At 62.0% G+C, this 57,671-nt stretch carries 46 protein-coding genes and 1 pseudogene (1 of these 47 running past the window's edge); 15 read left to right on the forward strand and 32 right to left on the reverse strand.

The window, feature by feature from the left end; all coding sequences use genetic code 11:
• Positions 1–6,282, reverse strand: a 6,282-nt coding sequence (locus N3J91_15540) for a lamin tail domain-containing protein (GenBank protein MCX8157827.1), incomplete at its 3' end; no start/stop codon positions are given.
• 229 nt (positions 6,283–6,511) lie between these two features.
• On the opposite strand from N3J91_15540, the gene N3J91_15545 reads away from it, so the two are divergent.
• The 4 genes from N3J91_15545 (at position 6,512) to N3J91_15560 (ending at position 12,792) form a co-directional block, all read left to right on the forward strand.
• Positions 6,512–9,181: a carbohydrate binding domain-containing protein gene (locus N3J91_15545; protein MCX8157828.1), complete on the forward strand. Its 2,670-nt coding sequence runs from the start codon at positions 6,512–6,514 to the stop codon at positions 9,179–9,181.
• A gap of 6 nt (positions 9,182–9,187) precedes the next feature.
• A complete protein-coding gene (locus N3J91_15550; protein MCX8157829.1) occupies positions 9,188–9,727 on the forward strand; it encodes an NUDIX domain-containing protein in 540 nt (179 codons plus the stop codon).
• A gap of 47 nt (positions 9,728–9,774) precedes the next feature.
• On the forward strand, positions 9,775–11,817 hold the full coding sequence (locus tag N3J91_15555; protein ID MCX8157830.1) for an acetylxylan esterase: 2,043 nt from the start codon (positions 9,775–9,777) through the stop codon (positions 11,815–11,817).
• Between the two features lie 75 nt (positions 11,818–11,892).
• A complete protein-coding gene (locus tag N3J91_15560) occupies positions 11,893–12,792 on the forward strand; it encodes a hypothetical protein (protein ID MCX8157831.1) in 900 nt (299 codons plus the stop codon).
• A gap of 2 nt (positions 12,793–12,794) precedes the next feature.
• Here N3J91_15560 and N3J91_15565 read toward each other — a convergent pair whose 3' ends face one another.
• The 4 genes and pseudogenes from N3J91_15565 to N3J91_15580 form a co-directional block, all read right to left on the reverse strand.
• Positions 12,795–15,701, reverse strand: coding sequence for a phosphodiester glycosidase family protein (locus N3J91_15565; GenBank protein MCX8157832.1), 2,907 nt, complete (start codon positions 15,699–15,701; stop codon positions 12,795–12,797).
• Positions 15,676–16,377, reverse strand: coding sequence for a DUF1559 domain-containing protein (locus N3J91_15570; protein ID MCX8157833.1), 702 nt, complete (start codon positions 16,375–16,377; stop codon positions 15,676–15,678). Before N3J91_15570 ends, N3J91_15565 begins: the two co-directional genes overlap by 26 nt.
• On the reverse strand, positions 16,374–17,024 hold the full coding sequence (locus N3J91_15575; GenBank protein ID MCX8157834.1) for a hypothetical protein: 651 nt from the start codon (positions 17,022–17,024) through the stop codon (positions 16,374–16,376). The genes N3J91_15570 and N3J91_15575 overlap by 4 nt, the downstream gene beginning before the upstream one ends.
• Before the next feature lie 491 nt (positions 17,025–17,515).
• A pseudogene (locus N3J91_15580) lies at positions 17,516–17,734 on the reverse strand (prepilin-type N-terminal cleavage/methylation domain-containing protein).
• A 93-nt stretch (positions 17,735–17,827) separates the two neighbouring features.
• Here N3J91_15580 and N3J91_15585 point away from each other — a divergent pair.
• Positions 17,828–18,859: a galactitol-1-phosphate 5-dehydrogenase gene (locus tag N3J91_15585; protein ID MCX8157835.1), complete on the forward strand. Its 1,032-nt coding sequence runs from the start codon at positions 17,828–17,830 to the stop codon at positions 18,857–18,859.
• Here N3J91_15585 and N3J91_15590 read toward each other — a convergent pair.
• The 9 genes from N3J91_15590 to N3J91_15630 form a co-directional block, all read right to left on the reverse strand.
• Positions 18,843–20,120 carry a hypothetical protein gene (locus N3J91_15590; protein MCX8157836.1) on the reverse strand — a complete coding sequence of 426 codons (1,278 nt, stop codon included), beginning with the start codon at positions 20,118–20,120 and terminating at the stop codon, positions 18,843–18,845. The genes N3J91_15585 and N3J91_15590 overlap by 17 nt on opposite strands.
• An 82-nt stretch (positions 20,121–20,202) precedes the next feature.
• Complete coding sequence (locus tag N3J91_15595; protein MCX8157837.1) at positions 20,203–20,610, reverse strand: cupin domain-containing protein; 408 nt, start codon at positions 20,608–20,610, stop codon at positions 20,203–20,205.
• A gap of 36 nt (positions 20,611–20,646) precedes the next feature.
• Positions 20,647–22,254, reverse strand: a complete 1,608-nt coding sequence (locus tag N3J91_15600; protein ID MCX8157838.1) for a hypothetical protein — start codon at positions 22,252–22,254, stop codon at positions 20,647–20,649.
• 11 nt (positions 22,255–22,265) lie between these two features.
• A complete protein-coding gene (locus N3J91_15605) occupies positions 22,266–23,291 on the reverse strand; it encodes a VWA domain-containing protein (GenBank protein MCX8157839.1) in 1,026 nt (341 codons plus the stop codon).
• Positions 23,273–24,244 (reverse strand): VWA domain-containing protein, encoded by a 972-nt coding sequence (locus tag N3J91_15610; GenBank protein MCX8157840.1) that lies wholly within the window; start codon positions 24,242–24,244, stop codon positions 23,273–23,275. Before N3J91_15610 ends, N3J91_15605 begins: the two co-directional genes overlap by 19 nt.
• Positions 24,241–24,834 (reverse strand): hypothetical protein, encoded by a 594-nt coding sequence (locus N3J91_15615; GenBank protein ID MCX8157841.1) that lies wholly within the window; start codon positions 24,832–24,834, stop codon positions 24,241–24,243. The genes N3J91_15610 and N3J91_15615 overlap by 4 nt, the downstream gene beginning before the upstream one ends.
• 76 nt (positions 24,835–24,910) lie before the next feature.
• The gene (locus N3J91_15620; protein MCX8157842.1) at positions 24,911–25,792 is read right to left on the reverse strand and encodes a DUF58 domain-containing protein; all 882 of its coding nucleotides are present in this window, start codon (positions 25,790–25,792) and stop codon (positions 24,911–24,913) included.
• Complete coding sequence (locus N3J91_15625) at positions 25,789–26,778, reverse strand: MoxR family ATPase (protein ID MCX8157843.1); 990 nt, start codon at positions 26,776–26,778, stop codon at positions 25,789–25,791. Before N3J91_15625 ends, N3J91_15620 begins: the two co-directional genes overlap by 4 nt.
• Positions 26,779–27,040: 262 nt before the next feature.
• The gene (locus N3J91_15630) at positions 27,041–27,739 is read right to left on the reverse strand and encodes a hypothetical protein (GenBank protein ID MCX8157844.1); all 699 of its coding nucleotides are present in this window, start codon (positions 27,737–27,739) and stop codon (positions 27,041–27,043) included.
• Positions 27,740–28,098: 359 nt separating this feature from the next.
• Here N3J91_15630 and N3J91_15635 point away from each other — a divergent pair, with 359 nt between their 5' ends.
• Positions 28,099–29,745, forward strand: a complete 1,647-nt coding sequence (locus tag N3J91_15635; protein ID MCX8157845.1) for a sigma 54-interacting transcriptional regulator — start codon at positions 28,099–28,101, stop codon at positions 29,743–29,745.
• A 56-nt stretch (positions 29,746–29,801) separates the two neighbouring features.
• On the opposite strand, the gene N3J91_15640 is transcribed toward N3J91_15635, so the two are convergent.
• The 4 genes from N3J91_15640 to murB form a co-directional block, all read right to left on the reverse strand.
• Complete coding sequence (locus tag N3J91_15640) at positions 29,802–30,419, reverse strand: YceI family protein (protein MCX8157846.1); 618 nt, start codon at positions 30,417–30,419, stop codon at positions 29,802–29,804.
• A gap of 54 nt (positions 30,420–30,473) precedes the next feature.
• Positions 30,474–31,871, reverse strand: a complete 1,398-nt coding sequence (locus tag N3J91_15645; protein MCX8157847.1) for a Gfo/Idh/MocA family oxidoreductase — start codon at positions 31,869–31,871, stop codon at positions 30,474–30,476.
• 132 nt (positions 31,872–32,003) lie between these two features.
• A complete protein-coding gene (locus tag N3J91_15650; GenBank protein MCX8157848.1) occupies positions 32,004–34,526 on the reverse strand; it encodes an ATP-dependent Clp protease ATP-binding subunit in 2,523 nt (840 codons plus the stop codon).
• A 227-nt stretch (positions 34,527–34,753) separates the two neighbouring features.
• Positions 34,754–35,782, reverse strand: a complete 1,029-nt coding sequence (gene murB, locus N3J91_15655) for a UDP-N-acetylmuramate dehydrogenase (GenBank protein ID MCX8157849.1) — start codon at positions 35,780–35,782, stop codon at positions 34,754–34,756.
• Positions 35,783–35,874: 92 nt separating this feature from the next.
• On the opposite strand from murB, the gene N3J91_15660 reads away from it, so the two are divergent.
• From N3J91_15660 to N3J91_15675, 4 genes are all read left to right on the forward strand, one after another.
• Complete coding sequence (locus tag N3J91_15660) at positions 35,875–36,654, forward strand: 2-phosphosulfolactate phosphatase (protein MCX8157850.1); 780 nt, start codon at positions 35,875–35,877, stop codon at positions 36,652–36,654.
• A 52-nt stretch (positions 36,655–36,706) separates the two neighbouring features.
• Entirely contained in the window at positions 36,707–38,008 is a 1,302-nt protein-coding gene (locus tag N3J91_15665) for a Gfo/Idh/MocA family oxidoreductase (GenBank protein ID MCX8157851.1), read from the forward strand.
• A gap of 151 nt (positions 38,009–38,159) precedes the next feature.
• Positions 38,160–38,420: a hypothetical protein gene (locus tag N3J91_15670; protein MCX8157852.1), complete on the forward strand. Its 261-nt coding sequence runs from the start codon at positions 38,160–38,162 to the stop codon at positions 38,418–38,420.
• A gap of 3 nt (positions 38,421–38,423) precedes the next feature.
• Positions 38,424–38,813, forward strand: coding sequence for a response regulator transcription factor (locus N3J91_15675; protein MCX8157853.1), 390 nt, complete (start codon positions 38,424–38,426; stop codon positions 38,811–38,813).
• A 20-nt stretch (positions 38,814–38,833) separates the two neighbouring features.
• Here N3J91_15675 and N3J91_15680 read toward each other — a convergent pair whose 3' ends face one another.
• From N3J91_15680 to N3J91_15700, 5 genes are all read right to left on the reverse strand, one after another.
• Entirely contained in the window at positions 38,834–39,118 is a 285-nt protein-coding gene (locus N3J91_15680) for a hypothetical protein (protein ID MCX8157854.1), read from the reverse strand.
• Complete coding sequence (locus N3J91_15685) at positions 39,115–39,564, reverse strand: tetratricopeptide repeat protein (protein MCX8157855.1); 450 nt, start codon at positions 39,562–39,564, stop codon at positions 39,115–39,117. The genes N3J91_15680 and N3J91_15685 overlap by 4 nt, the downstream gene beginning before the upstream one ends.
• Positions 39,565–39,576: 12 nt before the next feature.
• Entirely contained in the window at positions 39,577–40,461 is an 885-nt protein-coding gene (locus N3J91_15690; GenBank protein MCX8157856.1) for a rhomboid family intramembrane serine protease, read from the reverse strand.
• A 56-nt stretch (positions 40,462–40,517) separates the two neighbouring features.
• The gene (locus N3J91_15695; GenBank protein ID MCX8157857.1) at positions 40,518–41,384 is read right to left on the reverse strand and encodes a DUF481 domain-containing protein; all 867 of its coding nucleotides are present in this window, start codon (positions 41,382–41,384) and stop codon (positions 40,518–40,520) included.
• An 85-nt stretch (positions 41,385–41,469) separates the two neighbouring features.
• On the reverse strand, positions 41,470–42,357 hold the full coding sequence (locus N3J91_15700; GenBank protein ID MCX8157858.1) for a hypothetical protein: 888 nt from the start codon (positions 42,355–42,357) through the stop codon (positions 41,470–41,472).
• Positions 42,358–42,450: 93 nt separating this feature from the next.
• On the opposite strand from N3J91_15700, the gene N3J91_15705 reads away from it, so the two are divergent.
• Positions 42,451–43,497 carry a DUF4388 domain-containing protein gene (locus tag N3J91_15705; protein MCX8157859.1) on the forward strand — a complete coding sequence of 349 codons (1,047 nt, stop codon included), beginning with the start codon at positions 42,451–42,453 and terminating at the stop codon, positions 43,495–43,497.
• A gap of 390 nt (positions 43,498–43,887) precedes the next feature.
• Here the strand turns inward: N3J91_15705 and N3J91_15710 are convergent, their stop codons facing one another.
• The 8 genes from N3J91_15710 to N3J91_15745 form a co-directional block, all read right to left on the reverse strand.
• On the reverse strand, positions 43,888–44,283 hold the full coding sequence (locus tag N3J91_15710; GenBank protein MCX8157860.1) for a RidA family protein: 396 nt from the start codon (positions 44,281–44,283) through the stop codon (positions 43,888–43,890).
• Between the two features lie 6 nt (positions 44,284–44,289).
• Complete coding sequence (gene iscX / locus N3J91_15715) at positions 44,290–44,490, reverse strand: Fe-S cluster assembly protein IscX (GenBank protein ID MCX8157861.1); 201 nt, start codon at positions 44,488–44,490, stop codon at positions 44,290–44,292.
• 47 nt (positions 44,491–44,537) lie between these two features.
• The gene (locus N3J91_15720; protein MCX8157862.1) at positions 44,538–45,941 is read right to left on the reverse strand and encodes a hypothetical protein; all 1,404 of its coding nucleotides are present in this window, start codon (positions 45,939–45,941) and stop codon (positions 44,538–44,540) included.
• Between the two features lie 50 nt (positions 45,942–45,991).
• Positions 45,992–46,438 (reverse strand): ACT domain-containing protein, encoded by a 447-nt coding sequence (locus N3J91_15725; protein MCX8157863.1) that lies wholly within the window; start codon positions 46,436–46,438, stop codon positions 45,992–45,994.
• Positions 46,439–46,455: 17 nt separating this feature from the next.
• On the reverse strand, positions 46,456–47,781 hold the full coding sequence (locus N3J91_15730; GenBank protein ID MCX8157864.1) for a phenylacetate--CoA ligase: 1,326 nt from the start codon (positions 47,779–47,781) through the stop codon (positions 46,456–46,458).
• Between the two features lie 251 nt (positions 47,782–48,032).
• A complete protein-coding gene (locus N3J91_15735; protein MCX8157865.1) occupies positions 48,033–49,541 on the reverse strand; it encodes a hypothetical protein in 1,509 nt (502 codons plus the stop codon).
• Positions 49,542–49,582: 41 nt separating this feature from the next.
• Positions 49,583–49,996: a hypothetical protein gene (locus N3J91_15740; protein ID MCX8157866.1), complete on the reverse strand. Its 414-nt coding sequence runs from the start codon at positions 49,994–49,996 to the stop codon at positions 49,583–49,585.
• A 12-nt stretch (positions 49,997–50,008) separates the two neighbouring features.
• The gene (locus N3J91_15745; GenBank protein ID MCX8157867.1) at positions 50,009–50,524 is read right to left on the reverse strand and encodes a sigma-70 family RNA polymerase sigma factor; all 516 of its coding nucleotides are present in this window, start codon (positions 50,522–50,524) and stop codon (positions 50,009–50,011) included.
• A 162-nt stretch (positions 50,525–50,686) separates the two neighbouring features.
• Here N3J91_15745 and pncA point away from each other — a divergent pair, with 162 nt between their 5' ends.
• Positions 50,687–51,295, forward strand: coding sequence for a bifunctional nicotinamidase/pyrazinamidase (gene pncA, locus N3J91_15750; GenBank protein ID MCX8157868.1), 609 nt, complete (start codon positions 50,687–50,689; stop codon positions 51,293–51,295).
• 14 nt (positions 51,296–51,309) lie between these two features.
• On the opposite strand, the gene N3J91_15755 is transcribed toward pncA, so the two are convergent.
• Positions 51,310–51,681 (reverse strand): rhodanese-like domain-containing protein, encoded by a 372-nt coding sequence (locus tag N3J91_15755; protein ID MCX8157869.1) that lies wholly within the window; start codon positions 51,679–51,681, stop codon positions 51,310–51,312.
• 91 nt (positions 51,682–51,772) lie between these two features.
• On the opposite strand from N3J91_15755, the gene N3J91_15760 reads away from it, so the two are divergent.
• The 3 genes from N3J91_15760 to N3J91_15770 all read left to right on the forward strand — a co-directional run.
• Positions 51,773–54,937, forward strand: a complete 3,165-nt coding sequence (locus tag N3J91_15760) for a S41 family peptidase (GenBank protein ID MCX8157870.1) — start codon at positions 51,773–51,775, stop codon at positions 54,935–54,937.
• A 72-nt stretch (positions 54,938–55,009) separates the two neighbouring features.
• Positions 55,010–56,191 carry a class I SAM-dependent RNA methyltransferase gene (locus tag N3J91_15765; protein ID MCX8157871.1) on the forward strand — a complete coding sequence of 394 codons (1,182 nt, stop codon included), beginning with the start codon at positions 55,010–55,012 and terminating at the stop codon, positions 56,189–56,191.
• Positions 56,192–56,242: 51 nt separating this feature from the next.
• Positions 56,243–57,671: the 5' portion of a tetratricopeptide repeat protein gene (locus tag N3J91_15770; GenBank protein ID MCX8157872.1), read on the forward strand. 1,418 nt of this gene lie beyond the right edge of the window; the window shows 1,429 of its 2,847 coding nt (coding positions 1–1,429); its start codon is at positions 56,243–56,245; the stop codon falls past the right edge of the window.

Genomic DNA, 57,671 nt, shown 5'->3' on the forward strand with positions numbered 1-57,671 from the left:
CCCCTCCAGCGGCGCCTCAAAATCCCCGTTCACCACATAGTTGCTGCCCCCTCCCACCACCGTCCCCTCCTCAACCCGCACATCGTCCAGCCACACCTCCCCCGCATTGCTGAACCGAAAATATAAATTGGTCTGATTCAAGGTCAGCACGTTGCTCAACGTGAACGACTTGAACTGCCAGGTGGCATGGTTGGCCCAGTTGATGACGCGGCGGATGTCCCGGCGGGGATCTTTCAACTGCAGCGCGCCATTGGCGGTGTCCGGAGGCCAGGGGGGATTCGGCTCGTAGCGGACCTGGGCAACAACCTGTTCACTCCCACCGGGGCGGGGTTGGAGGAGCGTAAGCGTCTCCCCGTCAGCCTGCAAGTTGCCGGGATATTCATCAAAGGCCCAAAAATTGGCGCCGTAGTTCCGGGCAAAAGCGTCGCGTTTTTTGGTGAGGACGAGGTATTGACCGGGAAGTATGGCGCTACCGGCAGGGAAGGTGTAGCCCACGCCATTAATGCGCCAGCCGGAGAGGTCAAAAGTGTGATTGGCGGTGTTGTTGTGCAGCTCCAGGTATTGCGCGTCAGGCTCGCTGGGATGGTACATGATTTCAGAGAAAACCAGGCTGCCCTGGGCGGCCGGGAGAGGGTTGGTGGAGATGGCGATGACCTGCTGCGGGGCGCCCACGGCGTTGCCGGCCTCGTCCAGGGCGGTGATGATCCAGAGGTTGGTGGGTTGGGTGCCGGGCACCCGCAAGGTCCAGTTGGTGACCGAGGTCCAAACGGGTTTCCAGGGGACGTTGTTGACGAGCAGGGTGGTCACTTCAATGGGGGCGGTGCCGGTGAGCGTGAAGAGGTTGGTGGCGCGCACCCAGGTGTTGGTGGCAACTTGAAAATCGGCGGCGACAGCCGCCAGTTGATTCTGCAGGAAACCGCGCCGTTGGGTGTACCAGAGTTTCAGCTCGCGGGGGTCGGTGAGGGCCTGGCCATCACAGAGGGTGATGCCGTTGGCCACGAGGGCGCGATATTTGGCGTCCATGAGCGGCTCGGCGATTTCCGGGCGCAGGGGACCGTCCACGGCGCGTTTGACGGCGCGGAAGTAGGCGCGGCGGAAGGGGGGGTGATTGTACATGCGGCTGACGGTGGGGTCCTCGGAGTCAAAAAGGGGCCCGGTCAGGGCGGTGAAGCCGCCGGGACCCCGCGGGGAGACCAACATGAGCCAGTCGAGGTCGAAGGGGTAGAGCACCCATTTGCCGCCGTTGCGGGGACGGAACATGTACATGTTTTTGCCAATGTTGTGGCCCCAACTGTCAAAGTTGTTGATGATGTGCTCGAAGGCAAAAACGCCCATCCATTGCTCGACATCGGCCAGGTGCTCGGTGAGCGTGGTGTAGGGTTCGGGGGAGGTGGCATTCAAAGCGTCCACCAAAGTCATCAGTTGGGAATAATCCAGCGCGGAATCATAGCTGCGCTTGAGCCACGTCCAGCGGTAGCGTTCAATTTTTTTCTGGCCGCCGGATTGATAGACTTCGAGGCGGGGCATGGGATCGGCCACGCGGGAGCCGCTGTCATTAAACTCAAAGGCGCGGTCAATTTTATAAAAATCCCCCTCGGGTTGTTGGGGGGACCATTGTTCGAGATATTCCCCTGCGGGTTGCAGCACCGCTTCGAAAATGCCTCCCCGCTGCATGTCAGAGACCCCGTGGACAAACAGGCGGATGAAGTGGCGGTGGCTGAAGGGCAACCCCATGCCCTCGGCCAGGGCGTAGGCCATTTGCTCCTGAATGGCGGTGGTCTCACCGCCATGGCCGCCGGGCCAGTCCAACACCATATCCGTCGAGCCAAACAACCGGTCATCGGAGGGGAAGCTGAGGCTGTAACCACAGCGGTTGCCCGCCGGGGTGTTGAAGCCGGGGGCAATGTAGGGGCTGCCAGCGAAGAGGGCCTCGGCCTCGTAGATGACCCGTTCCTGGTTGAGCACGAAGGTGATGGGATGGGGCGTGTTGTCGAGTTTGTGCCGGCCGCTCCAGTTGGTGAAAGTGGCCTGGGTCATCCAGAGCCGGTAAATGGGGAAGGTGCCCGGCGGGGTAGGCTCACCAAACCGCACCAAACACTCGCGCGCCGGAGCGGCGGCGGGGTAGCGGCTGGTGGCGGGGGCGGGGTGCGCATCGGTGGCGCTCAGGTAAAAGGCCACCACGGCGCCGTTGGTTTGCCCGGGAATCAAGGCGGAAAACACCCCGTCACCCGCCTGCGCGTCCCCGGCCTGGCCGTCATCGCGAAGGGGCAGAGTGAGGTAATTGGTGGCGGGGTCCAGGCGATAGTGCAGTTGGAATGCAGCCAGGCCATCGGGGTCGTGGACACGGGCGGTGACGCGGACGCTTTGTTGCGCTGCCGGCACCAGCGGGAAATGACTCACGGAATGGATGGCTGGCGGAGCGTTGGGCACCAGGCGGCTGTTGGGCAGGCCGGGTGTGCCCAGGTTGGACGGCAGTTCGAGCCGGGCGGCGACTTCCAGCCAGTTGCCGCGCAGGCGAAGGAGCATTTCGGGATGTCCGCGCAGCCATCGGACTTTTGCCTGCAGCGTGGCTTGCGCGCCGGTGGTCAGGGCGGAGGAAAGGCTGGCCCGCACGCGATTAATCTGGTTGTCGCCGCGGTCCAGGGCGCGGAGCCACAAGGCCCCGCCATTGTTGAGGCCGCCAGTGGCGCTCCAGGTGGTGAGGGACAACGCCCCCTCTGCCGCCCAGCCTGCCATGCCGGTGGCGAACTGGCCGTTGGGCAGGACATTCTGGCCGGAGGCATTAAGCACTGCCACGTCGTCAACCAGGTACTCGCCCGCGCCGAGAGGCAGGATTTGTAGTGAGTCTGGGCTGACGTTGCCAAGGTCAAGCAAGCCCGTGCGGGAGAGGGTGGTCCACGGGGCTTTGTTGGATTCATCGCTATCGGCCCAGTTGGCGGCCAGGCGGTTGTCGCTGCGCGGGTCTATCAGCTCAAGGCTGCTGCCGCCCTTGAAACTCCAGCGTCCCCAACGTCCGCCGTTGTGGTAGGTCACTTCATCCACCACCACATAAGCCTGAGGAGTGGAACTGGGATCGGTGATGATTTGCGCGGAGGTTGGGGGGGCGGCCAGGGAAGCGGCGATATGGTTGGTGACCAGGCTGGCTTCAAACATGGCCAGGGCCAGGCGTTCACCGCGGGCTGAGAGGGAGCCGCGGAAATTGCCGAAGGTGTTGGAGGGATTAAGCTGGGGGTATTTGGCCAGCAAATTGGTCACGTTTTTGGCCACCACCAGATAGCCGTTGGGCGGCAGAACGGCTTGCGGCGGAAACTGGAACTCGATGCCGTCCACGAAGGCCCAGCCACCGAGATTCAGCGTGTTGGTGCCGCGGTTGTAAAGCTCGACATATTCGTCGTCCTCCAGGCCGCTGATGGGGGCGTACATGATTTCGTTGATGACCACATCCCGGATGAGGATGGGGGCATTGGCCGAGCCGGGGGTTTGGGCGATCAACTCCTGCCACTCCGGCGCGCCGTCGGGGTACCGGCCATAAGCCACTTCGGTGGCTTGGGGCGGATAACGCACGGCGTCCAACACGCGGCCATCGGGGTGCCGGAAGAAAAGGGTGCCGCCGCCCCCCTTGAGGGCGAAGCCGAGTTCAAACTGGGAAAATGAGCGCCATCCGCGGGCGGGGATGATGGTGCCCTGGGGAAGGGTGAAGCGGTTGGTGCCGGTGGCATCGCTGATGGTGCACCCGGAGAGGTCCAGGGGGGTGTTGCCGCGGTTGAACAGCTCCAGATAATCACGGCCAATGATGCCCGCCGAGTGGGCCATGAATTCATTGATGACCACGGCCCGCAAGGGCTCGGGAGTCACCGGGTCCCAGCGTCCGGGAGAACCGCCGAGCTGGTCGCTGGCGGCCCAGGCCAGAGGCGAATTTTCGCCATACGACGGTCGGGCAAGGACGAGCGAATGCCCGGTGCCATCCGCTGCCACCGGCCAGGGGGGCTGGTCACGGTAAGTGACCTCCAACATGACCGCGCCGGTGCGATGCCGGAGGCGCAGCGTGCCTTTGTCGTTGGGCAGGTTATTGGTAAAAGGTCCCAGCACCGCAGGCAGGTTATAAAGGGCTTGCAGGTCCTGGGGCGAGCGGGCCACGACGAGAAAGCCGCCGCCGGGAATGACGGTGCCGGGCGGGAAGGTAAAGTCAATGTCTCCGCTCAGGCGCCAGCCGCTCAGGTCTTCCGGCTCGCCGCGGGTGTTGGCAATTTCCACAAACTCCAGGGAATTGGTGAAGGTGGGATGCGGTGCCGGCCGGTACATGATTTCCGAGATCACCAGGCCGGTGCGACGGCTGGAAGGCCCCATGCTTTCGCGCTCGCCGGAATACGGCACGGCGGCGGGGGAGGAGACTTCAGAAAAGCCCAAAAAATCCGCCGAGGCAGTTTGCCCCGGGGTGTGGCTGGCCACGGCAAGACCCACCCATAGGGTGGCGGGCAACTCGAGGGCGGCACTGCCCAAGAGGACCCACTTTTCTCCGTCGGCGCTGGCGTAGCCGGACAGGATATCGTTTTCGCGCTGCAGGCGCAGCCAGGTGGCAGGGTAATTGACTGGATAACGCCCTTGAATCTGGGCGACACCATCAAGCTGGCTGATGAAGTAACAACCCGCGAGCGATGGGGTGGCAAACACGGCGCCGTAGTTTTGAGATGTTTCCTCGGAGAGACGCGCCATCAAGCCGGCTCTGGCCCACAGGTCGCCAGCCTCCAACTTGCTGAGGCGGACGCGGACATCAAAATCGCCTGTGCGAGGGGTGCCGGCAAACAAACCGCCTTCCTGGGTGATTGAACTGCCGGCGCTGCCGCCGGTCAGGCGGTAGCCGCCTGGCAGCCATTCCACAGAACCGGAGGGCTGGCTGCCTTCCAAATCCATGGGGGCGAGGGCCACGGCCAGGAAATTGGTCTGGAAAGGATGGGGCATGGCATTGCCGGCGGCCGCCCGGTCCCGCAGGTTGTTAATGGTGAGAATGTAGCGCATGCCCTCGGTCATGGGGGCGGTGTGCAGCAGCACGGTGGCGCCATCTTCCGAAGGCTCCGCCTGATAGATGGTCAGCGATTCGGCCTGGGTGCTGATGAGGAAATAATTGAGCAGGTAAGTGGCGCTGGTTTCGGCAAGCGGTTCAGAAAAAACCAGCCGCACCGCGTTCAGACCTTGAGGCCGCACCCGCAGGAGGGTGGGGGGATTGTAATCCGGGATGACCTGGACTGTGGCCACGCGGCTGGTGACGGTATAGGTGACGTTGCTCGCCACATTGGCAATGACAGCATAGAATTGAGCGCCGTTGTCAGAAAGTGGTACGCTGGAAAGAGTAAGGGTGGGTTGAGTGGCGCCGGAGAGGAGCTGACCGTTTTTATACCAGCGGTAGGTCAGGGGGGGATACCCCTCCGCCTGTACTTGCAAAGTGGCCGATTGCAGCTCGTTGACGACAATATCTTGGGGTTGGTTGGTGATGGTCACAGGCAACTGCACGGCGGGGAAGGCATCCGGATTGGCCAGGATGACGGGCAGCCCGGCGGATTTAACCAGAATATAGTCCACCTCGAACTCTGCCAGGCCCCCAGAACTGCTGGCCGAGATACCGGGATAGCCGTTGCGCGCGGCGCGGGCGGGGATGTAATCCCAGGTCATCTGCCAGTTGGCCGGTTCCGGTTCTGAACCATCGGCACGCCAGAACTTGGCGAAGACATCGGCCGAGCCCCCCTGAGCGTTGGGTTCCTGACGCAGCCGCATCCAGTACCAGGTATTGAGTTGAAAAGAGCCCGTGTAGCCGGGGCCCCAGGCACGCAAATCGTCCAAGAGCGAGACGTGGCGGCCCGTCTGGCCCTCGCCGGTGTGATCGCGAAACAGGAAGTTGATGCCGCCGGGCTGGCTGGGGGCGGTGGGTTCAATGCAGACGGCCACACCGCAGCGGACCGGATCGCCTGTGCCCAGGTTCAGGATGCGGATGCGGGCCAGGACTTCTTGAGTGGTCCCGCTGGCGCCGGCCGCGGCGTAATAAAGATGGTTGGGGTCTCCGGAAGCGGAGAAGACGCGCAGGACGCCGTTGCTCACAAAATAAACCGAGGCGCCCTGGACCTGCCAGGCCGGGTTGAGGGTGGGGCCGCGAAAGTCATCCTGATAGCCGTTGAGCTGGGTGCCAATATCCAGGGGACGGTGGTTTTGAGCCCAAAGCGGCCCGGCCAAAGTGCAGAGCAGCCCCGTCAGGACGAGGCTAACTCGCCATGGATGCTGTGGACGCAACATCTTCCTCCCCTCACTCTGCCATAAAACCTGCTTAAAATCCACCACTTTGCGGACCCGTACCCTATTTAATTACCCCGAGGCAAGATGCGTGGAATGGAAGGTGGCAAAATGGCGAGAGGCGGGACAACTGCCCCGCCTTTAAATAAAACCACAGGCAGAGGCGCCATCCGGAGGGTGTTTCTATTGATTTTGCAGTTTTCATTTTATGGGGGGGCGTCAAAATGGCGGCATGAAAACCATGACAGCGTTGCGGCGGGGCTTTTGGCTTGCAGCCTTATTGGCGGGGCTGGGAATTGCGGGGCATGGGGCGGAGGCGGAGGCCTCGTTGTTTCCCTTTGTTTTGCCGTGGGACGATGCCACCCCGGGCATTACCGATTTGAGCGGTTCGCTGGTTAAACCCGCGGGGAGAAACGGCCACGTGACGGTCAGCCGGGACGGACATTTTCAGGTGGGCGGACAGCGTATTCGGTTTCTGGGGGTGAACATGTGTTTTGCGGCGACGGTGCCGCAGAAGCCGCATGCCGAAGTGGTGGCGCGGCGCCTGGCCAAGTTTGGCATCAATGTGGTGCGATTCCACCACATGGATACTGCGGATTATCCCCGGGGCATCATCAATGCCAAAGGGGGGGGATCCGGGGATATTCATCCGGAAGCGCTGGATCGCCTGCAATACTTTGTTGCCCAGCTCAAGACCAACGGCATTTATGCCAACCTCAATCTGTTGGTGGGCCGGCGTTTTCGCGCGGCGGACGGCCTGCCGGCAGAGATTGAAAAATTGGATTGGAAGGATCGGCATCTGATTGGCTTTTGGGATGAGAAGCATTTGCAGCTTCAAAAGGATTACGCGCGGGCCTTGCTGACGGCCGTCAATCCCTACACCCGGCTGAGCTTTGCCGAGGATCCGGCGGTGGCCTTTGTTGAAATTAACAATGAGCAGGGGCTGATTCATGGCTGGTTGGGGGGCGAGATAGACCGGATGCCGGCCGTATTTCAGGAATCCCTGCGCCGCCAATGGAACGTCTGGCTCAAGGAAAAATATGTGACCACGCCGCGCCTGCGGCTGGCGTGGGGCTCGGGGGAGGCGCCCCTGGGAGCGGAGATGCTGGCCAACGGCGGTTTTACCGAGGGCTTGCAACGCTGGAATCGCGAGCAGCACGCCCCGGCGCGCATGTCGGGGACGCTGCTGCGCGAAGTACCGCCCGGTCTGGCTGCCGGGGCGCAGGCCGTGCGCTTGACGGTGGAGCAGGTGGGGAAGGAGAGCTGGCATTTGCAGTTCAATCAAAGCGGTCTGCGGTTTGAGAAAGATCAACCTTACACCCTGGTTTTCTGGGCGCGGACGGATGCGCCGCGCGTGCTCTCGGTCAGCGCCGGGCAGGCGCACGAACCGTGGGGAAATCTGGGGTTGAGCGCGTCGGCCAGCGCCAGTGCCAACTGGACGCGATTTGAATTTGTGTTTCGCGCCTCGCAAAGTGACACCAATGGCAGGATTTCATTGAGCGGCTTTGGCGGGGCTGGCGCAGTGACCGATCTGGCGGGGTTTTCGTTGAAGCCGGGCGGTGTGATTGGGTTGCGGGAGGGCGAGCAGATTGAGACACTTTCATTTGCTTATTTTGATCGCAAGTCTATTGGCCAACGCACCCCCGCCGCGTATCGGGACTGGATGCAATTTCTTTACGAGACGGAGGATCGTTACTGGCAGACGATGTATCGCTTTTTGAAGCATGATTTGAAAGTGCGGGGGTTGGTGACCGGCACCATCGTGGGCTGCAGCCCGGCCACGCTGCAGGCCAAGATGGACTGGGTGGACACTCATGCCTACTGGCAGCATCCCCAGTTTCCTGTGCGTCCCTGGGATGCGGAAGAGTGGATTGTACCCAACCGCACCATGGTGAACGAGCGCGGCGGCACGTTGCCGGGGCTGGCGCTCAAACGCGCGGTGGGCAAGCCCCATGCCTGCACGGAGTACAATCATCCGGCGCCCAACACCTTCAACAGCGAGGGCTTTTTATTGCTGGCGGCGTATGCGGCGTTGCAGGACTGGGACGCAATTTATCCCTTTGCCTGGTCGCACAGCGGCAGTGAGAGCTGGAACAGCCAGCGCATTGGGAGTTTTTTTGATATTGATCAGCATCCCACCAAGCTGGTCACGCTGGTGGCCGCTCATGCCTTTTTCAACCGCGGTGACATTGCCCCGGCCAGGACGTGGGTGGTGGCGGATTTGCCGCCGGCACGGGACGTGGAGTTGCTCATGAATGCGCGCTCCTGGAGTCTGGTGGACGCCGCCCAGGTGGGACTCCCGCGGGAGGCGAGCCTGGTGCATCGGGTGGCCTTTAATCCGGAGGGGCGGCGGATAGCGGGCGCCCTTGCTCCCAGCCAGGTGAAGTTGCTGGACAACCGCTACGCCTCTGATACCGGCGAGTTGCTGTGGGATGTGAGTGAGAAACAGCGCGGTGTGGTTACGGTGAACAGTCCGCGGAGCAAGGCGGTGATTGGGTATGGCGGGGGCAGGACATATGCGTTGCGCGGCGTGGTGATTGCGCCGGGTGAGACCCTGCAAAATGGGTGGTGCGCGATCACGGTCACCGCCGCCGAGAATGCCGCCACGCCGCGCCGCTGGCTCGTCACCGCCACCGGCCTGGCGCAAAACACTGGCATGGTGTGGAAGAATGCGGAGAAATCCAGCGTGGGGCGGCAGTGGGGCAGGGCGCCTTCGCTGGTGGAGGGCATTCCGGCGCGCCTCACCTTTGCGCAACCGGCCTCCCGTACGGCCGCCTGGGCGTTGGACGCCCGGGGCCAGCGGGCCAAGGAATTGCCCGTGCGCGCGGATGCCCAGGGGCAGGCCGTCATTGAAATCGGGCCGCAGTGGCAGACGTTGTGGTACGAAGTGGGTTCGCGTTAAAGAACCATGAGTGCCGCACGTTTGCCCCTGTTCACGCATTGTCCCCGTTGTGGGGCGGGGGGACTGACGCACCCGGAGCCTGATGCGTATGCCTGTGGCCAGTGTGGTTTTCATTATCACACCAATCCGGCGGTGGGTGTGGGCGGGCTGGTGTTGGATGGGCAGGGCCGCCTGTTGTTGTTGCGCCGCGCCCACGACCCCGGCAAAGGCAGGCTCGGACTGCCGGGGGGCTTCGTGAATCCCGGCGAGAGCGCCGAGGAGGCGCTGGTGCGGGAAACCAGGGAGGAAACCGGCCTGGCCATTGAGGCGCTGCGCTTTGTGTGCACGGCGCCCAACGTGTATCCCTACCGGGGCGTCACCTACCATGTGTTGGACATCTTTTTTGCGGCGCGAGCCGTGGCCGATTCAGTGGCCTCCGCGCAATCCGAGGTGGAGGGGGTGGTTTGGATGAATCCCCATGAAGTGAAGTTGGACGATATTGCCTTTGTCTCCGTGCGTCAGGCGGTGGCCAAGTTCAAGCAAGAGCTGAGCCTGGGAAAAATATGAAGTGCCTTCTTGCATGCTGGTGTTTATTGCTTTTGGGTTGGCCGGTGATGGCCGGGGCAGGAAGCCCAGCCGGTCAATCCCCGCTCACAGCCGCGGATTTGCGGCTGACGCAATACTTTGAAGCCGAAGTGGCCCACTTGGAAGCGGCCACGGCGCGGCTGCTGCAAAGCCTCGGCGACTGGAGGGAGTTGAAGCCCCGTCTGCGCCAGCAGGCTGCCGCCATGCTGGGGTTAAGCCCCATGCCTGCCCGCGGCGACTTGCAGCCCGTGATCACTGGCGTCCTGGAGCATGAGGATATCGTGGTGGAAAAGCTCCATTTCCAATCGCTGCCCCGGCTTTACGTGACGGCCAATTTATACCGTCCCAAGGACATCAGCGGCCGCCTGCCGGCGGTGTTGTACGTGTGCGGGCATGGGCCGGTGGTGACCAATGGGGTGAGTTATGGCAACAAGGTGAGCTACCAACACCATGGCGTGTGGTTTGCGCGACATGGTTATGTATGTCTGGTGATGGATACGGTCCAATGGGGGGAGATTTTGGGCGTGCACCATGGGACCTACCGGCAGGAGATGTGGTGGTGGAATGCCCGGGGGTACACGCCGGCAGGCGTGGAAACATGGAATGGCCTGCGGGCTTTGGATTATCTCTGCACCCGGCCGGAGGTGGACACCAACCGCGTGGGCGTCACCGGCCGTTCCGGCGGGGGTGCTTATAGTTGGTTCATTGCGGCGCTGGATGACCGGGTGAAGGTGGTTGCGCCGGTGGCGGGAATCACCGATTTGCGCAATCACGTGCTCACCGGCTGCGTGGAGGGGCATTGCGATTGCATGTATCTGGTCAATACGTACCGTTGGGATTATCCCCTGCTGGCCGTGCTGGCGGCGCCCCGGCCCCTGCTGCTGGTGAATACCGACAGCGACAATATCTTCCCCCTGGACGGCGTCATGCGGGTGGACACGTATTTACGGCGCTTTTACTCACAACTTCAGCGGCCTGGTGACTATGGCTTGGTCATCGGGCCGGGGCCGCACAAAGACACGCAAGACCTGCAGGTGCCGGTATTTCGATGGTTTAATCGCCACCTAAAAGGGGAAGATCCCATTATTCACGTGGGCGCGGTCAAGCCCTTTACCCCGCAGCAGCTCAAAGTTTTCAATGACCTGCCCGCCGACGCCATCAACACCAATATTCAAGAGGTCTTTGTGCCACCTGCGGCGTCGTCCCCGCCGCCGGCAAACGCCGCCGAATGGGCCACCTGCCGGCAACGATGGTTGAGTGAGCTGCAGGCGCAATGTTTCGCCGGCTGGCCTGCCGAGGACCAGGTCAGGATGGTCAAGGTGGCCTCGGCGAAACAGGACGGTTTGCAGTACGAGATTTACGAGATCACCACCCAACCACACGTGGTTTTGCGGCTTTATACCCTGCAGCGAAGCTCCACGCGCCGTCCGCAACAACTGCGGCTGTGGGTGCGTTCAGGTTCACTGCCTGCGCCGCGCGGGGGGGACACCGTGGCAGTGGCAGTGCGCGAGACCTTGGCTGCGTTTGCAGGCGGAGCGGAGGCCGTGACCCCGGCGCCGGGAGAAGTCTGGCTGTCGTTTTATCCGCGGGGCACGGGGGAGGACATCTGGAGCGGGGATGCCCGTAAACAGACGCATTTACGGCGGCGCTTCATGCTGTTGGGGCAGACCCTCGACGGCATGCGGGTGTGGGACATCCGGCAGATGATGAAGGCATTGAACTTGAACGCCTCCTGGCGGGGGACCCCGCTCAAGATGGAGTCTGAAGGGTCCATGGCGGCGAACACCCTTTACGCCGCAGCTTTGCTGCCCCGGGCCGCTGTGGGCCGGAGTGTGGTGCTGGTTTTGCATCAACTGCCCGCGTCTCATGCCCGGGGGCCGGATTATTTGAATGTCCTGAAAATCCTCGACCTCCCGCAGGCTCTGCTGCTGGCGGCCTCGGCCTGCGAGGCGGTGCACGTGCGCACGGCGCAACCCGCTGCCTTTGGCTGGACGCTCTCGGCGGCGCGTTCTTTGGGGTGGGATGAGCGTTTGCATATCCATGACACTGAATCTGGCGCGGCGGCCCGGTAAATTGCTGAAGAGAGGAAGTCTGGTATTTTTAGCACGATGCATTTGATTTTGCTGAGATGGCTGATGGCAGGATGCATGGCTGCCTGTCTGATGACCGGATGGGCCGCGCAAAACACCAACGCCATTCGACAACCTTACTGTCTGGCGACGAATCTGGCCTTTCCCACCTTATCACCAGATGGGCGCCAGATTGCCTGCTTTGTCCCCCGCCCAACGCCACGCATTGAGATTTGGGACCTGGAGGGCACAACCAACCGGGTGCTGGTCGAGGAGGCCCAGAGACCCGCCTGGTCACCCGATGGACGGTGGATAGCCTTTCAACAGACGCGCATGGTGCCAGGGCTGACATCGCAGTATGGCTTTACACGCATCAATGAAACCATGGTAATGGCCCCGCAGGGCGGCCGCCCACGGTTTGTTTATCCGGGCGCCTCCCCGCACTGGAGTGCGGATGGTCAACGCCTGTTTGTTCTGGATGAAGATAATGGCCAGATTGTCGCCTGTTTCGTGGACAAGCCGGAGGATGAGCCGCCGGTGTGGTGGAAATTGAACAAGACCCCGGTGGCCAGGATTGCGCCCGACGGCCGCAAAGTGGTGGTGTTGACCAATGACAGCCTGGCGGTTTTGAGCCGTGAAAAACAGGAGCTGGAGTTTTTGATCCCCATCGGCAACGTGCGGAGCCTGGATTTCACGTGGTCGCCTGACAGTCAGGCGCTCCTGGTGACCGTGGGGAATACTGGCAACCAGGAGGATACCGCGGCAGCGTGGTGGGTGGATTTGCAGGCACAGAAGCTTCACTGTTTAAGTAAAGGGGTCTGGCAATCGAGTGCGGTATCACCCAAAACAGGCACTGTGGTCTTAACCCGCGTCCGGTCGCCATCCACCTGGCTGTGGGTCTTTCCCCCGGAATGGGTGGAGGCCCGCAAGGCCGGGCGCGTCCCGCCCTTTGAGCCTCCGCCGCCGCCTGTGGATTAATTTCAGGGTGCGAGGGGCGGCCTAAGCTCCTGCAGGCGGAAAAACTGGAGTGTTTCGCGGGCGGGATTGGTATAGGGGCCCGAGGTCACCGGGCCAGGCACATTCGTCCAAACGATGGGAGGTTGCAGGTTGGTGGTGGTTTGCAATACGAATCCTGAGCCGGCCCAGTCCAGGATGAGCTGGCCGCCGCCATGCCAGACACCCAGCAGGGGTGGTGCAGGCGGGGGTTGATATACGGCAGTAACCGTGCGATTGGTTTCGAGGGTCAGGGCAAAAAGCAGTTGCGTCGAGGCCATGCTGCCGTCCAACACCCAGTGCTGGAAGCGGTGGTTGCCTGCCAGCGCTGGCGCGTTCAGCGTTACCTGCGTTTGGTGGGAATAATACCGGAGGAAGGGGGTGAGGGCGCCCGTCAACTGGTTGGTATCGGCGGGTTGAACCTCAATGGGCACGCCTTCGGCGGGGTTGAACGAGTGGACTTGCAGCGCCCAGACAGGCGGCGGTGGCGGGTCTTGATAAACGGCAGTGACCATGCGGTTGGTGGTCATCACCACGACAAAGGCGCGGTTGGTGGAGGCCGTTACGCCGTCCAGCCGCCATTCGGCAAATAATTTTCCATTGACCGTGGCTGGCGCAGTCAGCGTGACGGCGGTGCCGTTGGTGTAGATGCGGGTGAAGGGGGTGTCGGCGCTGGCCAGACCTTGCGTGTCGGCGGGCTGCACCACCACCCCGACATCGGCATTGGGGTTGGAGGAAAGGACGCCCAAGGTCCAATACACCATGGGGGCGGGTGCCACATAGACCACCTCGGCCACGTGGCTGGTGCTCATGCTGATGGTGATGGTCAGGTTGGTGCTGAACGTAGCGCCGTCCAACCGCCATTCCTTGAACACCAGGTTGCCCATGTTTTGGGTGGCGGTGAGGGTGGCGCTGGCATGGGGATAGTAAAAGCGTTCAAAAGGAGTGACGCCGCTGGCCATGCCGTAGTTGTCATTGGCGGCCAGGGTGACGGGGACGGACAGGGAGAGGTCTGAGGCCAGCACGATGAGCGAGTTGGTTTGCAGCGTGGTGCGAGTGTAATACAAGGCAGTGCCGAAGACGATGTCGGGGCTGCCGGCGGAGTAATTATGCACCTCCACCGCCAGCCAGTTGGTGCCGCGCACCAAATTAGTGGATACAAGGCTGCCGCTCAGCGTGAAGAGGGCCGGCGCCTCAGCGGCGGCATCACCGTATTGCGGATGCACACCTTGTTGATAGGTGGGCGGACCGGCGGGAAAGCCGTTGGCCAGAGGGGTGCTGGTGATGACCGCAGGGGCGGCCGGCATGCGGAGGCGGTACACCTCGGTGCCGTTAAGGTAAAATACCGCGCCGTCGTCAATCAGGTTGGAAAACACCAGCGAGACGCCGGAGGGTTCTGTTGGGAATACAAAGGTTGTCCTGAAATAATAGGTAATGGGTAATTGCGGACTGGCGGAAGGCACGCCGGGGCCGCGGGGACTGGGGAGAGGGGTGTTTTTGGGGTACACGTACTCGCTGTCCTCCACGTACAACAATCCCGGCCCGGGGCCGCCCCAGGCCGAATCATTGTAGGCGGGGGTTTTCCAGGCGGGGGTGTTATCCATGCTGTTGGTGTTGTATTTCCAGCTCTGGGTGACATCAAAGAGCAGTTCCATGGGGGCGGAGCCGCTTCCGACCGGAGGGGGATTGGTTTGAGTCAGGAAAAAGCAGACGGGGCTGGCAAACTCGACCTGATTGGAGCGCGAAAGGAGGCGGAAATAATTTGTCCGCCCGGGCGGCAGGCCGGTGAGCAGCACGGTGTGGTTGGTGGTGGGGGTGGCGATCAAAGGCGAGGCATTGCCCAAGGCCGGCGTCAAACCGTATTCCACCTGGGTGGTGCCGCGGAAAGGTGTGTCCCATTGCACGATTGCCATGCTGCGGCCGGCGGTAACGCGGGAGTTTTGCAGCGGATCGGTGGGGAGTGATTTGGCATAGAAACCGATGTTGTGTCCCACCGAGCGCATGGTGGTCTGGCCGCCGGTGGCGTAGTAAATGCTGGGATCATTGAGGATGACCGGGTCGCCGCATTCGTTGGCCATGACCATGCACGTGGAGCCGCCGCCGTCCAGATTCATGCCGTTGTACGCGCCAAAACGAATCAACCAGTCCGCCGTTTCATAATCTTTGGCCCCGTCACTGTCCGACTGGCGGCCGTCAATGACGAGCATGATGACGTAGCGGCGATCGGCGGAGATGCCGATGGCGGTGCGCGGCTGCACCCGGTGGGTGGTGTCATTGTTGTTGAGGTAGTCCCACCCCACATTAACGCCGTTGACCACCAGGGGGTACATGCCTGGAATGGCGGTGTAAATGCCGTTGGTATCACTGAAGCCTTGCCCGTTGTACGGAATGAATTCCGGCACCATGTTGGTGGTGAAGTAGAGCAGGGACAGGGCGTCCACGGAGGTGTCGGCGGGAGAGACTAAAACTCCTTGGGAGATGGCCGGGCCGTGAATCCACGTGGCTGAGCCATCCGGAGCGGAATAGGCAGTATTGCCACCAAAATGCGCGCCGTTGATGGCGACGCGCAACTGATTTTCCCGCAGGAAATTGCCGGTGCGATGACTGTAAGTTTCGCGCGAATTGGCCAGCCAGTTGTTGGTGTTGGGCGGGGTGGTAAAGATGCGCACGTCTGGATCCTGTAGGTCCACGCGCAGGGCGCGCACCACGTGTTGATTGCCTGACCAGCCGGCGGCATTGGTGCCGTAGGCCAGGTCAATGCCCTTGAAGATGGGTTTCCAGGGGGTGGAGGTGATCTGGCCGGCGGCCGGCAGCGTCAGGACCAGCGCCGCCAGCGCCAGCAGCGGCCAGAGACGGGGGCGCGCGCGCTTAATCGCCACTAAACTTGTATTCATAACCGGGGATCGGGTCGCGGGTGTAGGCGGGGTTCATGCCGTCGTAGTAAATCTTGATGCGTTTCACGTGGCCATCCACAAAGGCCACCACGCTTTCCGCGTTGTTGTAGAAGGGGGCGTTGCGGCTGCCGGTGCGGCTTTTATGCCACGAAAGCGGAGCGTGGGCCGTCCATTCCATGACCAACAACGTGCGCTCGGGGAAGCGGACGCTGCTTATTTTGCGGCCGGCAATGTTGGGGAGTCCGGGCAGATTGACGCCGTTGAACACATAACTGTTGTAGGCATGCTTGGCGCTCTGGCAGAAAGGGATGGCCTCATCGCTTAACCCCTCGTAGCCCCGGTCGGAGGGACAGGCAAAAGTTTTATCGCGTGAGGGCGGGCTGTTGGGGTTTCCTCCCGGCTTGATTTGTTCTTTGTACCACCACCAGCCCCCGGGGGGCTTGTTGTAGGTCATGGCGGGGAGGGAGTCCTGGTTGGCGGCGGCATAGAAGGCCAGCGCTGCCGCGATTTGTTTGAGGTTGGCATGGCACTGGATTTCGCGGGAGCGCTCGCGCAAGCGTGTCCCCAGCGGCAGCAGAATGGCCGCCAGCAGCATGAGGAGGGCGACCATGACCAGGGCGTCGGTCCGGGTCAGGCCCCGTTGGCTGTGGGCGGGCATGTGGAAGGGCCGCTTCATGGGGAGGAGGCTGCGGCAGCAATTTTTTCCTTCGACCACACCTCGTACCAGGCCTCAAACCATTGCCTGGCGGAGGCGGTGGCCTGGGGGGCGGGTTTCTGCCAGGTTTGATTTACAATGGCTTTGTGCAGGACGCCCTGGAGCAGCATTTCCCGGAGTGGGATTTGCTGCGGGGTGCTGCCGGTGCAAAGGGCCACCACCCGCCCGGCCTGGCGGGCGGCCAGTTGCATTTGCTCGGCGTTCAATTCCGGCGGGCGCAGAAAAAGCACCACCACGTCCCCTGTTTTGGCGCGGCGCACGGCATCGAGAAAGGCGTCTGCGGTCAATCCGGTGGAGCGCAGGGGGTCCAGTTTGATGAGGTTGGTCACGGCCACGGTCTTGCCGGCGGCGTGGAGGGCGGCGCAAAAGGACTCGGCTTGCGTTTGGGCGGCTGGGACTTCAAAGCTTTGATAATCCCGGACAAAGAGAAGAATGCGGCCCTTGGGGCCGAGGAGGGGCAGGGCTTCTTCGGCCATGACCTGGCCCAGAGCCTGATGAGGGCGCGGGTCGAAGTCGGGGTGCGGAGTGCGGAAGAACCACAGTAGCCAGGCCAGAGAGAGCGCCGTCAAGGTGAGCGCGGCGATGTTTATGCCCCGGGAATTGCCCATGACAAACTTCCTAGCCGGCAACGGGTTTAGAAAGGCGCGCGTGGGCGGGCAAACACGACGTTGGTCACGCCGCTGGCCAGGGCGTTGCTGATCTGCTCGCGCAGGCGATCGGTGCGCATCAGGTGCACGCTGCCGTCGCTGAGAAGGAGGTTGCCTTTCTCATTGTGGACACGCTTGTCCCACGCCGCATCAATGGAGGTGCCGTAGGCTTCGTTCCACATCAAATCGAGGTAACCGCCGCCGCCAGTGACGTTGTGGTCGCCGCTCAAGATGCTCTGGGGCTTGGTTTCTTCAGCCGTGGTGCCGACAAAGTAACTGACATCCTTGTCGCCCATGAGGTAGTCCCAGCGCATTTCCGGCACCTTGTCCACATCTTCCGGGCAGACGAGCAGACGGGTATTGGCCAGTTGGTTGGAAGCCACGCGGAAGTGGTCAACCCACATGTCGGAGTCCTGGCTGCCGCCGTCGGCGACTTTAAGGTGCCAGGGGAAGCGGCCGTTGTTATCGCCGGCCCAGATGCGCCAGCCAATGCCAATCTGGCGCAGGCGATTGCTGCAATCAATGCGCTTGGCCCGGTTTTTGGCCTGGGCCAGCGACGGCAGCAGGAGGGCGGCGAGGATGGCAATGATGGCGATGACAACCAGCAGTTCGATGAGCGTGAAAGCAGCGCTCCGCTGCACGCGATGGATCATAGATGCAAATCTCACCATCACATTAGCCCAATTTATCCACCTCGTCAATCCCGGCGGCACGCTTTGGCGCTCGACAAGGCCGCGGAAGCCGGGCTTATCATGCGCCTGCGCATGAAGGCATTATTACTGACGGAATACCGGCGGCTGGAGGTTACAGATTTCCCGGCCCCCGCGCCCGGCGCGGATGAACTTCTGGTGCGGGTGCGGGCGTGCGGCATCTGCGGGAGCGACGTGCACGGCTATGATGGCAGCAGTGGCCGGCGCATTCCGCCCCTGATCATGGGGCATGAGGCTGCGGGCGTGGTGGAGGCGGTGGGGACGGCGGTGACCCGCTTTCGGCCGGGTGACCGGGTGACGTTTGATTCCACGGTGTATTGCGGCGAATGCGCCTTCTGCCGGGCCGGCCAGGTGAATTTGTGTGACCGGCGGCAGGTGCTGGGGGTGTCCTGCGGCGAATACCGGCGGCACGGGGCGCTGGCGGAGTATGTGGTGGTGCCCGAGCGGACGGTGGTGGCGCTGCCGGAGGAATTATCCTTTGTGGAGGCGGCGATGGTGGAGCCGGTTTCGATCGCGGTGCACGCGGTCAATCGCCTGCCGGTGCGCCTGGGCGATGCGGCAGTGGTGGTGGGGACGGGCATGATCGGGTTGCTGGTGGTGCAGGCGCTGCGCCTGGCCGGTTGCGGACGCATCATGGCCGTGGATGTGGAGCCGCGCAAGCTGGCTTTGGCGCAGGAATTGGGGGCGGATGCCGGGCTGGATGCCCGCGATCCTGAGGCTGCGGCGAAAGTGGCGGCGATGACCGGCGGGCGTGGCGCGGATGTGGCCGTGGAGGCGGTGGGGGCGGCGGCTCCCGTGCAACTGGCCATTCGTTGTTTGCGCAAGGGGGGCGCGTTGGGATTGGTGGGCAACGTCACGCCCAACATTGAATTGCCCTTGCAGGCGGTGGTCACGCGGGAGCTGACGCTTTACGGCTCGTGCGCCTCGCAGGGGGAGTATCCGGCCTGCCTGGAGCTTTTGCGAAGGGGGGCTATCAAAGTGGCGCCGCTCATTTCAGCGCGCATCCCCCTGGAGGCTGCGCCGCAGTGGTTTGAGCGGCTGTATCAGCGGGAGCCGGGTTTGCTGAAGGTTATTGTGGAACCGTAGGCGGGGCGGGGGGATTTGAATTCACGGGCACGGCGCTGAGGCGCTCCACCCAGTAGCCGCCCCGGCGCAGGTATTCCTGATAGGCGGTCTCGCCCATGACTTCCCGCATGGTGCGCTCGACTTCCGCCCGCAGCGCCTGGGCGCCGGCGGCCATTTGCTCGGCGGTGAGGCCGGGATGGGTGACGAGCTGCCGGTACTGCTCCTCGGCAGCCTGCTTGAGGTCGTGCACGGTGGAGGCCGTCTGGGTGGGCAACTTGAGCTGCTGGAAGGCCTGGTAGATTTCGCGATAGGCGGGGTCGCGGGTGCGTTCATATTCTTGATAGCGCTCGCCCAGTGCGTTTTTCAGCTCAATCTCGCGCTGGCGCTCAAGATTCTGCCGGGCCTCGGGGGTCAAGGCGCCGGCGGCTTGAAGGGTTTTGAGCTGTTCCTGATAGCGTTGCTCGATGGCAAAGACCTGCCGGTAGTTTTCCTCGCTGGCGCCGCTGAAGGCCGTCATGCGGGTCTGGAGTTCGAGGCCCACGGGGGAGACGCGCAGGTCATACTCGCGTAGCTCGTCCGGGGTGAGCAGGGCCCGGATTTCCTGTTCCTGCTGGGTCTGCCAGGTTTCCAACTGGGTGCGCTGCTCCGCCGTCAACGGACCCTCGTGTTGCAGGGCGAAGTCCTCGCGCAGGTCATTGTATTTTTCCTGAATCTGGCGGATGCGCGCCCGCTTGGCCTCGGGGAGGAAGGCCAGTTGCCGGTCCTGCAGTTGGAGATAGGGATTTTGGCGGGCCATTTCGGATTGGTAATCCACGCCCAGAAGATTGCGGACCAGATCGCGTTTTTCCTTCTCCAACTGGCGCAACTGACGCTGGAATTCCCGGGCCTGGGCGGGAGTGACCGCCGTGGCTCCGGCCAGCCAGTATTGGTTGGATTTGAAGTAAGGGTTGATGGCCTGCTGCTTTTGGGCATAGAGCTTGTTGATGTCGGTGATGATGATGTCGCGGATGGTTTCCTCAGGGCAGCCGATGGCCCGCAGGTTGGCGATGTAGGTGCGGTAGTCGGCCGACTCCACCACGCGCCAGATGTTGGTGATGAGGCCGGAAAGGTTGGTGGTGGAAAGGCCAGGCCGCACGACGCCGCGCACCACCACATTGGTGACGGTTTCCTTGATGACTTGCGGCGGGGGAGCGGCGGCGGGGCGCTGCCAAAGGTACACCAAGGCTCCGGCCAGAAGCACGTTGAGGGCGGCGGAAACCAGCAAGATTTTGCGGCTGTCCATGGGGGCAGTTTAGCAAGTCTGCCGATTTTCACAAGAACCACGTCCGCCGGCCTGGCCTGACCGCCGGGCGGGATACCCTGAATCATTCAGGAACAGAGGGGGAAGGAGCTGCCGGAGGCTCAAAGTAGTCGTCGTCGGCAATGTCCGGGATGCCGATGACCAGCACCCGCATGCGCCCGCGCGCGCCGTGAACCACTCCCGGCGGGATGTGCAGCAGGGAGCCCTGGGCGACGGGATGTTCCACCCCGTCGAGAATCACCGCGCCGCTACCCTCCAGGACGTAATACAGCTCCGTTGAGCGCAAGTGATAGTGAAGTTTGGCGCCGTCAATGTCCACGGCATGGGCCCAGGCGGCTGGTGCGAGGGCGGCGTCCTCGCGGCTAATCAAACGGCAGCGCCAGCCGCAGGCGCTGCGCTCCCGGGGGGCCTGCGCTTCGTGGCGCACTAGAACTGGGCCGGCCGGAGTGGGGGTAGGGGCTGGCTTTTGCATATACAGAATGGGAGCCGCCAGCCGCTCCTGAACCCGTCACCAATTCTTGAAAATCCGGTTTTGGTCGGGCGTGTAGGCTTCGGTGGGAGCGCGGCGGGCTTGTTCGTATTCGCGCTGTTTGTCTTCGTCTTTGACCTGATGCAGCAGGGACCAGAAACTCTCCTGTTGTTCGCGCGCAGGTTGTTCACTTTTTTGCTGGGGATCGGGTTTATGCGGATTGCGGGCGGCCAGTTGCTGGCGCATGCGGGCCAGCTCCTGCCGGGCCTGTTCCTCGCCCATGCGGGCCTGTTCATTGTTCTCAGGCTGCACTTCCTGGGAGCGCTGAAAACTGGTGGCGGCTTTTTCCATGTGGGCGATGGCGCTTTCGAGGGATTTGGCCTCCTCCTGGGCGCCGCGCTGGCGCTCGCGCTCGCCCAGCTCGTTCAACAGGGCAGGCAATTTCTTCTGCAGGGCGGCGATCTTGGGAGGAGCGGCGGTATTTTCAGGGTTGATCTCCAGGGCTTCCTGATAATGCCGCAGGGCGCTGAGCATTTGCTGCGTGGCCTGGGCGAGATCGCGTTGTTGCTGGCGTTCACCCTCCTGGGCTTGTTGATCGCCGCGTTGCATGTGGAGGTTTTCCAGCGCCTCTTTGACCTCTTCGGCGCCCTGCTGCGCCATTTCGTTGTTGCGGTTCAATTCCAATGATTCCTCGTATTTCTCCAGGGCTTGTTCATACTTGTTAATGGCTTCATCGGGATTGTGGCGGGCGGTTTGCTGCGCCTCCTGTTGGAGCTGCCGGCCTTCCATGGCAAGCAGTTGAGCCAGCTTTTCCTGCACGCGCTGCTCGCCCTGGGCGGCCTGCTGGTTTTGCGGGTCCAGGGACTTGGCCTCCTGGAAATCGGACAGCGCCTTGCGCAATTCCTTCATGGCCTGCTGGCGCTCCCAGGAAGGGGGATTGCTTTTGGCCAGCGTGGCATCGGCTTTCTGTTCCTGGCGCTCGGCTTTTTGCGTGAACTTCTCCGCCAGTTGCTTTTCTGTTTCTGCGCGTTCCTGGCGGCGCTCCGGGTTTTCCGGGTCCAGATGCTCGGCGGTGCGCTGGTGGTCCAACGCGGCCTGCATGAGCTGAATCTGTTTCTCGATCGGGCTCTGTTTGCGGGCCTCCCGCAGCAGGTCCGCCGCCAGGCGCGCGTGCAACCGGGCCAGGCGCAGCTCCACCACCTTCAAGTTGTGCCGCACCACCTTGTCTTTCGGCTCATTGACCAGGTAAATGCGGTAGGATTCGCGGCTTTGCTCCCAGAGCTGCAGGGTGGTTTGGGGGTCGGTTTGTTCCAGCGGCTCGCCGCGCCGGAAGGAGACGTTGCCGATCTGCACCCAGACGCGGTCCCGCAGTTTGGGCGGCAGATCGCGCGTGGCCAGCTCCTGCCAGAGCTGATCGGCCCGCTCAAAATCCCGGGCTGCGTACGCGGCCACCCCCTCATTGTATTGCAGCCAGGGATCGCCGGGTTGCTGGGCGCGCAACTCACGCAGAACGGCGGCCGCCTGCTCCGGCTGGTTGGCCTTCAGCGCCCGGCGGGCCGCGCCGAGGTCGGGGGTTGCGGCCATGCCCGCCACGGCCAGCCAGCCGCTTAGACTTAGAACCGCCCCCGCTATGGTGTGCGCTTTCATGGGATATGGAATTAAGTTACCCGACGCCGTTCGTTTAGCAACCCCTCAATTAAGAGCAGCAGGAGGCCCAGGGCGAGCGGGATTTGATAGATGTCCTGCGGATCGGTGGATTTGCGGACGTGCGTACCCTTGGGCAGGCGCTTGAGATGTTGCTCGTAAAGCTCCAGCAAGGCTTTCCCCTGCTGATCTTCCAGGCGGGCATAGGCGCCCCGGCCCGCGGCGGCCACCTGTTGCAGCACGCGCTCGTTCATGCGCGAGACCACCTCCCGGCCAAACTCGGTTTTGGCGAATCGCAGCGGTTGGCCCCAGGTACGATCGGGAATGCGCGCGCCGGCGGCACTGCCCACGCCCAGGGTGAAAATGGCCACTTTCTGTTGCGCCGCCTGGCGGGCGGCAAGGATGGCATCGCCCTGCAATTCCTCCCCGTCGGAGACGATCAGGATGGCCTTGCCGGCTTCCTGTTTGGCCTCGAAGGATTTCAAAGCCAGCTCGATGGCGGCCGCAATGTCGGTGCCGGGCTTGGAAACGGAGGTGGTGGTGAGGGCCAGGAGAGATCGCTCGATGGCGCCGTGGTCCTGGGAAATGGGCGAAATGAGGAAGGCTTCCCCGGCAAACGCAATCAAACCCACCCGGTCACCGGAAGGCAGACGCAGCAACTGGGTCAGGGCGCGCTTGGCGGCGGTGAGGCGGTTGGTCCCGGCGGCGTCCTCGGCGAGCATGCTGCGGGAGATGTCCAGCGCGATGAAGTAGTCAATGCCGGGCAGCTCGACGCGGACTTCGCGGTTGCCGAGCATGGGGCGGGCCAGGGCAATAATGAGTAGGGTGAGGCCACCCAGCAGGAAGACGAGCTTTTGCCGGCGGCGGGTATAGTTGACGGCCTGCAGGAATTGTTGTTGCAGGCGGGGCGCCATGACGCGGCTTAACAAGGCGCGCCGCCGTGCCGCCGCCCACCGCCACAGCCAGACGGCGGCCGGTAGGACCACGGGCAACAATAGGAGCCAGTACGGCTCGGCGAATTTTAAGGTAGCCTCCGCCATAAGGTATGAGCCAGGACAAACTCCAGCAGCAGCAGCGCCGCGGCGGCGGCCATCAGCCACGGGGCGAGCTCACGATAGATCCGCTGCTGGCCTTCCTTGAAGCTGGCCTTTTCCAGCAGGTCAATCTGCTGATACACGCTGCGCAGGCCGGAGAAATCGGCCACCTGGAAGACCTGGCCGCCGGTGAGCCTGGCCATTTGGGCCATTTCATTTTGCGCGAGATTCACCGTGGCCATCTCCCTGAAATCAATGATTTGAATCACATGTACCCGGACGCCCAGCGGCGCGATGGCGCGGGCCACTTCCTTGGGCGGTGGACCCTGATTCACCTGCTCGGCGTCGCTGACCAGGATGATCACCTTGGTCTGGTTGGTGGCGGGCAGGAGGTGCTCGGTGGCAATGAGCACGCCGGAGCCGGGGGCGGTGCCGCGCCCGTTTTTCTCGGTGGCAATGCGTTGAATCAGGTAATCATGATCGAGCGTCAGGGGACTGACGAGGAAGGCCTCCGCATCGAAGCGCACCAGACCGAGCCGGTCTTTGGGGCGGGCGCGCATAAACTCGCTGATGACCTTGATCAGGGCCTGGGCGCGGGTCACCTTGCGGCCGTCCATGGTGAAGTCGCGCTTGTTCATGGTGCTGGAGAAATCCAGCACCAGCATGATATTGATGCCTTTGGCCTCGACATCTTTCATGCCTTTTTCGACCTGCGGGCGCGCCAGGGCGAGGATCAGCAGCGTCAGCGCCAGCAAACGAAACCACCAAAGCCACCGGCCATGGCGGAAACGGGTGCTTTGGGCGGCGGGTTTGAGCAGTTCACCGGTGGAGAAGGGCACCGCGGCAATGGGGGCCCAGCGGCCGCGGAGCCAGGCCCACAAGGGCACCAGCAACAACAGCGGCAGCAGCCACGCGGATTCAAAGCGGAAGGTCTCCAACCACGGCTGCAGCTCTTTCATGGGCGCACCTCCGGGTTGGGCGCTGGCGTGGCGGCGGGGGCGTTGGCGTCGGCGGCGCGGCGGGCCTGCTGCTCGGCCGGGGTCAAGGGCTTGAATTGGGTCTCGGTCACAAAAATCACCGCCGCCTGGTGGAGCAGCTCCAGTTCATCCACTTCCGCCGTGCCGCGGGCGAATTTAAGAAAATCACAGCATTTCAGGAATTGCCCCAATTTTTCCTGGTGCGCGGGCGCCAGTTCGGGGGCGTTGCGGGCCTCGGCGAGGAATTCCTCCGTCGAACGGCGCGGGGCGTGGATATTGAAGCGACGCTCGATGTAGCGGCGCACGATGCCTGAGACGCAGATGGCGTAGGGGCGGCAGTTTTCCCGGCTAAGCTGCCGATGCGCCTTTTCCAGCTCCTCCAGGGCATCTTCCAGGGCCTGCTGGGCCTCAACTTCGGGGGCGAGGGCGAGACGCTGCTGCCGGCGGCGTCGCCAGATCAGATAAACCAACAGTCCGGCGGCGACGGCGCCCATGAGGATTTGCAGCCACAAGGGGAGCGGGCCGGGCGGCTCCAGCAACTGCAAATCATCAATGATGTTGGTATGGGTCATGTGCGCCAATTAAAGGTGCAGCGGCCAGGTCTCTGGGGCCTGCAGGCGGAATCTGGATGGGGGACGGCGGGTGGCATCAGGGGTGCATCCGATGGTAGCGGGTGTGGAAAAAACGGGTTAAGGAGCGCAGGTAGGGCCGGTCGGTTTCCACCTCAATGGAGTCCAGACCGGCGCGCCGGAGGTGCTCACGGGTGCGCTCCCGCAGCTTGAGGGCATTTTGGGCAAACCAGGCGCGTGTTTCGGGTTCCGCGGTGTTCAGTTCCACCACCTCGCCGGTTTCGGCGTCTTCAAACGCCACCCAGCCGATGTCCGGCAGCTCGCGCTCCACCGGGTCCAGGATTGGCACGGCGATTAGATCATGTTTGCGTCCCACCACCTTGAGCGCCCGTTCATAATTTTGATCCATGAAATCCGAAATCAGGAAAATGACAGCTTTGCGGGAGTGGGCGTGAAAGACGCGGTTGAGCGCGGCGGCGATGTTTGTGCGCTGGCTTTTGGGGCGGTAGGTGAGGATAAGGTCAATCATGGCCAGGACGTGCTGGCGGCCTTTGCGCGGGCTGAGGTAACGTTCCGTGCGGTCAGAGAAGAGCAGCAGCCCCACTTTATCGTTGTTCAGCACGGCGCTGAAGGCGAGAACCGCGGCCAGCTCGGCGGCGGTTTCGCGTTTGCTCTGGTGGGTGGAGCCCAGATTGCCGCTGGCGCTGACGTCCACCACCAGCAACACCGTCAGCTCGCGCTCCTCAATGTATTTCTTGATGTGCACGATGCCGGTGCGGGCCGTGACGTTCCAGTCAATGCGCCGCACCTCGTCGCCCGCCTCGTAGGGGCGGACTTCGTCGAAGTCCATCCCGCGGCCCTTGAAGACCGAGCGATACTGTCCCGCCATGAGGTTTTCCACCAGGAGGGTGGTGCGCAATTCAATGCGGCGGATTTTGCGCAGCCATTCGCGGGGGATCATGGCACGGGGATGTGATCCAGGAGGTGTTGCACGATGTGCTCGCTGGTCACTTCATCGGCTTCCGCCTCAAAGGTGGTGATGACCCGGTGCCGCAGGACATCCATGGCGATGGTTTTTACATCCTGCGGGGTGACGTAACCGCGGCCGTTGAGAAACGCCACGGCGCGGGCGGCCAGGTTGAGGTAGATGGTGGCGCGCGGCGAGCCGCCAAAACGAATCTTCCCGGTCAGCGGGGGCGCATATTTGGCCGGCTGCCGGGTGGCAAACACCAGGCGGATGATGTACTCGGTGATCTGGTCGTCCACGTGGATTTGATCCACCAGCTTGCGCATCTCGAGGATTTTCTCCGGCTCAATGACCGGCGCCAGGGGGGGCAGGCGGTATGTTTTGGCCGCCAGGTGCATGATTTTCTTTTCCTCCTCCTCGTTCGGATAGGTCACCACCACCTTGAGCATGAAACGGTCCACCTGCGCTTCGGGCAGTGCGTAGGTGCCTTCCTGCTCGATGGGATTCTGCGTGGCCATGACGAGGAAGGGGGAGGGGAGGGGGTGGGAGGTTTCGCCGATGGTCACCTGCCGCTCCTGCATGGCTTCAAGCAGGGCGCTTTGCACCTTGGCCGGAGCGCGGTTGATTTCGTCGGCCAGCACGAAATTGGCGAAGATGGGACCTTTCTTGGTGATGTACGAGCCGTCCTTGGGCACGTAAATCAGGTTGCCGATCAAATCACTGGGCAGGAGGTCGGGCGTGAATTGAATGCGTTGAAACTGGCCGTGAATGCATTGAGCCAGGGCGGTGATGGCGGCGGTTTTGGCCAGCCCGGGCACGCCTTCCAGCAGGATGTGCCCGTTGGCCAGGAGCCCCACCAACATGCGGTCAATCATGTGTTGCTGGCCGATGATGACCTTGGCGATTTGCTGGCGGATGTTCTCGATCAGGGGATGCAGCCCCTGAATGGTGCGATTCAAATCTTCAATTTCAGACTTCATATTGATGTTCTCTGCCCTTGTTCCCCGCGCGCCTGACACAAGCGCTGTTGCTCCCAGCCGGGTTTCGACGGCATGGCTTTTCCACAGGGCGAACTGGCGGACAGTTCAACATCCCCCGCACCGGTTGTAAAGCAACGGTTCCGTGACAAGGCGTGTGCAGTTTGGACTTGTCCCGGCCCCGGCTTATTCAAAAAAACCGCGCTTCCTGTGCGGTAGAAGCGCGGTTTGTCGTAGCCTGATGACCGGCAAGCCGGGCACGGATTCAAGACACTCGCACGCGGGCATGATGATGCGCCAGGGCCCAGTTGGCGAAGTTGCGCAACTCGCCCAGGCACCGATGAATCATGCTTGCCACCACCGGACTGGCCATGCGGCGCACGCCGCGCGGGGCGTTGGGGTCGCGCAGCGGGCTGGAGGCGCATTGCAGAACTTTTTCCTCGGTCACCTCCTCCACGCGGCGCAACAGTTCCGCGGTATCCATCTCATAGACCCCCTGTTTTTTGGTGAAGCCCAACACATCCCGCAGCACCAGGTGGGCGGCGATGTCGGACATGACCACTTCCGGAGGGCCGCTGTTGGCATTGGGGTTGGTCAGGATGGGAATGCGCATGAGCTTCACAGTGCGGCCATCCGGGAAATACTCAGGCTCAAAGGGGCCGGCGATGATGCGGACCTCCTTGAGGGCGTCGCGGATGGCGTTTTCCAATTCGCCCAACTGCCCGGCAAACATGGCCGGGGGGAAGAAGTGAATGATGCCGGTTGGATCATACGGATTGCTGCCGGGGGCGGGGACAAAGAACTCGGCAAACTGCTCGTCCCAAGTGACCCCATGGCGGGCGAAGAACGGGTTGAGGGCACGCACCGTCAAAAAATCGCAAAGTGCAAAGAGCTGATGCACGTAGAGCTTTTCCGCGTCATCAGCGACGGTGACTTTCATTCTCATGGCAAAGGTGCAGTTCATAATGTCAAACAGATTTCGTATGTTCAATGCTGCGGTTTACGGACCAGTAACCAGCAACCGCAGTTGGGGGGATAGGCAGGAAGGATGCCAAAGGAGAAATTATTGTTAAATAACTTTCCTGCAATGATTTTCATAAAATAACAACAAAAATGAAAACAACGAAATATCGTAATATACGGCTTTTCGTAGTCATGTGCATTTTTATTTACGAAATATCGTTGAATCTGTTCAGAAGGGTGGTATCGTCCGTGGGGTTTGGATAGGTGCTTGCAAGCAAACACGGCGGGTTGCTGGGAGGGTGGTGGCTTGGGTGGGTATTACCCATGAAGGATGACGGGGATTAAAGGTTTTAACATTTCATGCATACCCTGAGACTTGGCGCGGACTATCAGCCAGAGTTTGACTCGCTGCGCGAGCGGCTGCTGGAGATGGCGCAGATTCGGTCGGTGGATCAGTTGATGCGGCGGGTGGTGACGTTGATGGCGGAGCGTCCGCATGTGGCCCTGGCTAGGATCTGGCTGGTGGACAAGGGGGATCGTTGCGGGCGTTGCCGATTGCGTCAGGAATGTGGCAATCCGAGCCGGTGTTTGCATCTGGTGGCCAGTGCGGGGCGGCCCTACACTGATCCGATTGATTGGGCGCGATTGGATGGCGACTACCAGCGGATCCCCCTGGGTTGGGGCAAGATTGGGCAGATTGGCGAGAGCGGGCGGGCGTTGGTGGTGAAGGATTTGGCGGAGGATGCTGGGTGGCTGGAGCGGCCGGAGTGGGCGATTTTGGAGGGGATTCACGGCTTCAACGGCCAGCCCGTGCTGCATCATGACGAGGTGCTGGGCGTGCTGGCCATTTTTACGCGGATTCCGACGCCCGAGCTGGGGCCGGCCTGGCTGCGGATTTTTGCGGATCAGATTGCCGTGGCGCTGGTGAATGCGCGGGCGTTTGAGGAGATTGAGCGGTTGCGGGCGCAGTTGGAGCTGGAGAACACCTATTTACAGGAGGAGCTGCGGGAGGCGCGGAGTTTTGGGGAGCTGGTGGGGCAGAGCCGCGCCTTGCACCAGGTCCTGCGCCGGATCGAGCTGGTGGCTCCCACGGAGGCCACCGTATTGATTCTGGGAGAGTCTGGCACGGGCAAGGAGCTGGTGGCGCGGGAGGTGCATCGGCGCAGCCGTCGGGCGGGGCGTCCTTTGATTCGGGTCAACTGCGCGGCGGTGCCCCGGGAGCTGTTTGAGAGCGAATTTTTTGGCCATGCCAAAGGGGCCTTCACCGGCGCCTTGAAAGAAAGGGCAGGGCGGTTTGAGGCGGCGGACGGTGGCACCTTATTTCTGGACGAGGTGGGGGAAATCCCGCTGGAACTGCAGGGCAAGTTTTTGCGGGTGTTGCAGGAAGGTCAGTACGAGCGCCTGGGGGAGGATCGCACGCGGACGGTGGATGTGCGGATTCTGGCGGCGACCAACCGAAATCTGGAGGCGGAAGTGGCGGCGGGGCGGTTCAGGGCGGATTTGTTTTATCGCCTGAACGTATTTCCCATCCAGGTGCCGCCGTTGCGGGAGCGATTGGAGGATATCCCACTATTGGCATCCCACTTTTTACGTTTGGCGGCCCGACGTTTGGGGATGGCCGAGCCGCCGTTGAGCGCGGCGGATGTTATGCGCCTGCAGAGTTACGACTGGCCGGGCAATGTGCGGGAGCTGCAAAATGTCATTGAGCGGGCGGTGATTCTGGCGCGCGGTGGGCGGCTGGCTCTGGATTTGCCGGGGACGGAGCTGGAGGTGGCCGCACCCCAGCCAGCGGGTGCCGTGCCCGTCCGCTCGGGAGCGAGGGGGATTTTGACCGAGGCGCAGATGCGGGAGCTGGAGCGGGAAAATTTACGGGCGGCGCTGGAGGCCACGGGCTGGCGGGTGCATGGGCCGCGGGGGGCGGCGGCTCTGCTGGGGATCAAGCCGACGACGCTGGCTTCGCGGATGCAGAAACTGGGTCTGCGGCGTCCCTCCCGCGGGGGGAAATAAAAAACCGCGAGGGCGGCAAGGCCTTCGCGGCAAAGCGGGAAAGGTTTGGCTCAGGGCTACTCCTTCCGCTCCTTGAGCATCCATTCCACGCCGACCTTCACGTCGTCGCCGGTCTTGATCAATCCCATGGCGAGCTTGGGTTCGGGCGGTTTGATGCCGAAGTCGGTCATCTTCAAGTTGACCTTGGGGCTGACAATCTTGATTTTCTCGTCGTCCACCTTGGTGATGGTGACGGGCAGCGTAATTTTCTTGGTGACACCGGAGACGGTCAGCTCACCGGTGGATTCGCATTCGAGGCCTTTTTCGAGGCTGCCCTTGACGACCTTCAATTCGCCGAGTTTGTATTCGATGAACTGGAATTGATCGGCCTTCATGTGCTCCTGCATCACTTCATCCATTTTCTCCTTGCCGCTCTTGAGGGAGCGGACGGTGATTTTGACGGCCACAGCGGCTTTGAGAGTGCCGGGGGCGCCTTTCTGGAGGGCCGCCTTGTCCACGTCGAAGTAACCGGCGATGACGTTGCCTTCGACGGTCCAGTCATGGATGTTGGAAGTGCCATCAATGGTCACCTTGCTGCCGGGGGTGCTGGTGAAGCGGGTCAGGGATTGCGCCGAGACCGTGAGCGCGGCCAGCAAGGCCCAACCGGTGAGCAGGACGATGTTCATGCGTTTCATGTCGTTTTTCCTTTCTAGTGTGTTTTAAGGTTAAAGGTTTGTGGTCGGTCAGGTTCACACCTGGAACCATTCTTTGCTGAAAGTGATTTTCTCGCCTTTGACGATGGCTTCGTTGGCCTTGATGGCCATGACGGTGGCCATGAGGCCTTCGGACCAGTCGGCGGCGGCGAGCCAGGCCTTCTTGAGGGAATCGCTGTTGCGGTATTCCTCGACAGCCTTGGTGTCCTTCAATTCGCCGCCCATCATCTCGAAGTCTTCCATGGCGGCGCTGAGGGTGTTGGTATTGCCGATGAAGGCCTCCACCGACTTCAGCATGGAGGTGGCGATGTACGGCTCATTGACCACGGCATCCTTGAGGATCTTGGTGTTGTCCATGCGCATGGACAACCCCACTTCCTTGTACACCACGCCATCCTCCTTCTGGCAATAGACCTCCCAGCCGAGCAGCGGGGCATCGGCTTCCTTGAACATCCACGCGCTGTTGTCGCGGAGCAGAACGGCGGCATCGGTGCCGTAGAGGATGCCATAGGAGCCCTCGAAGGAGTTGACCAGGCCGAGGTCGAAGGTGAAGAAAACCTTGTTGGGGAATTCAATGACGGCCTGGACGGTATCATACACTTCCCGGTCATCGTTGTCTTTGTTCCAGTATAGGAGGCCCCCATGGCCCTGGATGGACTTGGGCCGCATGCCGAGGAACCAGGTGATGTGGTCCATGATATGGATGCCCTCCTCGCCCACCAAGCCGAGGGAAGTGTCGTTGTAGAGCCGCCAATTAAGCTCCTTCTCGCGCTCGGGGTTGGGCGCGGAGCGGCGCCAGGAGGTTTTCTGGGCCCACTGGGCGCGCGCGCGCACAAAATTGCCAGCGGCGCCGGCGCGGAGGTATTTCAGGGTGAAGGGATTTTGGGGATCAGCGCGGCGTTGGAGACCGGCCTGGAAGTTCAGGTGCGGGCGTTTTTTGGCGGCAGCGGCAATGGCCCGGGCATCGTCCACGGTATGGGCCAGCGGGGCCTCGCAATAGACGTGCTTGCCTGCGGCCAGCGCCGCTTCCACGATTTCCCGGTGTTTATGGGTGGGGGTGGCGACAAAGACGGCCTTGATGGATTTGTCCGCCAGCAACTCCTGGTAGTTGTTATAAGATTTGGCATTGGGGGCGAGCTGGGCGGCGCGTTTAATCATGGGCGCGTAGGTGTCGCAAATGCCCGCAATGGGGGCGTTGGGCAGGCGGTTGAGGGCGGTCATGATTTCGCGGCCCTGGGCGCCCAGGCCGATAATGCCACAGGGCACCGGCGGTTTTTTTACCTTAGGAGCCTCCTGGCCGGCCGGGGCATCGGCGGCCATGAGCCGCACGCCGCCCATGAGCGCGGCCACCGTGGCAAAGGAGGTGCCGCGCAGGAAGTCGCGCCGGTTAAAGTTCGACTCGTGATTGGCATGCATAACTTCAAATTGTTTCATATCCGCTCATCCTAACAAGGGCTGTGGGGCCATTTCCACAACATTATTTTATCTTCTACCGATTAGACAAAAAAAGGCTCCCGCTTATTCAGGCGGGAGCCTTCAAGTGGGCTGGCAATCGCTGCACCGGACTCATGCCAGGGCGCCGGGGCTGCCGGCGGCGGGCGCAGTTTGTGAGAAGTGCAGCTTATCGCCCTCGACGGTGACCAGGATGGGTTCGCCGTCGTGGAAGGAGCCTTTGAGAATCTCCTCGGCCAGGGGGTCTTCGAGGTACCGCTCCACGGCGCGGCGCATGGGCCGGGCGCCGTATTGCGGGTCGTAGCCCTTTTCCACGAGGAAGTCCTTGGCTTTTTCGTCCAGGCGCAAGGTGAAATTGCGGTGTTTGAGCCGCTCGCAAACCTTGTTGATCTCCAGGTCAAGAATGGCGATCAGGTCCGGCTTGGTGAGCGAGCGGAACACGATGATGTCGTCCAGGCGGTTGAGGAATTCCGGGCGGAAGAGGCGTTTGGCCTCGTCCATGATTTTCTCGCGCATTTTTTCGTAGCTGGTTTCATCACTGATGGGCGAGAAACCGAGCGTGGAATTTTTGCGGATGGTTTCCGCGCCCACATTGGAGGTGAGCAGCACAATGGTGTTGCGGAAGTTGACCACCCGGCCGACGCTGTCGGTGAGTTTGCCCTCCTCGAGGATCTGGAGGAGCATGTTCATCACGTCGGGATGGGCCTTTTCGATCTCGTCAAACAGCACGACCGAATAGGGGCGGCGGCGGACCTGCTCGGTGAGCTGGCCGCCCTCCTCATAGCCCACATAGCCTGGCGGGGAGCCCACCAGGCGGGAGACGGTGAATTTCTCCATGTATTCGCTCATGTCGAGCTGAATGAGCGCCTTGGCGTCGCCAAACATGGATTCGGCCAGGGTTTTGGCCAGGAGCGTTTTGCCCACGCCGGTGGGGCCCAGCAGGGCGAACGTGCCGATGGGCCGTTTGGGGTCCTTGAGCGAGGCGCGGGAGCGGCGCAGGGCCTTGCAGACGGCCGCCACGGCTTCGCGCTGGCCAATGACCACCTTGGACATCTCTTCCTCCATGTGCAGGAGGCGCTGGGCTTCGCCCTCCTCCATGCGGCGCAGGGGGATGCCCGTCCAGCGGCTGACCACCTGCAGGATGTCGTCTTCGTCCACCTTGACGCGTTTTTCCTCGCGGTTGGCCTTCCAGGCCAGGAGGACGGCCTCGAGTTTCTCTTTGGCCTGTTTTTCCTGGTCGCGGAAGCGGGCGGCACCTTCGTAGTCCTGCTGTTTAATGGCCGCCTCTTTCAGCCCCTTGATCCGCTCGATTTCCGTTTCGAGGTCCTTGACCTCCGGCGGGCGGGTCATGGCGGCGATGCGGGCGCGGGCGCCGGCTTCGTCCATCAAGTCAATGGCCTTGTCGGGCAGGAAGCGGTCGGTGATGTACCGCGCCGAGAGTTTGACGGCGGCTTCGATGGCGGCGTCGGTAATTTCGGCCTTGTGATGCTCTTCGTATTTGGGACGCAGTCCCTTGAGGATTTGAATGGCATCCTCAATGGAGGGTTCCTCGACCTTGACGCTCTGGAAGCGCCGTTCGAGGGCGGCGTCTTTTTCGATGTACTTGCGGTACTCGTTCAGGGTGGTGGCGCCGATGCATTGCATTTCGCCGCGGCTGAGGGCGGGCTTGATGATGTTGGAGGCGTCCATGGTGCCCTCGGCCGAGCCGGCGCCCACGATGGTGTGCAACTCGTCAATAAACAGGATGACGTTTTTGGAGCGGCGGATTTCATCCATGACCGCCTTGATGCGCTCCTCGAACTGGCCGCGATATTTGGTGCCCGCCACCATGAGGGCCAGGTCGAGGGTAATGACCCGCTTGTCGCGCAGCAGCTCCGGCACGTTGCCGCGGGCGATTTCCTGGGCCAGGCCTTCGACGATGGCGGTTTTGCCCACGCCGGCCTCCCCCAGGAGCACGGGGTTGTTTTTGGTGCGGCGGCAGAGGATTTGCGTCACGCGCTCGATCTCCGCCTTGCGGCCAATGACCGGGTCCAGCTCGCCGCGCCGTGCGATCTCCGTCAAGTCGCGTCCGAAGGCCTTGAGGGCGGGGGTTTTCACCTCGCCTTTTTTCTCGCCCGGAGCCGGGGCGGCGGGGCTGGGGCCTTTTTCCTGGGCTTCACCCGGCATGGCTTCCTCCTGCCCCTGGAAATCGGGATTCAGCTCTTTGAGGATTTCCTGGCGGGTTTGTTCCAAATCCACGTCCAGGTTTTTCAAGACGCGGGCGGCCACACCATCCCCTTCGCGCAGGAGGCCGAGCAGGATGTGCTCGGTGCCCACATAGGTGTGATTGAGGGCTTTGGCCTCCTTGCTGGCGAGGGCCAGCACTTTTTTAACGCGGGGCGTGTAGGGGATGTTGCCCACCACCTTTTGGTCGGGGCCGGTGCCGACGAGTTTTTCGACCTCCATGCGCAGGGTTTCCAAATCCAGCCCCATGCGCTGGAGCACATTGACCGCCACGCCCTGGCCGAGCTTGATCAGGCCAAGGAGGAGGTGTTCGGTTCCCACAAAGTTGTGATTGAACCGGTCGGCTTCCTTGCGCGCGAGCGCCAGCACCTGCTGGGCCCGTGGCGTGAAATTGCTCATTGATTCATCTGCCATAGTACCTCAATAAAGTGTGGCGCGTTGGCTGGTTTGTCCAGCGTCTAAAGGAGCTTTTGGGATACCCGCCTGCTTCACTTTAGCTAGCTGCCACGCGGGCCGGCTGCGGGCGGGGGCAAACCCGCGACAGCCAACCCGCCATAACATCCTATGAGTTGGTCAAAAAATCAATAGGCACTTGGGTGATGTCGAGGTTTTTTCCGGGTTTGACGGGCTGGCGTCCGTGCTCAGTCCAGCGTGCCCAGGGGTTCGACCTCCCAGGCAATGGCAAGGCCGGTGATGGCGCGGACGCGCTCCTCGATTTCCCGGGCCAGGAGTACGATGTCGGCCGCGGTGCCGCCTTCATTGATGAGCACCAGGGCCTGGCGTTCATGCAGCCGCACCTTGCCCCGGCCCCAGCCCCGCAGGCCGCAAATTTTATCCAGAATGTACCCCAGCGGCACCTTGATGCATCCTTCCCCTTCGGGATAGGCCGGCAGGTCGGGGTACCGGGAGCGCAGGCGCTGAAACTCGGCGGCGGGGAGCAGGAGGTTTTTGAAAAAAGAGCCGGCCGTGCCCACGGTTTTCCAGTCGGGCAATTTGGACTGACGGATTTGGATGACGGTCTGCCGTACCTCGGCGAGGGTGGGATGGGGATGGGACAGGCGGGCACGGACCTCGGGATAAACCACGCGGGGAGGCCCGGCTTTTTGCAAAAGGAAACTGGCGCGCATGACCACCCACGCGCGGCCGGCGGGGGTTTTGAAAAAGCTGTGGCGGTAGGCCATCTGGCAATCGCTCAGGCTCAAGCGGGCCAGCCTTCCGTCGTGGAGGTGCACGGCTTCGACCCATTCCAGGGTGTCCTTGATTTCGGTGCCGTAGGCGCCAATATTGCCGGCCACGGCGCCGCCGAGGGTGCCGGGAATGAGGGCCATGGTTTCCCAGCCGGCCAGGTTGTTCTCCACGGCCTGGGCCACCAGGGCGTCCCACTCCTCGCCGGCTTCAGCAATGACGCGCACGTGATTGCCCGTGGACTCGGCCATCGTGACGCCGCGAGCGGTCATGTGCAGCACGAGGCCGGGGAAACCGGCGTCACTGGCCAGCACGTTGCTGCCGCCGCCCAGCACGAAGAGGGGGAGGCCGGCCTGCCGTGCCCAGGCGACTGCCTCCTGGAGGTCGGTCTGGCATTGGATTTCCGCCCAGAAGCGGGCCGGGCCGCCCACACGGAGGGTGGTATGGCGGCTGAGCGGTTCATTTTCCCGGATGTTTAACGCCATGGAAGGCTCACGCTAAACTTCTGCAGGCACGCTGGCAAGCGCGCAGAACTTCATGGACAGGGGCGGAAGGGCCTCATTAAGCTCTGGCCCGCATGATGGAATATCTGGATGCCACCTTCAGTCCGGCGGAATTTGAGGCGTTGCGGGAGCGGGATCTTTCGGGTACGGCCTGCGTGGTTTTTGATGTATTGCGGGCCACCTCAAGCATGTTGACGGCGTTGGCCAACGGCGCCACGGCCATTGTGCCGGTGGAGGACATTCCGCAGGCGCTGGCATGGCGGCGGCGGCATCCGGAGGTGTTGCTGGCCGGGGAGCGGGACGGCTTGCGGATCCACGCCGGGCTGACGGGGGGGGTGGAGTTTGATTTGGGCAACTCGCCCCGCGAATACACCGCCGAGCGCGTGACGGGCCGCCTGATTGTGAGCACCACCACCAATGGGACTCGTGCCTTGAGGGCCTGCGCCCGCGCGCCGCTGATTCTGGTGGGGGGCTTCCTTAATTTACGCGCCGTCGCGGAGGAGTTGCGGCGGCGGGCTTATGGGCGGGTGCTGCTGGTCTGCGGGGGGACCTTTGAAGAGATGGCCCTGGAGGACGTGTTGGCGGCAGGCGGCCTGGCCGAGCTGCTGTTGCGAGACGCTCCGCGGGCGGCGGCGAGTGATGCCGTTCAGGTGGCATTGCAGCTTTATGCGCAACACCGCAGCGATTTGCTGGCCGCCATGAGGCTTGCCCGTAATGGGCGCAAGTTGTTGGCCCACCCTGAGCTGTCCGGGGATGTGGCGGCCTGTCTGGAAATGAACAAGCTGGATTTGGTGGCGGTGATGGATGAACAAGGGTTGGTGCGACGGCTGGAGCCGGCGAGCGGCTGTGACTGATTTTGCTTGGAATGGCGGGGTGATGCGTTAACGTAGGGGCACACGCAATGCCATGAAAACCGCACGTTCTCTCAGCCGTCGTTCCTTTCTACGCACCAGCGCCGCCACCACCGCCGCCGCCACGCTGGCGGCTGTGGACCTGTCCCGTTTTGCCCATGCAGCGGGAGGGGATGTCATCAAAGTCGGCATGATCGGCTGCGGCGGCCGCAACAGCGGGGCGGCCTTGCAGGCCCTGACGGCCGACAAGGGGGCGCGGCTGGTGGCGATGCATGATTACTTTCTGGATCGGGTCCACAACAAACGGGAAGCCCTCAAGGCGCAAAAGCCGGAGCAGGTGGAGGTGGACGATGCCCATTGTTTCAGCGGCTTCGAGGGATATAAGGGGGTGATTGAGGCTTCCGATGTGGTCCTGATTGCCAATGCGGCCAAGTTTCACCCGCTGCACACCATGGCCGCGATCCAGGCGGGCAAGCACGTGTTCACGGAGAAACCGCACGGCATTGATCCGGCGGGGGTCAAGCTGATGAAGGCGGCCGCGGAGCTGGCGAAGGAGAAAAAGCTTTGTCTGGTCTCCGGTCTGCACAGCCGCTACCACGCGGGTTACGAGGAAACGGTCAAGCGCATTCACGACGGGGCGATCGGGGACATTGTGTCCATCGAGGAAAACTTTTTGCGCGCGCCGTACGGGCTGGGCGATCGCAATCCCAAACACTCGGAGCTGGAATGGCAGGTGAGCATTCAGTACCGCTTTGTGTGGTTGAGCGGCGATGATGTGGTGCAGTCGCTGGTGCACAATCTGGACCGCGCCAGTTGGTGCATGAAAGACGCGGCGCCGCTGCGGTGTCATGGGATGGGTGGACGCTCGACGATGGTGGAAGGGAAATACGGCAATGTATTTGATCATCACGCGGTGGTGTATCTCTTTCCGAACAACATCCGCCTGTATGCGTTTTGCCGGACGACGACCTTTTGTTACGACGAGTATTCCAGCCTGGTTTTTGGCACCAAGGGCCGCGCCAACATCATGGGCTGCCGAATCAGCGGGGAGACGAACTGGCGGTGGGAGGGGCAATGTGATCCATATCAAGTGGAGCATGACCGGCTGTTTGCGGCCATCCGGGCCGGGGAGCCCATCAACAATGGGGAATACATGTGCCGGAGCACGATGATGGCGGTAATGGGCCAGATATCCTGTTACACCGGCAAGGAGGTGACGTGGGAGCAAATCAATGCTTCCAACTTTGCCTATCCGCCGCCGCCGGAAGAATGCAAGGAGGGCATGGAGGCGCCGGTCAAACCGGGGCCGGATGGCAGTTATCCGGTGTATATTCCCGGGAAGACCCAGCTTCTTTGAGCCTTCCTTTCTTTCCTTATCGGAAGGCCGGGTGTGGGGAAGGGGGGTGGTTTTGTCGGAGAATCACCCGACAAGGCGACGGTGATTGGATGACACGCTTTTCAGGCATCGCTCCGCTTCATTCGGGTGTGCGTTTTCCGTCAATATGAGTATGAAAGCAAAAGTCATGCGCACGTTGTCCATCGAGATTGGACGCGAGAGCTACCCCCGCTGGCCGGTGCCGGTGGTGCGAATCCCATCGGTGGCGATCTGGGTGGCGGGCAACGAAGCGGCCGGAGAGCCGCCCCAGCGGCAGAAGGCCCGGCAGGCGCCTTGTGCGCATGGGATGTTAATTGCCGCGGGGGCCTTGAGTTCTCCGTTGCTGCCGGTGGTTTGCCATCATGAGGCAGCCGGTCCGATGGTCAACTTTTAAGACATGCGAGAACCGGACGCAGACCTGCGGGTGGTGCTGCTGGAGGATTCGGCGCCCATAAGGCGCCGCCTGAAGGATTTGCTGTCCGAGCACTCCCGGGTGCGGGTGGTGGCCGATGTGTCATCGGTGCAGGAGGCCTTGCGGGCGGTGGAGGAGAACCAGCCGGATGTGGTCATTGTGGACATTGATCTGCCCGACGGCACGGGGATGGACCTGTTGCGGCATGTGCGTCATCACCGGCTGCGGGTCACCACCATTGTGCTGACCAACTACGACACGCCGGAATTCCGGTTGTGCTGCAAGGCGCTGGGGGCCAGTTATTATCTGATCAAATCCGAGGAGTTTGACCGGGTGCCGCAGGTGCTCAGCGCGTTGCCAATGGCCTCGTTATAAGGGGGCCATCCGCCGGCGGATTACTTTTTGCCCTGCTGGCGTACTTTTTCCTTCTTTTCCTCCAGCTCGGCCAGGAGGGCCTTGCGTTCGCCGGCCAGTTGTTTTTCCAGGGCGTCCATGGCTTCCCAGTCTCCACGTTCGCGGGCCTGGGCAAGCTTGCCCTGAATGAAAATCTCGCGATCGGCAATTTTGGCTTTGTATTCGGCGTCCAGCTCCGCGAGGCGGGCTTTTTGCTCGGGGGTGAGAGGGGTCAGGGGAGCGGTTTTATTGAGCCGCTCCATGGCCAGTTCGTAGGCGGTTTTCATGATTTTTTCTTCCAGGGCATGTCCGGGACTTTGACGTTCATTTTAACGGGGGGCGGGGGAGGCGCCTGGGCCATTTTAAGTTCGGGGTCATCCGCGGGAGCGGCACCGGGTGCGGGAGGCGGGGCCATGTTGCCCCGCCAGGAGGCGATCCGGGCCTGCAGCCCATGGTGCTCCGCTTTCTGTTTGTCACCGGCACGCATGTAAAAAAGGCTCAAATTGGTGTGCACCAGTTGCTCCTGGGGGCGCATTTGCTCGGCTTTGTGGCCTTCTTCGATGGCCTTGGCATAATCGCCTTTGCGGCAGTAGGCCATGCCCAGGGAGAGCTGGGCGTCAAAATGGTTGGGGTCTTCCGCCAGGATGGCTTTCAGCTTGGCGATGCACGAGTCAAAGTCGCCCATGCTGAAATCAAACATGGCGTCGTCGTATTGTTCCTGCAGGTTGGCCATGGGATGAGTGGACTAGCGCGCCATTTTTTTGCGGGCGTCCTCCAGAATGCGGCGCTCCTCGGCGGTGAGGCTGTGGATCCCCTGGGCCGAGATTTTGTCGAGAATGGGATCAATCTCCTCGCTGCGGGGGAAATCTGAAGCGGCGCGGCCCGGGGTGGCCGGGCTTGGGTGCCTGCGCCGGGGCAGCCAGTCCCGTGGGTTGGGGAGGCGATTCCACAGGCCGCCATACTCCTGGTGGAAGCCGATTTTGACCAGCCCCATGCCGGTCAACAGGCCGCCGAGGTGGGCGGCATGGGCGACTCCCGGGTCTGTGGGGACGACGGTAAAGAAGAGCGCAATGGCCAGAGAGCCATAAAGGAGATAGGAGGCCTGGAGGGGAATGAGAAAGAACAACAAGATGGTGGCTCGTGGCTCCAGGAGGCAGAACACCGCCAGCAGGGCGCATACTCCGGCCGAGGAGCCATAGACCTCGCCGGCCGGCTGCAGGAGGCGGTCGTAATGGCTGCCGGCAAACCAGTCGGGCCAGAAAAACCCCAGCACGGTCTGGAGGATGCCGCCCATGATGCCGCCGGCAAAAAAGATGGCCAGAAATTTCTTCCAGCCCAGGTAGGATTCCACCACCCGGCCAAAGAAGTAAATGCCGAGCAGATTGAACAGCAGGTGGAACAGACCGACATGAAGGAACATATAGGTGACCGGCTGCCACAAGTACCCTTGCCGGATGCCATCGGGGCTGAGCGCCAGATAAAAGTAATAGTCGGGCTTGCGAATGTAGGCTGCGTTGATGTGCTGAAGGGCAAAGCAGACCACCATGGCCAGCATGAGCAGGGTGCTGGCGCGCCAGATCCGGAAGCCCGCACCTTCCGGTTCACGCATATAGGCTCGATCACTCAGCATGATATCTTGAAGTTACGCAAAAAAGGGCGAAATTCAACGCGCATTTTTGCCCTCCCCTAGAATGTTACACCCAGGGTGGTGCGCAGTTGAAGGTCGTTGCGAGAAACCCCTGCGGCAGGTGTGCGATCGTAAATGTCCAGCACGCTGAGGTTGAGGCTGAGGCGCTTGTAGAAAAAGTAGCGCAGGCTCAATTCGGCCCGGACGCGGAAGTCATCCAAGGGGGAAAAACGCGGGTAAAAGTCCACCGACTCCTCCAGGCGCAACTGCTCGGCGATCTGCCATTGCAGGGTTTGGGCGAGGCGGACGGAGAAGTTGTCGCGGCGGCTGCCGTCGTTGCGGCGCTCGTTTTCATAGGAGCCGCCTGCTTCCAGATCCAGGACCAGGTTGGTTTGCATGAGCAGGTGATAGCCCAGACCGGGGCCGACCTGGTAACGCAGATCGATTTTGCGCACTTCGTCAAAGAGCGCATCCAGGTAGTTATAAACGAAGATGCGTTTGCTGAGGTCAAAGTCCGTTTTGAGGCTGCCCTCGACGCGGTTGGCATTCAGCGTGCCGTCCGTTTTGCCATAGGCGTAGTGCAGGTCAGCCAGCGAGCGGAAGCGGCCCTGGACATAACCCAGTTTGAGCCGGCTGTGATAAAGGGCGCTGTCGCGCTCGCCGCGGCGCAAATCTACGCCCACTTGCAAATCGCCACGCCAGGGGGAGGGCTTTTTAGGTTGAACGCTGCTCTGGTTGGTGGCAGGGAGGGCGGCGGTGACCGGCAAAGTGCCGGCCGGGGCGGCTTCGTTGGCCGGGGTTTGGCGTTGCACGATGGCGGCAACCTCCACGGCGATGGCCGGATTCCAGGCGTTGCTCAGCACCAGGCGCTGTGGGGTTTCCTCCACCACCACACCGCTCAGGCGGTCGCCATTTTTTAACTGCAATATCAGGGCCTCCCTGGTTGCCGCGCGCAGCCAGCGGCTGTCGGGACAGAAAAGGAGGAGAAGCCAGGTGAAAATCGCGAAGCGCCTAATTATTCGGAGAGGCAACATCATTGGTGTTGGGCGTTGAAGACTGGGGGTCGGGCGGGGGCAGGTCGGAGGGGGAGGGGCGGCGCTGGCCGCCACTCACGAAGACCTTGCCATCGGCATCGGCGCGCAACCGCGGGCGGCTGGTGGTGACTTCGTAAGTTTCCCGCAGGCCCAGCCGGCCGGAGGGATTGATGACCACATAATTGAAGGTGCGCGCGCCGTTTTGATGCAGCACATGGAGGTTGCTGAAGCGGTCAATCTGGCGCTCGGGCCGGCCGAAGGAAACCAGGTTGCCAACCGGGAAGGTGGCATAGATTTTGTCAGTGGCCGGATCGCTGATGCGCACGTAAAGGCGCAACTGTTTGACGGTGTTGGCCTGCAAGAGGGTGTATTTGCGGACTTCGGGGGCGCGATTGGTGGCGGGCGCGAGGGGATCTGCAGGCATCCCAAACTCCTGCTCCCAAAGCACGGTGCCGCGGATGATGGTAAAGCTGGCCGTCCCGCTGGCGATGGGGTCGGCCCATCCCGGCACCTTCAGAGTGGCGGCTACCAGGTAATTGCCCAGTTTGTCCAGACGGAAGGCCGGCTCCAAGTCCACGCGCACGCGGCCCAACTGGGCGGATTCCAGGCGAAAAGGGCCGGGCAGGCTCAGTTTGCCGGGCTGGGGGACGGGGGTGCCGTTGCGCATTTCGACGGCAAACGTCAGCCAGTCGGGTTCCTTGCCCAAGTCGAGGGCCTGACCGGATTGATTGCTGATTTCCACGAGCATGACCACCGGCTCGCCCAGCAGGTATTGCTCCTGGGCACAACGCAGCTCCACGGTCACTTGCGCGGAAAGTGTCAGGTTCAACCATCCGAGGAGGAATATCCACCGTATGATACGCACGCCGGTATTGTACCCCCGCCGGAGGAGGGGTGCCAAGTGGCAAAAGAACTTTTTACTTGCCGGCGAGATTCGTTATACTCGCGCGCAGGCAGCATGAAGACTTCACGCCATCCGGCCGGCAGCAAGGTTGAAAGCGCAGGCCGGGGTGCCGCCCGGGCGGGCGGCGGTGGACGCCTGGCTTTGCTGTGGCTGGCCGGCCCGCGCACCGGGGAGGAGCACCTCCTGCCCGAAGATCGCCCCACCCTTTGCGGGCGCAGCCGGGATGCCGACATTCGCATTGAGGATGACCTGGTTTCGCGGCGGCACACCAAAATCACCTGCACCGGCGGGCAATACGTGGTGGAGGATTTGGGTTCCAAAAACGGGACCTTTTTGAACGGCGAAAAAATTGGCGGCCCCACGATTTTGAAGGCTGGCGACTACCTGCGCATTGGGGAGGCCACGTTCCATGTGGTGGCGCCCTGCGTGGTGGGGGAGCAGGCGCGCTCCTGGTGGGAGCACACGCAGCGGACGATGCTCACGCAGGCGCATCCGGAGCCGCTCAAGGCGGGCGCGGCTCCCATGATCAGTGGTTCCCTGAGCGAGGTTCCCTTGATGGACTTGCTGCAGTTGCTCTCCAACAGCATGAAAACAGGGTGTGTCACCCTGCGGCAGGAGGCGCAGCGGGCCGACCTCTGGATGCGGCAGGGGCATATTTATTATGCCAGTTTGAATCAGCAGCCCTCGCCGCGTCCGGAAAAAACGCTGATGCGCATCCTGCGCTGGTCCGCGGGGACCTTCACCTTTACGCCGGGAGTGGAGGCACCAGTGCCGGCGGAAATTGTTGAGCCAACGGCCTCGGTCTTGTTGGAGGGGGCACGCCAGGCGGATGAAATGCAGGCTTTTGATGGCGTGCTGCCTCCCTTAGATGCCCGCTTGAAGCTGGCCTTTCCACTGCCGCATCCCTTGCGCGACTGCACGCCGGAAGAATTGGATGTGTTGCAACTGGTGCTGGAGCACGGGGTCTTGGAAAAGGTGCTGGATGCCCATCCGGGGTCCGATTTGGATGCCGCGCAAGTGCTGGTGCCGATGCTGCAGAAAAAATTGCTCATGGTGGACGCGGGGGGTGCGCAGGACAACCGGGCAGCGGAAGGGAAGTGAAACAAAGGAAGCAGAAATAAAAAAACCGGGCGGCACAGTCAGGGGATGACCGTCGCCGCCCGGGGAATTTCGAACCAATACACGCAGGTTTTAGGGGATACTCGACAGCGGTTGTATCAGGCCGCTGCCGAAATCTGTTCGGACAGTCAAAGAACTTTGTTCTTCAGTCAGTCCGCAAATCTGGTCGCTGCGTGCGATCCCATTTCCCCGACGCTTATCGCATCGGACGCCCGTAAGAAACCACAGGCGGGGTGAGGTGTCAAGCGGGAATTAAAAGTATTAATTTAACTAAGTTAATAAAATAGGTATATTAGTTATTTTAATATATAGCTCTGACGGCTTGAAACCTGGTTTTGGCCGCCCGGCCCCTGGTCAGGGGCGGGCGATGGTTTAGGCTTGGTCGGGATACTGGGCGATGATTTCGATTTCGACTTGTGCGCCGCGGGGCAGGGCGGCCACCTGCACGGTGGAGCGTGCCGGCGGGGCATGAGCGAAGAACTCGGCGTACACCTCGTTCATGGCGGCGAAGTCAGCGAGGTTGGTCATGAAGACGGTGCTTTTGAGCACGTGCTGAAAATCCAGGCCCTGGTCGGCCAACAGCAGGCGAATGTTTTCCAGGACGCGACGGGTTTGTTCGCGAATGCCGCCGGAGACCAACTGGCCGGTGGCGGGGTCAAGGGGAATCTGGCCGGAGCAGAACAGCAGGTTGCCGGCGCGGACGGCATGACTGTAAGGCCCCACGGGGGTGGGGGCGCTGGCGGGGCGGATGATTTGTTTCTGGCTCATGCAAGGTTATTTGCGTTCCTCGTACCAGGCCATCTGAATGTTTTCGAGGATTTTCTCATTGGAGGCGTTGGGGTCATCACCGAAGTCCTCCAGTTCGATCACCATCTTGTGGAGTTTGGGGAAGCTGAGCTTGAGGGGGTCCTGGTCAGGGAATTTATCCATGAGCGCCCAGGCGATTTCTTCGTGGTCTTTCCAGGTCAGTTTCATAAAAACACCATTGGCCGCTCAAGAAGTAGTGGCAAACGGGGCCGGTGTCAAATGCCACACTCGCAGGCGGGGGGTGGCAGGGGGCGCTGAATTTCCGCCAGGCGGTAGCCAAAGCCGGGGCCGCGCACGGAGGACCAGTCCACCCGTCCCTGGCGCCGCTGGTAGAGGCCGGGATGGACGGCGGCTTCCGGCAGGGAGGCCTCGGGATAGAACTGCATGGCGTTGGTTTCCACGCCGGCGATGGTGCCGACATGCGCGGCCAGCAGCACGTGGGGGATTTGGGCGAGCATGGGGTTGGTGAGGTCCTGGACCATGAGCTGCATCCCGTGGGTTTTAGCCCAGCAGGCGCTGAGGATGGCTCCGGTTTGGGTCTTGCAAGTTTTGAGTGCCACGCCGGTCCAGCCCAACGACTGCCCCAGACGGATGAGTTTCCAATCGTGGGCGCTCTCGTCGAGGAAGAGCGGCTTGCGGGCGGAGACGCTGTGCACCTCCCAGGGATGGGCTTCGAGGTCATAGGGGAAGGGCTGCTCGACGTACAGCAACAGATCAAACAGGGCAGGATGCACGGCCCGGAGGCGATCCAGGATTTCGTTGACGTAAGCGGGATCGGTAACGGTGCAGTTAAAATCGGCGGACAGGTGGAGCACGCCGTTTTCGCGGGCCAGTTGGCCCACGCGGAGCAGGCGTTGATAGTCCCAGTCGGCATCGTTGCCGCGCAGCTTGACTTTGAGACATTGCAAACCGTCCCGCTGAATCCAGTCGCCGAGGAGGATGGGATAGCCATCGCGGGGATCGTCTTCAGTCAATTCGGCGGGGTCCAGCTTGTCCAGGCCGCCCACCAGGTGCCACGCCAGCAAGGATTGGGGCGGTTGGGGCGTTAGAAAATCCGCCGGGTACTTGCCGCGAAAAAGAGTGGGGGACATGCCTTCCGCCGGCTCAAGGAAAGAGGCCAGGTCCCGGTTCATGTACCCGGCGGAGTAGAGTTGATAAACTGGTTGTTGGAGCAGATGCCCGAAGGCGTCATGGACGGCCAGATCAAAGGCCGAACAGGCAACCAGCGCGGCCAGCCACGGCATGGGTTCACTCTGGCCTTCGTTGTGCAGGCGGAGCAGACCGGGCAGCACGTGCAGTTGAAAATCGTGCCCCACCTCCAGGGGGTGTCCCCAGGCCTCGAAGTCGGCCCAGGCGGCGGCCAGGCGCACACAGAAGTTTTTCAGCAGGTGATGGCGCTCGGCGTAGGGCCGGGGGCTGGGCCAGACCCATTGGACACTGAGCGGGGTTTCCCCCCAGCCTGCAGCGCGGCGTCCGTAGCGGTCCATGACGTGGATTTTGACGCGCACGCAGGTCACGCTGGTGAGCGTTTCCGGGCCGAACTTGAGGGGCACACGCGTGTGCACCGGCAGCCAGTACACCGCGGCGCCCACCACGCGAATATCGGTTGCCTTGGCCATGCGGAATTTTGCGAAGGCAGGCGCCCGCCGCCTGCCGGGGCGCTGCCGGTTCAGGCTTCGCCGTTGGCGCGGCGAAAGATTTCCAGTTGATCCACCACGTTGATGTGATGGGCCTGGAGGGTTTGGACGGCGCGGTCGGGGTCGTCAAAGCGGAAGACCAGCACGCCTTTGTTCTCCTTTTTGAGGGTGAAGGCGTACATGTATTCCACGTTGATGCCGGTGCCTTCCAGGACGCCGAGCACTTCGGCCAGGCCGCCGGGTTTGTCGGGCACTTCAATGGCGACGACGTCAGTGACCTTGACGACGAAGCCGTTTTTTTCGAGCAGCTCGCGGGCTTTTTCCCAGTCCCGCAGGATCAGGCGCAGGATGCCGAAGTTTTGGGTATCGGCGATGGAGAGGGTGGTGATGTTGATGCCTTCGGCCGCCAGGACGCGCATGGGGGCGCTGAGGGCGCCGGGTTTATTCTCCAGGAAGAGAGAGAGTTGTTTAAGTTTCATAAGCCGGGGGTGGTGAATTACATTTTGCGTTGATCAATGACCCGTTTGGCCTTGCCTTCGCTGCGCTGGAGCGTGCGGGGGGTGACCAGGCGGACGCGGGCGCGGATGCCCACGGTGCTTTCGATGGCATGGGCCAGCCGTTGTTGCAGGTTTTCCAGTGCGCCGATGGTGTCGCTGAAGACGTCGGCGGTGACTTCGACCTGCACTTCCATTTCGTCCAAACCTTTTTCGCGGGTAAGGATGATCTGGTAATGGGGCAGGGTGCCCTCGACGCTGAGCAGAGCGGCCTCAATCTGGGAGGGATACACATTAACCCCGCGGATGATGAACATGTCATCACTGCGGCGGGAGATGCGCTTGATGCGGCGGAGGGTACGTCCGCAGGCGCAGGGTTCGCTGGTCAGGGCGGTAATGTCGCGGGTGCGGTAGCGGATCATGGGCATGGCCTGCTTGGCGAGGGTGGTGAGCACCAGTTCGCCCTCCTGCTCATCGCCCAACACCTCGCCGGTTTGGGGGTCAATGATTTCGGGATAAAAGTAATCCTCGAAAATATGCGGCCCGCACTGGCACTGGCATTCCATGGCCACGCCGGGGCCGACAATTTCAGACAATCCGTAGATGTCGTAGGCTTTAATGCCGCTTTCGCTCTGGATGCGTTGGCGCATGTTTTCCGTCCAGGGCTCGGCGCCGAAGATGCCGGCGCGCAGGGGCAACTCGCGCAGGTCAATGCCCATTTCAGCGGCCTGGTCAAGGATGTGGAGGAAATAACTGGGTGTGCAACAGATGACGGTAACGCCAAAATCCTTCATGACCATGAGCTGGCGCTGCGTATTGCCGCCGCTAATGGGGATGACGGTGGCGCCCAGCCGTTCCGCGCCGTAGTGCGCTCCCAGGCCGCCAGTGAACAGGCCATAGCCGTAGGCGTTTTGAATGATGTCGCCTTCATGCACGCCGCAGGCGGCAAAGCTGCGGACCATGGCCTGGGTCCAGACCTCGATGTCGGCGGCGTTGTAGGCCACCACAATGGGCTTGCCGGTGGTGCCGCTGGAGGCGTGCAGGCGCACGATTTCATGCATTGGGCTGGCAAAGAGGCCGAAGGGGTAGGTGTCACGGAGGTCCGTTTTGACCATGAAGGGCAGCCGGCTGATGTCTTCCAGGCCGCGCAGGTCCGCGGGTTTGAGTCCGCGTTCGTCCATGCGCTGGCGAAAGAGGGCCTGGCGATCGTAGGCGCGCTGAACGATGGCCTTGAGCCGCTGCCATTGCAAGGCCCGCAGTTGAGCCGGCGGCAAGAAGTCCGGGGCGCTGACCGGATGAAACGGCAGGTCATTGACGGATTTGCTCATGAGAGATGGGGAGACGCGACGGGTTGCCTAAACGAAGGAAGGGGTTTATTGCCAAAACGCGATGAGCGCCGTGGGAGGTGGAACGCCCACGGTTGGCCATGTGACACAGCGGCCTCGTCTCTCGCGTGAACACCGGCGGCGAGCCTAACGCGGGAGCGGCGTCTGGAGCAACTGCAAATTCTGGGCCGGCGGGAAGGAAAAGTTGAAGGATAATTGCCCAGGCGCCTGACTCCACCATGAGGCTCAAAGGCTCAACGCAGGGTGGCCTCGTCCACCGGGCTGATCTGGATGCCCCAGTCGCCAACGTCCAGGCGGCTGTCAAACTGGCCGCCATCGTCCTTTTCATCCCAGCCGGGGGTGTAGATGAGGAGGGAGTCTGGGGCGACGATTTTGTAAATAAAAGGCGAGCCGTCCAGGACGTTGCGCGGCTCGAAGGGCAGGTAGGCGGGGACCAGTTCTCCGAGGGTGGCCGGCCAGTGGCCACGGGCCAGGCGGTAGCGTTCGGCGGCGCAGGCGATCAGGAGGGCGTCACCCTGTGTTTGCCAGCGGGCGGTATGGAGCACGGATTTGCCCACGGCAGGCAGCAGCAAGCGGCTGAAAATATTGTAGGGGAAATAGCCGGTCTGCTTGATGGCGTGGTCGAAGTTGAGCACCAGGTCCTTGTCCACCTGCCGGGACTTGGGGTCGGCGGCGGGGATGGTGTATTCATGGTGAATTTTAACGAGGTTATACAGATTATGGTAAAAGAAGCCGCGGGGCATGGCCCGGAGAATGGAGGTGCCTGTGGGGCTGGTTTCCTCGCCCAGGACTTCTCTAATCTGGCCGCGGCAGAGCTGCTCGATGGTGAGGACGGCAAAGTTGCGCTCGCCGCGCATGCTGGTCTGGTAGGTTTCGAGGTAGGGGCGTTTGGCATAGTAGTCCACCCACCAGGTGAGCTGCTGGTCATTCCACAGATGCAGGGCAAGGCCCTCGCGGACGGCCTCCTGAAGCATGCGATCATTAGCGATGTGAACGAGCAGACAAATCAAAATGGGGTCCTGCGTGAGGGTGTCATTGAGGAAGCATCCGAGGCGCAATTCCTGGAAGGCTTTGTCGGTTTGGCCGAGGTGCAGGTCGGCCAGGGCGCGCAGTTGAATTACGAGCACCAGGCCCTTGTAATTGGCGAGGTGGGGCAACCAGAGGGCGATGCCCTGTTGATAATCCAAGGGGTAGCGGCAGAGGGGGCGCTCCTGCATGGCTTGGAGCAGTTCATTTATTTGGGGGTCGTACTGGGCCAGGGCGGTGCGCACAACCTCCGCGGGAGAGGCATTGGAGGGGGCTTGGGGGAATTTGGCGTGGCCGCGATAATAATCGCTCCAGAGCTTTAGAGGGGTGCGAAGATCGTTGCGTTTGCGGCCGGGGCCATTACCCGATTTGTCATGATCCCAATCCTCCAATGCCGCCTTGGGCCAGGTTTGGGGCGCGGGGGCAGGGGACTGGCCGTTGGTGGAAAACAGGGATGCGATGAGGGGGGTGGTGGCAAAGTTTTTTTCGTCCGGCACCGGCAGCGGTTGCAGGGCGTTCAAGTTGAAATTTTCCCCCCGGGCTTCCAGCTCAGTTTTAAGCTTCCGCCATTTACTGGTGCCGCGGATGCCTTCGAAAGCAGCGACGAGCAGGATGAGGCCTATGATGGCGGTCAGGGCAAAGGCCAGTCCCATGAGGAATCGCAGATACCAGGGGCGGCGGCTGCGGACGGAAGAAAAGGGAAGTTTAACATTCATAATTCAGGTGTTCACTTTCGCGATGGGAGCAGCCAGAGGGTTCAGCCTACGCGGTTGGTAGTCATTCGACCTTCACCACGCGGGGACGGCGGGAGTTGCGAGGGCGGAACAGGCTCAGCCTCATTTTGATTGAGCCATTCCGCCAGGATGCGCTGACGTTGCGGCAGCGTTTCGTGTTGCCGGTTTTCCCCCAGGGATAAGGCGGGAGGGGAGACCGGCGTATAAGCATGTTGAACCAGGTTTCCGGCCAAGGCAACGATCCACAAGGCAGCCACAGCGGCCCAGGCGCGTGGGCCGGGCCAGAGCAGGTATTCGAGCATCAGCCGCCAGCGACGTGAGCCGGCCTGCGGCTGGGCGGAGGCCAGGGCGGTGTCGAGGATTTCCTTTCGCCAGGCCCGGGGGAGAGGCCGCCAAGGCTGGCTGCGGAGGCGTTCTTCAAAGCAATCCTGTTGCATAAACCTGTTTCTTCAGGCGCGCAGTTCCTCATACAGAGGACGCAAGCGGGCCTGTAATTTGTCTAACCCATAGCGGTAGCGGCTGGCGGCGGTGTTGGGGGAGATACCCAGGACGGCGCCGATGGTTTCAAAGGTCATATCCTCCCAGAGTTTGAGGTGAACCACGGCCCGCTGCTCCGGCGGCAATTCGGCCAGAGCTTGGGCCAGGGAGTGACGAAAGGTGGCCTCGTCGGGGTCGGCGGTGGGGGCGAAAACTGTTTCCGGCTCGGAAGAGAGGGCTTCTGCCCGGTTTTGCCGGACGGCCTGTCGGCGAAAGAGGTCCATCGTTTGATTGTGGGCCAAGCGCAAAAGGTACCCGCGAGGCTCCCGCAAGGCGGCCAATGTTTCGGGCTGGCGTGCCAGCTTGAGAAAGACTTCCTGCAGGATGTCGTGCGCGTCGGCCTCGTTGCGGGTCAGGTTCAGCGCGTAGGCGAACACCGCTTGCGCGTGTTCATCGTACAACTTTTCCAGTGTCGCCCGGGGCGGCATTCCAAGGCAATGACGCCTCAGGGGCGGGGATTTGTCTAATGATTTTCCGCGAAAAAAAAAGGCGGCTGATAGGCATGAGTCCCCGGCCTGAGAGCCTCCGGCTGGAGGGGGAAGGGGATTTAGGATTGCGGAAAGAGGGGAGCGGGCCAGAATCATGGTGTTATGCCCGAGCAAGCCTTGATTATTGTGGATGTGCAGCACGATTTTCTGCCCGGTGGCGCGCTGCCGGTGCCGGAGGGGGATCAGGTGATTCCGGTAATCAACCAATTGCAGCCCAGGTTTGAACTGGTGGTGGCTACGCAAGACTGGCATCCGCCCGGTCACGGAAGTTTTGCCTCCTCCCACCCCGGGCGGCGGCCGGGTGAAGTGATCACCTTGCATGGCCTGCCGCAGGTGTTATGGCCGGATCATTGTGTGCAGGGAAGCTATGGGGCGGAGCTGGCGCGCGGGCTGGAAACCACCCGGATTGCGCGCATATTTCAGAAGGGCACGGATCCGGCGGTGGACAGCTACAGCGGTTTTTTTGACAATGGCCACCGGCACGACACGGGGATGGCGGATTACTTGCGGCAGCAGGGGGTGCGGGTGGTGCATGTGGCGGGGCTGGCCACCGATTACTGCGTGAAATACACGGCTTTGGACGCCGTCCGGCTGGGTTTTGAGACTCACCTGCTCCTGCCGGCCTGCCGTGGGGTGAATTTGCAGCCGGGCGATGTGGAGCGGGCGGTGGAGGAAATGCGCGCCGCGGGCGTGCGAATCCTCCACACCTGAATGGCTGCCGGGTTTCAGCCTTTGACCATGGGCCAGCCGGCGGCCACGAGGGCGCGGTAACCGCCAATCAGGGAATAGACCCGCCGGTAGCCCATTTTTTGGGCGGCTTCACAGGTCAGGGCCGAACGGTAACCACCGCCGCAGTACATGATGATTTCCGTATTGGGGTCGGGAAACCGTTTTTCAAGGTCCCGCTCGAGCACGCCTTTGCCCAGATATTGGGCACCTTCGGCATGGCCGGCGGCCCACTCGCTTTCCTCGCGGACATCCAGCAGCACCACGCGCGGGTCTTTCTGCATGAGGGCGCGGGCCTCGGCGACGGTGATTTCCTGGATGTGTTTTTTGGCTTCGTTGACCAGCCGCAAAAATCCGGGTGAATGATCCATGCCGGAAAGATGCAGGAGGGCGTGGGCAGGGTCAATTCCTTTGCGGTTTTCTTTTGACCCTCGCAGCAGAAGTGTTTATCCAAGGCGCATCATGAAATTCCAAAGTGCCTGTGGTTGGATGCTGGCCGGCGTGGTCTGGCTGTGCGGTATTCCTGCGGCCCTGGCGCAGCCTGCGCCGGCGAAGGATGAGCCGATCCGGGGGGCGCGCCTGCCCGCCATCAGTCCGGATGGCAAGCGGGTGGTGTTTGTGTATCAGGGAGATTTATGGCAGGTGGGGGCCTCGGGCGGTCGGGCCACGCTCATGACCACGCATGTGGATTACGATGGTTATCCGCGGTTTTCGCCGGATGGCCGGTGGGTGGTGTTTGCCAGCAAGCGCAACGGCAACCTGGATTTGTATCTCATGCCCGCCGACGGCGGCCCGGCGCGACAGTTGACCTGGCATTCCGGCAATGAAATCCCGGGCGGGTGGAGCCGCGATGGCAAACGGCTGTTGTTTGCGGGCAAGCGGGATTCGGCCAACAACCAGCTTTTTGCGGTGGACGTGCAAACCTTGCGCACGGAATGTTTGCTGGAGGACTTTGCCCCCCTCAATTCGCCGGATTTCAGTCCTGATGGCCGTTATGTGGTTTATGGGCGGTATGGTTTCCCCAACTGGCGGCCGCGTTACACCGGCTCGGCGGCGGCGCAAATCTGGATGCTGGACACGAAAACGGGGGAGCGGCGGGCGCTGACGCAGGATCAGCGGCAACATTTGTGGACTCAGTTTTTGCCGGATGGCAAACATGTGCTGACGGTGACGGTGGGCGAAGATACGCCCAACGCCGGGCGGTTGAACGAGCCGTTGCCGCCCTTGCAGGACAACGCCCGGCGCACGCCCAACCTGTGGGTTTTTGATTTGGAAGGCAAGGGGCGGCAGCTCACGGAGTTTGTGGGAGGCAGCGTGCGCGCCCCGAGCGTGGCCCTCAAGAGCGGGGACATCGTTTTTGAGTATGAGCATGAGCTGTATCTGCTCAAGGGCGGGCGGGGCAAACCGGTGCGGCTGGTGGTTTATGCGGGGGTGGATGACAAGGAGACCTTGACGCGCCAGGAGAAAATGACCAATGGCGTGACGGAGGCCGAGCCTTCGCCGGATGGCAAATACATTGCCTTTGGTCTGCGCGGCGACTTGTGGGTGGTGCCGGTGGAAAAGCCCAAGGGGATTGCGGGCCGCGAAGCCGAGTATGCGCAGCGGCTGACGGATTGGGCGGGGGATGACTCGGACTTCATGTGGAGCACCAACAGCAAGACGTTGTTTTTCACCTCGGATCGCGAGGGTAACACGCGCCTGTATGCATTGGAGGTGGAATCGCGGAAAGTGGAGAGCTTGTGGGCGCGGCAGGAGGATGTTTCCAATCCCATTCCTTCCCCGGATGGCCAGCATCTGGCCTTTTGGGTGGCGGGGCCGGAGGGGGGGCTGCATGTGCTTCGCCTGGCCGATCGCCAGATTCGCCGGGTGGTGCCGCTGCCAGGGCCGCACCTGCATGGGTATGGGGGCAGTCAGGTGGCCTGGTCGCCGGACAGTCAATGGCTGGCCTACGTGGCCCGCAGTGCCAGCCGTTTCCACAATATCTTTTTAGTGAAACTGGAGGGTGGCGAACCGGTAAATCTGACTCAACGCGCCACGGGGCACGGACAGCCGGCATGGTCGCCGGATGGCAAGTACCTTTTCTTCCAGAGCAGCCGGGACGGGGGCGGGGTGTATGTATTTCCGCTGCAGCCGGAAGACGTGCTGGCGAGCGAGACAGATTTGAAATTTGAAAAGCCCAAGGAGCCGGTCAAGGTGGCCATTGATTTTGAAAATGTGCCGCGGCGCATCCGCCGTTTCATCACCCAGAATCCGGCCGCCGATCTGCAGGTCACCAGCGAAGGCCAGATTGCTTTTCTGGCGGAGGGCGATGTGTGGACCGCCAGCTATGATGGCAAGGAAACCAAGCGGGTCACCAACGGGGGCGGCAAATCCCAGTTGCGGATCCTGGCGGATGGCAAGCGGGCGTTTTTCATCCAGGGGGGTGAGCTGTATCAACTGCGCCTGCCGGAGGGGCGGGTGGAGAAGGTGGCGTTCACCGCGGAAGGGGAGCGCGATGTGCGGGCCGAGCGGCAAGCGGCCTTTGCGCAGTTCTGGCGCACCTACCATCGGGCCTTTTATGACGGCCATTTTCACGGGCGGGACTGGCGGGCCATTCGCGGGCGGTACGAGCCCTTGCTGGCGGCGGTGGGCACGCCGGAGGAGTTTGCGGGCTTGTTGCAGATGATGGTGGGGGAATTGGAGGCTTCCCACAGTGAGGTGAATCCCCCGGAGACGCCCGCGCGGGTGACAACACCGCATCCGGGTTTTACGCTGGATTACCGTCATGCCGGGCCCGGCCTGAAAGTGTTGAAAGTGCCCGAGGGAGCGCCGGGATGGTTTAAGAAGACCGAAATCAAGCCGGGCGAGTATATATTGGAGATTAACGGGGAGCCGGTGGCCACGGATGAAACGTTATACCGCCTGCTCAATCGCCGGCAGGGGCGCGAATTGCAATTCCTGGTGAATGACAAGCCCGAGAAGCAAGGGGCGCGCACGGTCAAATACAAGGCGCTGACGGCCGATGAATGGAATCAGTTGCACTACAACAACCGTATTGAGCGGCTGCGCAAGGCGGTGGAGTCGCGCAGCCAGGGCCGCATAGGGTACGTGCATATTTCGGCGATGGGAGGGGATAATCAAAACCGCTTCGAGCAGGAGGTGTACGAATACATGGCCGGCAAGGAGGCGATGATCATTGATGTGCGGTTCAACCGGGGCGGCAACATATCGGACACCTTGATTGACTGGCTGGAGCGCCGCCAGCATGGATGGAGCAAACCGCGGGATTGCCCGCCGGAGCCGGCCCCGGGGCGCGCGTGGGATAAACGGGTGGTGGTGCTGATGAACGAGCATAGTTACTCCAACGGCGAAATGTTTCCCTGCGCCATGCGGCAACGGGGACTGGCCCGGCTGGTGGGGACGCCCACTCCCGGCTACGTGATCTGGACGTGGAGCTTCAACCTGGTGGATGGCACCCGGGCGCGCCTGCCCATGGGCGGGGTCTATCGTCTGGACGGCTCCAACATGGAAAACCAGGGGGAGCAGCCGGATGTCCTGGTGCCATTGAGCGCCGAGGACTGGCTGGCGGAGCGTGATCCGCAGTTGGACAAGGCCATCGAGCTGCTCAGCCAGCCGGCAAATCCTTGAGTTTGTTCGCGCAGCGCGCGCTTCATTCAAGGCTTGTGCGCCGGGCGTGGGTTGGATTAGGAAAGCAGCCGCATGACGGCATCGGCCCAGGCTGGCGCGGCCAGTGGTGTGCCACCTCTCACCTCCGGTCAGCGGATCGAGGTGGAGGTGGAGGATCTCGCCTTTGGGGGGGAAGGCGTGGCGCGCTGTCAGGATTTCGTGGTGTTCATCCCGTTCGTCATTCCCGGAGAGCGGGTGCGGGTGGAGGTGGTGGAGGTGAAAAAGAACTTCGCGCGCGCCCGTTTGCTCGAGGTGATGGCGCCTTCGCCTGCACGGGTGGCGCCTCCGTGTCCTTACTTTGGAGATTGCGGTGGCTGCCAGTATCAACACATCCAATACGCGCGGCAGTTGGAGCTGAAACACAAGCAGGTGATGGATTTGCTGGAGCGGATTGGGGGGGTGACCCGTGCGCAGGTGGAGCCGGTGGCTGCGTGTCCGCAGCCTTACGGTTATCGGAACCGGATCATGGTGCGCAGCCAGTGGAACAAACAGGCGCAACGGCTGGTGCTGGGGTATCTGGGGGCGGACAACCGGCGGGTGGTGGACGTGGAGCAGTGTCTGATCGCAGATCCACGTTTGAATGAGCAATTGCTGGAGGCCCGCCGCCATCCGCCGCCGCGAGGGGGGCTGAAAGTGGTGCTGCGGCTGGAGCCGGAAGGCTGGGAGGTGCCGCCGGACAGTTTCTTTCAAACCAATTTTCATGCCCTGCCGCTGCTGGTGGAGGCGGTGCGGCGGTGTTTGCAGGAGGGGGGCGCAGAGTATCTGGTGGATGCCTATTGCGGGGTGGGCTTTTTTGCGCTGTCGTGTGCGGACCTGGTCCAACATTTTCTGGGGGTGGAGGTGGATGTGGCGGCGGTGCGTGCCGCGCGGCGCAACGCCCGGCAACGGGACATCCGGAATGGTGAATTTTTCGCGGCGCGGACGGAGGACTTGTTGCCTGATATTCTCCTGCGTTACGCGCCGGAGCGGACGGCGGTGGTGCTGGATCCGCCGCGCACGGGGTGTCCGGCGCCCAGTTTGGAGCTCTTGCGCCGGCAGCGGGTGCGGCAGATTATCTACATCTCGTGCCATCCGGCTGCGCTGGCGCGGGATTTGAACATCCTGTGTGCCGGGGGTGTCTATGAGTTGGTGCGGGTGCGGCCGGTGGATATGTTTCCTCAAACCCAACACGTGGAATGTGTGGCCGATTTGCGCTGGCGCGGCGGGGGCGGGTGATGGTTTTTGGTTTTGCCTTTTGCTTCAACATGATTTCAACTGGGGCGGCACATGACTACTGATACCGAACAATGGGCGCCTTTGCCGGGGGCGTTTGCGCGGCGGGTTCTACCCTGGCTGGCGCTGGCAGGGGGGCTGGCGCTTTATTTGGTGACGTTGAATCCATGGGTCACGCTGGAAAGTTTGCCGCAGTGGGCGCGGGTAGCCGGGTGGGTATGGCAGCCGCCGGTGACCGAGCCGTTGACGTATGTGGTGTATTATCCGCTGCGGTGGCTGCCGCCGCACTGGCAGCCGCTGGCGTTGAACCTGGTGGCAGCGGTGTGTGCGGGCCTGACGCTGGCCCTGCTGGCGCGTTCAGTGGCCCTGTTGCCGCAGGATCGCACCAAGGATCAGCGGGTGCGCGAGGACGGGGATTTTGGCCTGCTCACCATACGGCTGAACTGGATTCCGCCGTTGCTGGCGGTGGGGGTCTGCGCATTGCAGGAGGATTTCTGGAAACATGCCATTTCCGGCACGGGCGAGATGTTCAACCTGCTGTTGTTCGCTTATGTGATCCGCTGTCTGCTGGAGTATCGGGTGAGTGAGCGGGATTCTTGGCTCATCCGCATGGCTTTTGTGTATGGCCTGGCCACCACGAACAACTGGGCCATGATCGGCTTTTTCCCGCTGGCGGTCATTGCGGTGGTGGCGTTGAAACGGATGGACCTGTTTTACAGCGGCCTGTTTCTCAAGTTGTTAGGGGCGGGGGTGGCTGGGCTGTTGTTGTATCTGTTATTTCCGTTTTTATCGCTGAAGTATGACCATGAAAATGTGAGTTTCTGGCTTGTCCTCAAGGCCAACCTGCTGGTGCAGAAACAGGGCTTGTTTTTCTATGGCTATCGGATGCCATTCCTCATTCTGGCGGTGTCCTGCGCCTTGTTGCCGCTGGTGTTGGTGAGCATCCGGTGGCCGGCGTCCTTTGGGGACGTCAATCCTGTGAGCCAGATGCTGGTGCAATTCCTTTTCCGCGTGGTGCATGTGGGCTTCTTTGTTGTGGGACTGGTGATGCTGTGGCGGCCGCCGTTTTTGGAGACGCAAATTCAGGCCGCGGGCTTGTCTTTTCTTTCCCTGCACTACCTGGGCGCTTTATGTCTGGGATACTTTGCCGGGTATCTGCTGCTGGTGTTTGGGGTGGCGCCGGCCAAGGCCTGGCGGGCGCCCGGCCCCCTGATGAAAGGGGTCAATTACGTGGTGGCGGGGGCGGTGTGTTTGTGCGTGGTGGCGGCGCCGGTGGCGTTGGTGCTCAAGAACTGGCCGCGAATTCAGGCGCTTAATTCACCGTGGCTGGCGCGGTTTGCCGAGCGGCTGCTACAGAGCATTCCCGAGGAGCAGGCGGTGTTGTTGAGTGATCATCCGGCCCATATATGGCTGGTGGCGGCATGGCAGACGCGGCAGCAGCAGCCGCTCAAACATGTGGTCTTGCACAGCCAGTCCCTGACTT

It is taken from the genome of Verrucomicrobiia bacterium, from assembly GCA_026414565.1.
Classification (GTDB): Bacteria; Verrucomicrobiota; Verrucomicrobiia; order Limisphaerales; family Fontisphaeraceae; genus Fontisphaera.

What these genes read in the sequence shown, in the direction of transcription:
- N3J91_15545 (MCX8157828.1), top strand. Translation starts at nt 6,512, where the DNA reads ATGAAAACCATGACAGCGTTGCGGCGGGGCTTTTGGCTTGCAGCCTTA.
- N3J91_15550 (MCX8157829.1), top strand. Translation starts at nt 9,188, where the DNA reads ATGAGTGCCGCACGTTTGCCCCTGTTCACGCATTGTCCCCGTTGTGGG.
- N3J91_15555 (MCX8157830.1), top strand. Translation starts at nt 9,775, where the DNA reads ATGGCCGGGGCAGGAAGCCCAGCCGGTCAATCCCCGCTCACAGCCGCG.
- N3J91_15560 (MCX8157831.1), top strand. Translation starts at nt 11,893, where the DNA reads ATGGCTGCCTGTCTGATGACCGGATGGGCCGCGCAAAACACCAACGCC.
- N3J91_15565 (MCX8157832.1), bottom strand. Translation starts at nt 15,701, where the DNA reads ATGAATACAAGTTTAGTGGCGATTAAGCGCGCGCGCCCCCGTCTCTGG.
- N3J91_15570 (MCX8157833.1), bottom strand. Translation starts at nt 16,377, where the DNA reads ATGAAGCGGCCCTTCCACATGCCCGCCCACAGCCAACGGGGCCTGACC.
- N3J91_15575 (MCX8157834.1), bottom strand. Translation starts at nt 17,024, where the DNA reads ATGGGCAATTCCCGGGGCATAAACATCGCCGCGCTCACCTTGACGGCG.
- N3J91_15585 (MCX8157835.1), top strand. Translation starts at nt 17,828, where the DNA reads ATGAAGGCATTATTACTGACGGAATACCGGCGGCTGGAGGTTACAGAT.
- N3J91_15590 (MCX8157836.1), bottom strand. Translation starts at nt 20,120, where the DNA reads ATGGACAGCCGCAAAATCTTGCTGGTTTCCGCCGCCCTCAACGTGCTT.
- N3J91_15595 (MCX8157837.1), bottom strand. Translation starts at nt 20,610, where the DNA reads ATGCAAAAGCCAGCCCCTACCCCCACTCCGGCCGGCCCAGTTCTAGTG.
- N3J91_15600 (MCX8157838.1), bottom strand. Translation starts at nt 22,254, where the DNA reads ATGAAAGCGCACACCATAGCGGGGGCGGTTCTAAGTCTAAGCGGCTGG.
- N3J91_15605 (MCX8157839.1), bottom strand. Translation starts at nt 23,291, where the DNA reads ATGGCGGAGGCTACCTTAAAATTCGCCGAGCCGTACTGGCTCCTATTG.
- N3J91_15610 (MCX8157840.1), bottom strand. Translation starts at nt 24,244, where the DNA reads ATGAAAGAGCTGCAGCCGTGGTTGGAGACCTTCCGCTTTGAATCCGCG.
- N3J91_15615 (MCX8157841.1), bottom strand. Translation starts at nt 24,834, where the DNA reads ATGACCCATACCAACATCATTGATGATTTGCAGTTGCTGGAGCCGCCC.
- N3J91_15620 (MCX8157842.1), bottom strand. Translation starts at nt 25,792, where the DNA reads ATGATCCCCCGCGAATGGCTGCGCAAAATCCGCCGCATTGAATTGCGC.
- N3J91_15625 (MCX8157843.1), bottom strand. Translation starts at nt 26,778, where the DNA reads ATGAAGTCTGAAATTGAAGATTTGAATCGCACCATTCAGGGGCTGCAT.
- N3J91_15630 (MCX8157844.1), bottom strand. Translation starts at nt 27,739, where the DNA reads ATGAACTGCACCTTTGCCATGAGAATGAAAGTCACCGTCGCTGATGAC.
- N3J91_15635 (MCX8157845.1), top strand. Translation starts at nt 28,099, where the DNA reads ATGCATACCCTGAGACTTGGCGCGGACTATCAGCCAGAGTTTGACTCG.
- N3J91_15640 (MCX8157846.1), bottom strand. Translation starts at nt 30,419, where the DNA reads ATGAAACGCATGAACATCGTCCTGCTCACCGGTTGGGCCTTGCTGGCC.
- N3J91_15645 (MCX8157847.1), bottom strand. Translation starts at nt 31,871, where the DNA reads ATGAAACAATTTGAAGTTATGCATGCCAATCACGAGTCGAACTTTAAC.
- N3J91_15650 (MCX8157848.1), bottom strand. Translation starts at nt 34,526, where the DNA reads ATGGCAGATGAATCAATGAGCAATTTCACGCCACGGGCCCAGCAGGTG.
- murB (MCX8157849.1), bottom strand. Translation starts at nt 35,782, where the DNA reads ATGGCGTTAAACATCCGGGAAAATGAACCGCTCAGCCGCCATACCACC.
- N3J91_15660 (MCX8157850.1), top strand. Translation starts at nt 35,875, where the DNA reads ATGATGGAATATCTGGATGCCACCTTCAGTCCGGCGGAATTTGAGGCG.
- N3J91_15665 (MCX8157851.1), top strand. Translation starts at nt 36,707, where the DNA reads ATGAAAACCGCACGTTCTCTCAGCCGTCGTTCCTTTCTACGCACCAGC.
- N3J91_15670 (MCX8157852.1), top strand. Translation starts at nt 38,160, where the DNA reads ATGAAAGCAAAAGTCATGCGCACGTTGTCCATCGAGATTGGACGCGAG.
- N3J91_15675 (MCX8157853.1), top strand. Translation starts at nt 38,424, where the DNA reads ATGCGAGAACCGGACGCAGACCTGCGGGTGGTGCTGCTGGAGGATTCG.
- N3J91_15680 (MCX8157854.1), bottom strand. Translation starts at nt 39,118, where the DNA reads ATGAAAACCGCCTACGAACTGGCCATGGAGCGGCTCAATAAAACCGCT.
- N3J91_15685 (MCX8157855.1), bottom strand. Translation starts at nt 39,564, where the DNA reads ATGGCCAACCTGCAGGAACAATACGACGACGCCATGTTTGATTTCAGC.
- N3J91_15690 (MCX8157856.1), bottom strand. Translation starts at nt 40,461, where the DNA reads ATGCTGAGTGATCGAGCCTATATGCGTGAACCGGAAGGTGCGGGCTTC.
- N3J91_15705 (MCX8157859.1), top strand. Translation starts at nt 42,451, where the DNA reads ATGAAGACTTCACGCCATCCGGCCGGCAGCAAGGTTGAAAGCGCAGGC.
- N3J91_15710 (MCX8157860.1), bottom strand. Translation starts at nt 44,283, where the DNA reads ATGAGCCAGAAACAAATCATCCGCCCCGCCAGCGCCCCCACCCCCGTG.
- iscX (MCX8157861.1), bottom strand. Translation starts at nt 44,490, where the DNA reads ATGAAACTGACCTGGAAAGACCACGAAGAAATCGCCTGGGCGCTCATG.
- N3J91_15720 (MCX8157862.1), bottom strand. Translation starts at nt 45,941, where the DNA reads ATGGCCAAGGCAACCGATATTCGCGTGGTGGGCGCCGCGGTGTACTGG.
- N3J91_15725 (MCX8157863.1), bottom strand. Translation starts at nt 46,438, where the DNA reads ATGAAACTTAAACAACTCTCTCTCTTCCTGGAGAATAAACCCGGCGCC.
- N3J91_15730 (MCX8157864.1), bottom strand. Translation starts at nt 47,781, where the DNA reads ATGAGCAAATCCGTCAATGACCTGCCGTTTCATCCGGTCAGCGCCCCG.
- N3J91_15735 (MCX8157865.1), bottom strand. Translation starts at nt 49,541, where the DNA reads ATGAATGTTAAACTTCCCTTTTCTTCCGTCCGCAGCCGCCGCCCCTGG.
- N3J91_15740 (MCX8157866.1), bottom strand. Translation starts at nt 49,996, where the DNA reads ATGCAACAGGATTGCTTTGAAGAACGCCTCCGCAGCCAGCCTTGGCGG.
- N3J91_15745 (MCX8157867.1), bottom strand. Translation starts at nt 50,524, where the DNA reads ATGCCGCCCCGGGCGACACTGGAAAAGTTGTACGATGAACACGCGCAA.
- pncA (MCX8157868.1), top strand. Translation starts at nt 50,687, where the DNA reads ATGCCCGAGCAAGCCTTGATTATTGTGGATGTGCAGCACGATTTTCTG.
- N3J91_15755 (MCX8157869.1), bottom strand. Translation starts at nt 51,681, where the DNA reads ATGGATCATTCACCCGGATTTTTGCGGCTGGTCAACGAAGCCAAAAAA.
- N3J91_15760 (MCX8157870.1), top strand. Translation starts at nt 51,773, where the DNA reads ATGAAATTCCAAAGTGCCTGTGGTTGGATGCTGGCCGGCGTGGTCTGG.
- N3J91_15765 (MCX8157871.1), top strand. Translation starts at nt 55,010, where the DNA reads ATGACGGCATCGGCCCAGGCTGGCGCGGCCAGTGGTGTGCCACCTCTC.